We start from the raw sequence: 57,671 nt of genomic DNA, 5'->3' as shown, positions 1-57,671 counted from the left end.
AAGGGGAGGGGCTTAAAAATGCCAAAAATTCCCCCTCCCTTGCGGAGGGGGACAAAGGGGGTGGGTTGCAATCCGTAAAAATAAAATCTCACAACGACAAAAACCCTCATAACGACAGAGAATCCATAATAGAAAAACACATAGCCACGCTAAAAAGCGTGAAAATCTGCGACCCGAGCGTTGGGAGCGGACATTTCTTAGTATCCGCACTCAATGAGATGATAAAAATCTATTATGAGTTAGGGTTATTAGATTCTAGTATTTTAAGCAAAGAGCTGCATATTATCGGCGATGAGCTAGTTTTAAGCGATTTTACTTACACCAAGCCACAAAGCCCAAATGAGCCAAGACACAAAATCCAAAAAGCCCTTTTTAACTTAAAAAAATCTATCATCGAACATAATCTCTTTGGCGTGGATATAAATCCAAATTCTGTGGATATTTGCAAACTGCGCTTGTGGATAGAATTGCTAAAAAATAGCTATTATTTGACAGATTCAAACGATGGATTCAACGAAAATCTAGATTCTACAATCCACCAAATGCAAACCCTCCCAAATATCGATATAAACATAAAATGTGGCAACTCTCTTATCTCAAACATAGACATAAATTTTAGCAAAGAAAAGCTAGAATCCCAGCTAAAAGCCCTGCTAAACAAAGATAGAAAACTAGGCGAATCCGATGAAGAAGTCGCCGAAATAAAATCCATTTTAGATGATTTGAAAATCAAATTACCCAAACAAATACAATCCTACAAAAACGCCACAAACGCGTATAAAAACGAAACAAACGAGGATTTACGGGGCTTACACAAACGCAATATAGAATCTGCCAAAGAATTTATTTTAAGCCTTTTTGTCAAAACGCACCCCGCATATCGAGAATTTAAAAGCACCCTTGCAAACTATCTAAAATCCTATGGCTATGGTGGAATCGACAATGCAACATTGCCAAACGCCAATCCAAAAGCATTGCAAGAAGCGCGTAAAAATCTAAACGACTACCTAATCGCGTTTAATTACCACAAAACACTTGGCATTACAAACGAGCCACGAGGATTTGTGGAGAGAGATTTTATCGCCCTGCTAGATTCTATGCGCTCTTATGAATCTATCTCAAAAGAGGCAAAATCATATTTTGAATGGCGATTTGAGTTCCCCGAAGTTTTGGATAAAAACGGGGATTTTATGTGCTTTGATTTGATAGTGGGCAATCCTCCCTATGGCGATTTACTCGATAAAGCACAAAAAGATTTTTGCCAAAACAAAAAACTACCAAAAGAACAATGGAAATATCAATACGCCGACACAGGCGATACTTACAAACTCTTTATCGAAAAGGGCTTTAACCTCATCAAGCAACACGGCAATCTTGCCTACATTGTGCCACTTAGCATTACAAGTAGCAAGTCAAATATTGATTTGCATAAAATGCTTTTAGAAAACTGCGAGTTTATACGAGTGAGTAGCTATGGACATCGTCCTATGAAAGTGTTTCCTAACGCCGAGCAAAGAGTCTCAGTCATTAGCTTTACCAAGACGCTTTCACCCACAAAACACCTAATGACGACAAAAATAAATAGACGATACACCACCCAATCGCTAAAAGACCTTATAGCAGCTATGGATTTTACAGATTCACTTGATTTTGTCCAAGAGGGCGCACTTTGCAAGATAGGATTGCCTATCGAACAATCCATAATGCAAAAAATCTACGCGCAAAAACAAACGCTAAAATCGCTTATGAAAGGCAAAGAGAGAATCTATTATAGAGACACGGGCGGTGGATATTATGATTTATACACAGGATATTCTACGACAAATTCCACTACTGAAAAAAGCTTTAAAGCAAAAAACGCAAAAATGCTTGTGGCGTTAATGTCAAGCAATCTTTTTTGGTGGTTTAGAAATGCTTATAGTGAGGGGAGGCATAGCTATACTTATGAATTTGAGCGTTTTTCTATCCCAAAATTTAGCAAAGCAATAATCACAAAGCTAGAAAAACTTGCCACACGCTACGAATCCGACATAGAAAAAAACCACGATTTTAGCAATGGCGTAAAAACCTACAAAATCCGCAAATCAAAGCACATAATCGATGAAATCGATAGACTAATCTGCCCGCTGTATGATTTGAGCGATGAAGAAATGGACTTTATTATAAATTATGAAATCGAATTTAGGACGGATTAGAATCTAGATTTTAAAGCTGTTATTGCACAAGAATTTTAGGCGCAAAATTTTAGGCGCAAGCATTTTAGATTTTTGCTTATGCACTTCTCGCCGTCATTGCCACCATTTAGCGCACACGCTCTTTTAGATTTTTATACGCCTCGCAAGCCATATCCACGCCAAAATCACAGCCCCGCTTATAAGTTCGCAACGCTTCATTTGTATCCATTTTTACCCCCACGCCAGATTCAAAAAACCCTCCAGCACTTAGGCACGCGCTTCCTGCGACTAGCTTGCCTTGCGTTACGCATTGTTGTTGTGTCCTTTTTGTGGGGTCTAGTTTGTTGATTGCCTCACATTCTCGCACAGGGTCGGCATTGCACGCTTTTAGCACATTTTTTAGAGCTTCGCGCATATCTTTTGCGCCCTGCCCATAGCCTTGCACTTGATACATTCCTAAGATATAGCACGAATGCGAATACCCCAAATCACAAGCCTTTTTGTAGTATTGCGATGCTTTTGTTTGGTTTTTTACCGCACCTTGCAATCCGTGATGATAGTTAAACGCCACTGCCAAACACGATTGCGGGATATTGGCTTCACATTGCGCGATTTTTGTGAGAGCCTCTGGCTCTAGATTCTCACTCTTGGCTTGCTCTATTTCTTTTGCTAGCTCGCAACCATCGCTAAATCCATACTTACACCCCTTGCTTGCATACTCACTCGCCTTTTGCAAGTCTTGATTCTCACTATGATATTGCATTAGGGCGAGATTATAGCAGCCCCCGCCATCGCGCAAATCACACGACTTGCTATACGCGCTTTTAGCTTTGGCAAAATCCACTTGCAATAAAATATGCTCTTTTTCATCTAAGGCTAGCCCATAGTCTTTGCCACTAAATTCTGCGATAGTGTTGAGATTTTCTTTTATGCCATATTTATACGCCACGCCTAACGCCCTGCACGCAAAGGCAGATTTTAAAGCGCAACCTGTTTTTGCGTATTCGTATAAAAGCATAGCTTTGTTTGCAGGGATACTAGCAAAGCTATTTTGCCAGATTTCAATAATCGCCACTTCGCAAGATTCTTTTGTGCTTAGGCTTATTTTTTTGCTTTGGGGGGATTTTAGGCAGGCTTGCCCGTATTTTGATTGCGTGATTTTTGCGTCTCTAAAATTAGGCAGAGGGGCTTTAGCACTCTTTTTTATCCGCTCGATATAATCCCACTCCACTAAGCCATTTTGCAAATTTACAATGCTAAAAATAAAGCTATACTCCACGCTATTTATGCTTGATAGGGCTTTAGCTTGGCTTGAGATTCTCGCACTCAAAGAATACTTAGGCGGTAAAAGAGAGCCTTTTGGGATAATGTCGCCAAACTCGCTATTATTCCTCATAGCGCGGATAGAATCAAGCATTTTATCGCTTTGTAGCGCGTTGCCTGAAATGGCGTTGCTAAGGCGAAGTGTTTTAGAAGCAAGAATGTCTTTTAACACGGCGCGAGCGAGAAATTCTATATCGATTGGATACTCGCTTAAAGAGTTAAAATCTGAAATGGCAATGACTGCTTGATTAGCTTGCAAATCTTTTAGGAATGGAGAATCTTGCAAATCCGCGTTTGTAAGCGCGGCAATGGAAAGCAAATCATCGGTGTGTAAGAAAAATGGCGAAGATTCTTTGGTAGTCAAATGCGCTTCTTGCGAGGGAGATTCTTGCGTGGCGGCTTTGAGGGGAGAGTAACTTGCATTGCCACACATAAATGCCGCCACAAACATTAGCAAAGAAAAAAATCTCATAATATGCCTTTTGATAAAGAAAATCGCGCAAGCGTAAAATCACGCAAAAATTGCGTTTTGAAAATTTATAAAATGATAGCAGGCAAAGATAAAATCCAAGCTAAAATCTGCGATTTTTGGTAAAAATGCAAATGTGAAATGTCATTGCCACGCAGATTTTGTATAAAGTGTGTGTGGCAAACAAATTTTTTAGACAAAATCCGCTTAAAAATCTCTTTGCAAAAATTGCAAAAACCACAAACAAAACGCAAAATCAATAACGCAAAATTTTTGCAAAATCCATAGTTTATCAACTATTTTGCGATAAATTTTTCCACCTTAAAATACCTTGCATAAGAGGTATTTGGCCACTCATTAGGATTTTGAGATGGATTGCCCCAATTCGTATAAGAGTGATAAAATGAGCTAAACACCTCTTTATTTACTACGATTTCTTGCCTGCCTAATGCCTTTTGCGCATCGATTGAGGCTAGCATTCGCTCCCATTTTAGTCGCATATCCACACTTGCATACAGCACAAAAAGTGCTAGCACAAAACACACCACAAAAATGACATTTTTAAGTTTATCTTGTAGATTTTGCGTAGTATATGGCGCACAAATGCGAGACAAAACCAAAATCATAGCAATGCCTAAAAGCACAAAAATAAGTTTAGCACGCGGTGGAATCCCAACCTGTATAGTCGCTCCTGTGGCTAAAAAATGCACGATAAAAAGCCCTGCTAGCACCAAAAATAATGCGTAGTTGTTGGATTTTAGGGATTTCTCACGCGTGTAGCTATATATACAAAGCATAGCCGCACTAGGTGCAAACAAATACGCAAAATAGCCCACACTACCCCATTTTACACTGACAAATACAAAAAACACCACAAGCCCAAATCCAAAAAATCGCGTAATATGTCCCCTAAACACCATAAATGCGATAATGCCTAGCGTGGCTATTTGCATAAACAAAGTCTTTGTGGTATCACCTCTAAATGTGTGCGAAAATCTAGCATATTTCTCGCTTAGACTCATTGCCCATAGCTTGCTTATGCTTACATAGCCCATTAGCTCGGCGTGTTGCTCTGCCCTAGCCCTATGTCCAGGACTAAAATACAGCACGCAAAAACCACCCACAAATCCCACTATGCCAAAGTATGCCCACAAAGGCAACTTTATCCCTCTATACACCGTGTATGCTACAAACGCTAGCAAGCATAAAATTAGCACGATTCCAAATTCGCTCCCCCACCCTGCAAGCACGCCCAAAGCTAGCATAGCAATAGATTTTATTGATTCTTTAAGATTGTTTTTGGTTTTTGTATTTTTGTCATATTGATGCGTTGAAAAATCCGAAATGTCGCTATTTTCGCTTTTAGATTTTCTAAAAAAGCTATGCTTTGAGATACTTTGGGCTGTGCTTTCAGTATGAGAAATGTTTTTGTTATGAAACATATTGCTTTCATTGCAAGTAATATTGTAGATTTTGCTCGCAAGCATTCGATATGGCACACAAAATCCCAAAATCAAGCAATAAGCCCATAAATAATTAAAACTCCCAGCTGCCCATAAAAACACCGCTCCAAACGCACGATACACCATAAACGCAATAAGCACAAAACACAAAATAGCAATATCGCTAGAATCTATTGTTTTTGAGGTTTGCTCGCTAGAAGTTGCCCTACTTGTTACATTTGCCCCTTTTGCCATATTTTGTTTTCGTGGCAATCGCCCAAAAACTAGCACAAAAAGCAAGTAAAGAAACCCGACATCAAAAAATGCGTTTATAAATGCAAAATATGGCGTGTGAGCTAGATAACTACCAAAAGCGACTTTAGCTAATTCACCTAGACGCCCATTCCAATGCGAGTAGGAATTTTTTATAGATTCTATTGTGCCAATGCCAGCTCCCAAATCATCGCTTTGTGCGGGAAATAGCGCGTTTAGCACAAAAAAGAATACATAAAACATAAGAAATATTTTTGCCTGCGAAAAATCTAATGCGTCATTGCGAGAATTTGCGCAATTTTTAGTCCAATAAGGATTTTTGTCATTGTGAGCAATGACGGAGTTTCCTTTGTCATATTGAGCGCGTGAGCACGAAATATTTATGTTTGCGTTTTTAGATTTTTGAGATACTTCGGCTAAAGATTCAGTATGACAATTTGCTTTTTGAGAGCTAGAAAGATTTAGCGCGGAGTACTCTCTCTCTCTCTCTCGTTCGGTTGGTTTTCTTTTAGTAGATTTTCTTGCATTTAGCACCTCTTTTTATGGATTTTACAAATATGGATTTTACAAAAACATATTTATATCAAAAAAAAAAAAAAAAACGACAAATAAACGCCTTATATCCACCTCATAAGAGCAAATCCACCTCCAAAATCACCTCTCCAAAATCTAACCCTCCAAATCTACCTATCCAAATCTACCTCTCTAAGATAAATTTTGCCATATCGATTATACGCGTAGAATACCCCCATTCATTATCATACCACGACATTATTTTTGCCATTTTTCCAAGCGTGAAAGTCAAATCTTGCGCGACTATCGAGCTACGAGAATCCCCCAAAAAATCACTACTCACACCAAAATCTTTATCCACTCCTAAAATCCCTTTTAAAGCCCCCCTAGATTGCGCTTCAAATAGCTCGTTTATCGTTTGCGCGCTTACAGATTTTGCTAAGTATGCGTTTAAATCCACCATAGAGACATCTGGCACAGGCACGCGCAAAGAATGCCCGTGAATCTTATCTTTTAGCGATGGTAGGACTTTGTAGAGTGCCTTTGCAGCACCCGTAGTCGTGGGGATAATATTTAGCCCCGCTGCGCGAGAGCGCCGTTTGTCGTTTCTATGTGGGACATCTAGTAGTTGCTGGTCGTTTGTATAGCTATGAATCGTGCTTAGGCTTGCCCTCTCTATCCCAAATTCTCTCTCTAAAATCATCGCTATGGGGGCTAAGCAATTTGTCGTGCAAGAGGCGTTTGAAATGATAGATTCTCCTTTGTATTGCGTATGATTTACGCCTAGCACGAAAGTTTTTGTTTCATCTTTGGCAGGGGCTGAAATGATGACTTTTTTTACTCCTTTTTGCAAATGATGAGATACTTGCTCGGAGGTAAGAAAGATTCCGCTAGATTCTACTACCACTTCTGCGCCAAGTGTGCCAAAATCTAGCTCATTTGGATTTTGATATGCAAAAAGAGGAATTTTTGTTTGTATGCCTTCTTGCGTGATGATTAGATAATTTGGAGTGTTTTTTGGATTTTGCGTTTTTTCTAATCTTGCGCAAAAATCTGGAGCACGGTGAATAGAATCCCTGCCAAAAAGATATGCTAGATTCTCTGCATTTGCGATGTCATTTATGCCGACAATCTCGATATTTTCGCCCTCTTTTTGCCTCTGTAAAATAATCCTAGCAATGCACCGCCCCATTCTGCCAAAGCCATTTATCGCTATTTTCATTTTCGCGCTCCTTGCAAAGATTTTGTAAGATTTGATAAAAATTTGGTAAAAAAATACGCTTGAAATTTTACATTATCTTTTTTGCAAAAAGCCCAAAAACATTTAAAAAACTACCTCATTTTTTCTTTGATTTTTGCGTGCAAAAGTTCCCCAAAACGCGCTAAGTAGCTATAAAATAATGGCACGAAAAACACCGCGATAAATGTCGCTGCGAGCATTCCGCCGATTACTCCCGTGCCGATAGAATGCCGTGAGAGCGCGCCCGCGCCACTAGAGAGTGCCAAAGGCAACACGCCTAAGCTAAAGCATAGCGAAGTCATCACAATGGGGCGAAAGCGCAATTTTGTCGCGCTAATAGCAGAATCAATAATGCTTAATCCCTCTTTCTCGCGCAAATGCGTGGCAAATTCCACGATTAGTATCGCATTTTTAGCACTCAATGCAATCAAAACAAGCAAGCCTACTTGGAAATATATGTCATTATCTAGCCCGCGCAAAAATGTCGCCAAAATCGCGCCAAACACACCAAAAGGCACGGCACTTAGCACCGCTAGGGGCATTAGCCATTTTTCATACTGCGCGACAAGAATCAAAAACACAAATATAAGCCCAAAGATAAACGCCACACTGCCACTGCTAGAGCTCGCCCTCTCTTGGTAGCTTGAGCCCGCATAGGCTATGTCATATTCAGGTGGCAACACCTCGCTTGCGACTTCCTCTAGGGCTTTCATCGCCTCCCCGCTAGAATACCCCATATTTAAAAATCCCTGAATCTGCGCTGCGGGGAATAAATTAAAGCGATTGATGATTTCAGCCCCCACGATGCGCTTAAAAGAGATAAGCGAGCTAAGCGGGATTAAATTATTATCGCGCGATTTTACATAGATTTTGCTTAAATCCTCTGGCGAAGTGCGGTAGCTAGAATCTGCTTGCATCATCACGCGAAAAGTCCTATCATACGCTTCAAAATTATTGACATAATAGCTTCCAAAAGTCATTTGCATTGTGGAAAACACATCGTTAATATTGACATTGAGCGCGCTTGTGGCTTCTCTATTGAGCTCTACTTCGTATTGAGGCGTATCCACCGCAAAGCTCGTAAAAATCCTGCTAAATTCTGCCCTCGCACTCGCTTTGGCGATGATTTCATCGACATATCGTTTGAGTTCTTGTGCTGAGCCTCCGCCCCTGCTTTGTATGTAGGCATTTACTCCGCTAGAATCAAGCCCGATAATAGTGGGGGCTTGCCCGATGATAAAGCGCGCATTTGGGTAGGCATCAAGCTCTTTTTGCACATCGCGGATTATTGCTTTGTCGCTTTGCCCAGCTCCTTTGCGCTCACTCCAATCAATAAGCCTCTCAAATGCGATTCCGCCGTTGTTTTTAAAACTCCCTGCCAAAAAGCTAAAGCCTGAAATCGTGGTTTGCTCGGCGATTAGCGGATTTTGCTGCATTGTGTGTATGAGGTGTTTTTGCGTTTCAATAGTGCGAGAGAGTGCGCTCCCCTCTGGCAAAAGCGTATGCACGGTGATGATTCCCATATCTTCGTTTGGCACAAGCGAAGTTGGCGTGTTTTTAAATAATCCAAATGTCGTTAGCACAATCACGCCAAAGAGACACAGCATTAGCAAGCCTCTTTTAAGCGCACGAGCAAGCGAAATCGAGAATTTAAAGGTAAGTTTTTCAAAAAAGAGATTAAAGATTCTAATAGGTTTAATAGGCTTAGTATGTCCGCCTTTAAGAAATAGCGCGCAAAGTGCGGGCGTGAGCGTGAGCGCGACAAAGCCTGAAATCACCACTGAAACGACAATGGTAATGGCAAATTGGCGATAAAATTCCCCGCTAAAGCCACTCATAAAGGTTACAGGCAAAAACACCGCGCTTAGCACAAGCACGATAGCGACTACGGGTCCTGTGATTTCGCGCATAGATTCTATGGTGGCTTCTTTCGCACCTAAGTGCTTTTGGTGCATTATGCGCTCGACATTTTCGATGACGATGATGGCGTCATCGACTACGATTCCGATGGCTAAAATAAGCCCAAAAAGCGTTAAAAGATTTATGCTAAATCCAAAGGCATACAGCCCCGCAAAAGTGCCGATGATAGACACAGGGATAGCAATCACAGGGATAATAGTCGCCCTAATATTGCCCAAAAACACATAAATCACAAGCACGACAAGCACGATAGCTTCGATAAAAGTCTTTATCACTTCATTTATGCTTGCGGTGATAAATTCTGTGGGACGATATGGGTTTGAGTAGCTCATACCATCGGGGAATTTTTGGCTTAAGAGTGCCATTGTTGCATTGACATTATCCGCGACTTCTAGCATATTTGCCCCGGGCTGGAGCGTGATACGAATCGGCACGCTAGGCGTGGCGTTATAATAATTATCCGTGAGATAATCTCGCGCTCCTAGCTCTACGCGCGCCACATCGCGCAGTCGCAACGCCGAGCCATCAGAATTTGCACGGATAATGATTCTCTCAAACTCCTCTGGCGTGGATAAAAGCCCTTTGGTGATAATGCTATAAGTAAATTCTGCTTTTTTCACAGGCTCTTTGCCAAAATGTCCGGGCGCAAATTGCGCGTTTTGCTCTTGGACTTTGCTTAGCACTTCTAGGGGTGAAAGGTTGTATTGTTGGAGTTTATCTGGCTCTAGCCAAATCCTCATCGCATAATCTTGCAAACTCCATAGCTCCACGCCTCCCACGCCTTGTATGCGCTTGAGCTCATCGATGACATTGAGCAAAGCATAGTTTGCGATGAAAAGCTGGTCGTGCACGGGATTGTTAGAGTAGAGATGATACATTCCAATAGGCGCGGTGGAGCGTCTCTCCACCGTTACGCCTAGTCGTTGCACTTCGCTAGGGAGCTGTGATAAAACGGCTTGCACGCGGTTATTGACATTTACAAGTGCTATGTCTGGGTTTGCGTCATTGCTAAAATACACGCTTATGCTAAGCTGTCCTGCCGAACTAGAGCTAGAACTCATATAAATCATATCTTCCACGCCATTTACGCTACTCTCAATGATACTCGCTACGCTGGTGGAGAGCGTTTTGGCACTAGCACCGGGATAATTTGCATTGATAGTGATTTGGGTGGGGACGACTTTTGGGTATTGCTCTATGGGGAGTGAGCGCATACAAAGCAACCCTGCGATGATGATAATGATAGCTCCCACGGTAGCAAACGCGGGGCGGTTTATGAAAAATTTGGAAAACATTTGTGTGGATTCTCCTTGCTTGGTTTTAAAATTTAAACGACTTTGTGTTGTGTCTTGGTGCTTAACGCAAAATTTGCAACACACAAAATCTAAAAATACAATTATAAAACCTGATAGCAACTCTAAGTCAAGGGGTGAGAGTAAAAATAGCTAAAAAATGTAAAATCTAACAAAATATAAAAACAAAAATCTACTAAATTTAAAAAAAATCTAAAATCTAACAAAAAAAGATTTTGCAAAATCACTTAGCCTTTGCGTTAATGCGTTAAAACGATTTTGCAAAGTTGCATTATGCGTCAAAAATGACAAGACAAATTCTCATACTAATGCTTTGAAAAAGCCGAAGTATCCCTATACTTCAAAAACTCAAATAGAGATATTTCGGTTTCTACGAAACCTCAATATGACAACAATTAGGTGTCATTGCGAGCGGATTTGAAAAATCCGCGTGGCAATCTATCTTTTTGTCATTTTTCTAAAACAAATCTTTCACCAAAACTAACCACATTTTTTTACTTTTTTTGACTTTTATTTACATTCCCTTACATTCCATTACATTGCCTCCAAAATCTCTCCAAAAATTTTCCCCCCAAAATTCCCTCCAAAATCCCACATTTTCCCCCCATTTTTCGTGTCGTTTTTTTTTTTTTTTGTTTTTTTGCGTTTTTTTACTATGTTTTTTAAATATTTAAGGATTGTTTAAGAAATATTTAACTAACATTTACGCACTATTTACTTTTAGCAAAATCTTACACATTTTTGCGAAGTTTTGTTTTAAGGTTCAAAACGCAAGATTCAAACGCAAATTTTGACAGCTTTTTTAAGCCAACTACGCCAAATCTTGCAAAATCTTGCGTAGCAAAAACTTCAAAAAAAAAAAAAAAACTTGGTAGATTTTGGGGTAGATAGATAAATCCAAAAACCTTAAGACTTTGAAAATGCTTCAAAAGTCTTAAGGCAAAACCTAAGGAGACACGATGAAAACGACTCATTCAAAACAAGCAAACAAACAGATCTTACATAGCTTAAAGCAAGTCGCGCTTAGTGATAGCACAAGCGCAAAAACGAGAGAGAGAGAGAGAGAGAGAGAGTAGCTCTGCGCTAAATCTTTCTAGCTCTCAAAAAGCAATTTGTCATACTGAGGCTTTAGCCGAAGTATCTCAAAATGCAACAAAACTTTGTCATACTGAGCGTAGCGAAGTATCTCTAAAAAACATAGATTGCCACGAATTTGCAACTTTTAACAAAGTCGCAAATTCTCGCAATGACGGCAATGAAAATTCTAGTAATGGCAAAATTTCCACCTCCCTTGCAGGTTCGCAAACCTCTCATTCCAACTCCATTGCGGATTTGCAAACTTCTTGTCCCCCCTCCCTTGCGGAGGGGGCTAGGGGGTGGGTATCTCTAGAAGTATCCAAATCACCCGCTTCCTTAAAAAACGCCACTTTGTCATTGCGAGCGTTGCAACGCAACGCGTGGCAATCCACGACAAAAAACGCTGCAAATGATTCTAGCAAGGCAGATATTGCAAAAGCAGATTCTAATAATGCAAAATCTTGCAATAATACCCACCCCCAAACCCCCTCCGCAAGGGAGGGGGCTTTAAGAAGCATTGCCACTCTTTCAAGGGAAGGGGATTTTAAAGCCAAAAATGCAAACACCTCTCATACTGACAACATTTGTCAAACTGATAAAAAGGCAATTTGTCATACTGAGGCTTTAGCCGAAGTATCTCAAAAAGCAACAAAACTTTGTCATACTGAGCGTAGCGAAGTATCTCAAAATACGCAAATAAATAGAGATATTTCGGGCTTTGCCCTCAATATGACAAAATTCAATCGTCATTGCGAGACTTCCGCAGGAATTCGTGGCAATCCACAATGCAAGACAAACAAAATAGATTGCCACGCGGATTTTGTCAAATCCGTTCGCAATGACGGCAATATTTGTCATACTGAGCGTAGCGAAGTATCTCTAAAAAACATAGATTGCCACGAATTTGCAACTTTTAACAAAGTCGCAAAATCTCGCAATGACGGCGTTATTTCCCCCTCCCTTGCGGAGGGGGCTAGGGGGTGGGTAAATCAAACTCCCGCTTCCTTAAAAAACGCTACAAATGATTCTAATGTGGGTTATACCCACCCCCAAACCCCCTCCGCAAGGGAGGGGGTTTTTAAAGCCAAAATCCAAACAACCAACCCCAAAAAACGCCTAGCCTTATCCATAGCCACTAGCGCGATTCTAGCTAGCCTTAGCATAGATAGTCTAGCGGCGGCGTGTAGTGGGGCAGAGGATTGGAGCAGGGGAAATGCAAACTCAAACGGCATAGGGTATTACTACAAAGTGGATTGCACGGGCTACACTACCGCAGATGCAGTCTCAAGCAGTGCGCGCAGTATGCTAAATGGCGGAGGATACTATCGCCACTCTAGACTAAACCTAAACGGAAATGTAGGTGATGGCACTGTAACACTACAATTCTCTAGCAATGGCTGGAGCGATAAAGTTGGGTTCCCCGCAAGCTATACTACTAGAGAATTGCGGTTTAACTCCACAGACGCAGGCAGGACGACATTTAATGTAAGCAACTCCACAACCGCAGCTACAAATGTAGATATTTACTCTTTTGGTAGCACAAATGTAGGTGGGCTTACCCTTAGTGGTGGGACGATACGAAATGTAAATCTTAGCGGTGGAGGTAGATTTGGCAATATAACGGTAAATAGTGGCGTAACCGCTAGCAATATGTCTCTTCAAAATGGTATAACCGTAGGCTATCTATCAAATTCTGGGACGATTAGCAATCTAACCATAAATGGCGAAAATGCAAATGTGGGTGCTATAAGTGGAGGTGGCACGATAAGCACACTCACACTTGGCAGTGCTAATAACCACAACGCCCTAAGCAATACCAACATAACCAATACCGTAAATACACTGCTAATCTATGGCGCATCGGTTACGATTGCTAGTGGGAGTGGTTGGAATACTCCAAATAACAACAACAAAGAACAGCATATCACCATAGCAGCAGGTTGCTCTAATGCTAGCTGTATGGGTGTAGCACAGGGCTCTATCACCATATATATGTCTGAAGGTGTAGATAGAAACACCGACTACGAACTAAAAAACCTAGTCGTATCAGGCACTACTGCCATAGGAACTTCTCTAAGAAAGCAACATATCGCCCTAGATGCAGAGGATAGAAGTGGTAGAGGCACAAAGCTGATATTTAATAGCGATAACACAAGCTTTCGTCTAGAGCCAGATGGTGGAGATGCGTATATCGCCGATGTATATAGAGCTATCATAATGGGAAATCTACGCCGAAACGCCACCACGCAAAATATCTTAGATACGATGACGACAAAGACTTTCCATAGCGATAGATACTATAATCAAGAAGTGGATTTGCGACTTTTGCAATACGAAATGAGTAGGCTAACTAATCGTAGCTCCAAATTTAACAAACAAAAGCGAAAAAATGAGCGCAAAATCGACAAAGTCCGCGAAAAAATCGCTAAGCTGACTTTAGACCAAAGCAAGGGGCAGGATTTAGACAAAGGCTATAATAACTTCGAGCTTATCGACCAACTAGATGCGATTTTTATCCCTTATAATGGACGCAAGGATTGGAGGTTTTTTGCACTTCCTTATGCTAGCCATACTTATGGATTTGTAGGGGTAAATGAGACGCAAGAGTTTGCTGGAGGTGCGATACTAGGCATACAAAGAAACTTACGCAAAAACGGAATATTTGGCGGATATGTAGGCTATGAGTTTGCAGATACAAATACATATATGCAAGGCTCACAGACAAATATCTATAACAACGGCTTGCAAGCAGGGCTAAACTACTACAAATCCTTTGCAATCACTGCAAAGGTAATGGAAGGCTTTATCAAAGCAAATATCCGCGCAAGTGTGGATTTGCCACAATTTAGATTCCAAGCTGCAGGCAAGCTAAACACCATTGATTCTAACGAAAAGGGAATCGCTATCCCTCTAGTAGCTAGCGGTGGAGCAGAGCTAAGGGGTGGGGTTACTTTTTATAACTTCAAGCGAAATAGCTATGTCGCGCCTGAAGTAAGCGTAAGCTATGATACATTTTATGGCACAAAAATGCGCTTTGATAAGCCTTTTATCCAACAAAATGAAAGCACCAAACTCTATCCTATCGGTGGCGATGAAAAATACGGCTCTGTGCTGTGGCACTTGCCTCAAGTGGGCATAAGCGTGCGACACTACGCTATCTGGGGCAATACTTTCCGCACCAATGTCAAAGCTGGAATCAAATACAACATACTAGATAGGCAAAAGCTAGGTAGTTTTACACTCGCAGGGCAAGAGGACACTAATGCGCGATATATCAATTTGCCTAAAGCCTATGGAAATCTAGCGTTTGATTTGATATGGATGATAAAGAAAAACCACGAGCTAAGTTTGGGCTATGATGGGCTTTTCTTTGCCACTAGCTTTGAGAAAAAAAATGGTTTAAGGACGGCGGAATGGTTTAATGGAATCACAACAACTGTGAATCTAAAATATGCCTATTGGTTTGGAGGAAGCGACTATGTAACCGATAAAGACGGCAACGCAGTATCTCGCTCCATAGTCGAGGGTAGCAAAAAATCCAAATCCAAAAAGTCAAAGAAAAAGAAAGAAAAGAAATCTAAGAAAAAGGTTTATTACATTGATGGGTAAATCTTATTTTGGGCAAATCTTGGAGCGTTTGTAAAGAGAGGGTTTAGGCTTGGGCTTTTGGAGGGGTTTTAATCCACCCTCCCTTGCGGAAGTTTTTGCTTTTTACCCCCCTCCCGTGCGGAGTTGTAAACCTCTTATTCCCCCTCCCTTGCGGAGGGGGCTAGGGGGTGGGTTGTCATACTGAGGTTTCGTAAGAAACCGAAGTATCTCAAAGCGAAAATTCTTTAGAAAATCTAAAACGCAAATAGAGATACTTCGCTCACTTCGTTCGCTCAGTATGACAAGCATTGCCGTCATTGCGAGCCGTGCTTGCACGGCGTGGCAATCATTAGAGTATCCATTTAGTCATTGCGAGAGGATTTTGTATAAAATCCGCGTGGCAATCTATTGTTAGTTTTTTTGCAAAAAGCGTGTTTTTGACATTTTATAGCGATAAATTGCCACGATTCTAGTCTTTTTGACAAAAGCCTAGAATCTCGCAATGACGATAAAATCTGCTAAGATAGGTTTTGTCAAAAAACCCTAAGCCTTTAGAAGCAAAATTTCAAAGGTTTAAATGAAAGTTTTAAATAGCACAACTACGGCAAAAGCATTTAGATTTTATGTTTAAATGTTTTCACTCCTTAGGTTTTCGTTTTTGAGAACCCAAAAATACAAAGATAGGATTAAACCCACTTTCTCTCTCTTGGGTTTAAGCTATTCTTTGACTAAAATATCCGTGTTGTCTAAGTGCCTTTGTGCTGTGGTTGTGCTATTTAAGATTTTGGGAGCAACTCTTTGGAGCAACTCTTGGTTTTTTTGTTTTTGTTTTAGATATTGCAAAAATAAATAATTTTGTCATATTGAGGCTTTGAAAAAGCCGAAAATCTATTTTGTTGTTTTGCGATTGAGATATTTCGCTCGTTTTACTCGCTCAAGTAATGACAAAAATGAAAAAATCTAAGTCTAATAAGATTTTAGCTACTTCGGTTTCTTACAAAACCTCAGTATGACAAAGAAAACTTATGTCATTGTAGGCAAACTTCCACTGCCGTCATTGCGAGCTAGTGAAACGAGCGTGGCAATCCACATACCATAATGTCATATTTAATCGTAGCGAAGTATCTCAAAGCGAAAATTCTTTAGAAAATCTAAAAACGCAAATAGAGATATTTCGCTAAACGCTCAATATCACAAAAATAGCAAGTCTAAGTATGACAAAAACAGAGATATTTCGGGCTTTGCCCTCAATATGACAAAAATCAATCGTCATTCTCACGCGGGTTTTGACAAAAACCAACTTGCAATGACGGCTTTATTGTTGAGTTTAGATTTTGTATTGGATATTTTGCTTTGTTTTCACTCGCTAAGTATGGCAAATAGCGTTTTAGTTTTTGCTTGCGCTTACATATCACAAAGCAGTTTTTGCCCGTAGATTTTGCCAAAAAGCCAACGCGCAAAAACAATAAAAACTTAAAAACAAAATCTTAAAAACAAAATCCTAAATCGGCACGACAGCAATGTCATTAGGATTATCGGGTAAATCCATTTTTGTGTTGGTTGGTTGATAGGATATTTCCCTCTCGCGCAAGATGTCTTCAAATCGCACAAATGGCGCATTAAACTGCACTTTGACTTCATCGATTTCGCCATTGCGATTTTTGGCGATGATGATTTCAGCAGTTTCGATGATATTTTCTCTGCGCTTTTCATCGCGCTCTTGCTCTAGTTTGCGGATTTCATCTTCGCCTTTGCCATCTTGCTTTGCCTTAGCGATTTTAGCACGCATAGCCCTATCAGCATAGACAAACTCCCTATACAAAAACAAAATAATATCCGCATCTTGCTCTATCGCCCCACTCTCACGCAAATCCGATAGCATTGGGCGTTTATCATCGCGCGATTCTAGTGAGCGGTTTAGCTGGGATAAAGCCAAAATAGGGATTTCCAAATCGCGTGCGAGCGTTTTTAGCCCGCGTGAGATTTCGCTTATTTCCTCCTGCCTTGCGCCCTCCCCCCTTCTTGTGCCACTTCCACGCATTAGTTGGAGGTAGTCAATCACGGCAAATTCTACGCTACTATCTTGGCTTTTTAGTTTTCGTAATTTTGAGCGAAGCTGGGCTATGCTTAAGTCACTACTATCATCGATATATAGCGGTTTTTGCGCTATGTCTTGGGCTACGCGGGTAAAATCACTCATCTCATTATCATTCATTTTGCAAATAATCAAATCTTGCAAAGCGATATTTGCACGAGAAGCAAATATTCTAAACATTAGCTGTTCTGCGGGCATTTCTAGGCTAAATATTGCAGCTCCTTTGCCACTATTTAGCACACTTAGCACAAACGATAAGCAAAGCGCGGTTTTTCCCATAGATGGTCTAGCACCTAGCACGATTAGTTCGCCTTTTTTAAACCCCGCCGTGAAGTGATTTAGCCTTGAAAATCCCGTATTTAGCCCCACAAGCACAGAGTTTCCTCTCTCTTTGCGCTCTTTTATCATATCTAGCGTGCTAGCGACTATTTCTTTGCTATGTCTAAACGCCGTGTCTGTGCCTTGCGCGGAAATCTCATAGATTCCCCTCTCTATCTCATCTAAAATATCAATCCCTTTTAGCGCGCTTTGGCTTGTCTTGCCCGCGATAAACATAGCAAATTTATTTAGCTGTCGCTTGATGGAAGCATCTTTGATTTCATTTATATAGCCTTGAATATTGGCAATCGGCGAAGTAGCGATAATCTCGCTAAATTCTGCTTGAGAGACAAAATGCTCCCCCTGCAATCTTGTGAGGACAAAATCTGGCGTGATAGGAATGCCTTGAGAATGCAAAATCTTGCAAGTATCAAAGATTTTGCGATGAGAGGGGTGCAAAAAATCATTACCGCTTAGCACATCTGCGATTTCGATAAATGCGTCATTGTCAAACAAAATGCTTGCAATGACCGTGCCTTCAATGCTAATGATTTGGGAAGTGGATTCGTTTTTGTGATTTTTGCTAGGCATTCTTGTCCTTAAAGTTTGCAAATATCATCATCAATGCCAAAATCTAGCAATTTTAATAATCTTTCTATTTTGCCACTATCGTGCGTGCGCCTTCATTTGAATATACCAAAAATCGCTTATTTTTGCCTCTGTATTTATTTAGCGCACGAGCAAAATCCGCTGTATCTTTTATAGCAATGTCCTCTACTTGAGAGATAATATCCCCTTGCGAAAATCCTGCATCTTGCGCGGGAGAATTTGGCGTGATATTTGTAACAATCACACCTTTTATATCCTCTGGGATTCTGTATCGCTGGCGGATTTGTGTAGTGAGAGGCTCTACGCGCATACCTTTTAGCGCGCTTTTTTCATCGCTAGATTCTGGGATATTTACAGGTGCGCTTTCATTTGCACTGCCGTCTTTGCGCAGGGCTAGGGTTAGCGTGATAGTTTGAGGCTTGCCATCGCGGATAATGCTTAGCGTAGCTTTTTCATTTGGTTTAAGCGCACCGATTAGATTTCGCAAACTCGCAGAATCTTTCACAGGCTTGCCATTTACCGCAGTTATCAAATCCCACACAAGTAGCCCTGCTTTTCTAGCTGGGGATTTTGGATCGATAGAGATGACTACTGCGCCTTGCGCATTGCCATAGTTTGAGCGTAGATTTTCGCCTATATCTTGCGTGCCTACGCCTATGTAGCCACGCTGGATTCTACCCTCTTTGACAAGTGAATTTGCCACTTCTTTTACCATATTTGCAGGGATTGCAAATCCTACGCCGTGATTACCTCCTGTGCGTGATAATATAGCGGTATTCATTCCTATCAACGCCCCACGAGAATCAATCAACGCCCCGCCTGAATTGCCCGGATTTATCGAAGCATCTGTTTGGATAAAGTTTTCATACGCATTGATTTGGATATTTTTATTAGTCGCAGATACGATTCCTTGCGTTACAGTCTCGCCCACGCCAAAAGGATTGCCAATGGCAAATACCACATCGCCCACCGCGACATCATTACTATCAGCAAATGGGACAAATGGCAGATTATTTTTGCTAATGCGAATCACAGCAATATCGCCGTCTTTGTCCGTGCCAACAAGGCTAGCGGTGTATTCTCGCGTATCATTTGGAATCGTTACGATGATTTTATCTGCGCCATCGATTACATGGTTGTTGGTGATGATATAGCCATCGTGAGAGATGATAACGCCACTGCCAAGTGAGCGCTCTACCCTGTCTTTTGGGATTTGACTATACATATCCCCAAAAAATTGCTGAAAAAATGGGTCATTAAACATCGGGTTCATAATATTGTTTGAAACTTTTTTTTGCGTGGAAATATTTACCACAGCCTTAGTGGCTTTGACGATAGCATCGTGATAAGAATAAACGGTGTTGCGCTCATTCATAGGGTTTGCGCGTTTGGTGGCTTTGGGAGCGTTTTGGATAGCGTAGGCTTGGAGTGTGCTAAAGCAGGCTATGCTAGTGGCTAGCATAAGACTAGCTATTTTGATAGATTTTGCTTTGTCTAAAATGCGTGATTTGTGAGGGGCTAACGCGTGAGATTTGATTTGCATTTGGATTCTCCTTAAATTTTGCTTTTTTGGATTTTACTTTTTTTTTGGATTTTGCTATAAAAGTTTGTTTTATGCAAGATTTTAATATTTTTAGCTAGCAAACAAAATACCAAAATCACAAAAATACGACATTGTAAAATGAAAATCTAAATAATAAAAAAATGCCTATTTAAGATATTTGATAAGTTGCTATGCGATGTTAGTCGCTTTTTTGGGCTGTGCGTTTGGATTTTAGTAGATTTTTTATTTCCTCATCGCTTAGATTTTGTATGTCCTTAAAACTCCCTACAAGCGATAATAATCGCTTAATTTGGGCTTGGCTTAGATTTCGCTTTTTTAGTGCGTTAGCTTCTAGCGCACTAGTTTTCTTTTTTTCTCTATGAAATGTTATGGCAAAGCGGTGTGCTTCATCGCGTAGTTTTTGCAAAAATTGTAATTTCTCATCGCTTGGGCTAAATGCAAAAGTGTTTGATAGCGTGTAAAGTATGTCGCTTGCAGCTCCTTTTGCGCGATTGGCATACTTACTAGATTTTGATTTTAGGGTTAGATTTTGTATGCTTTTTGTGGCTGTTTTGTTTGTAGATTTTGCAAAATCTACAAAATCTGTTTGGCTGCTTGGTGCAAAATCCACATTGCTTAGGCTACTAAGACGCTTTTGTTTGGCGATGCCTACAATGTCGATTGCGCCATTTAATCCGCAAGATTCTAGCACCTCTTTTGCAAGGGCGATTTGTGGCTTGCCACCATCGATTAGCCATAGATTTGGTGGCGGGGTGCTAGCAAAATCTTTTGCCCTGCGGACTAGCATTTCGCGCATTTGGCTGTATTCATCGCTTCCACTTAGCTTGTATCGGCGATATGCGGATTTGACAAATTCGCCATTTTCATACACTATCATCGCGCCCACGCAGTCTTTGCCACTATGATGACTCGTGTCAAAGACTTCGATTCTGCTTGGGCTAGATTCTAGCTCTAGGTTTAAAGCTAGTCGCTCTAAAAGCGCGTTTTCTTTATCTAGCTTGGCGCAATGCAAGCCTAAAATCTCTTTGGCATTTTGCTTAGCAAGAGATAGGATTTTTGCCTTTGTGCCTATTTGTGGCGCATTTATAGCGATTTTGCGTCCTTGCGTGGAGTAGAGAAAATCACTCAAAACTTCGCAAGGCAAACCCTCTATGCTTGGCAATAAAATCTCACTAGGAATGATTGGCAATTTGCTTGAATATTGATTTAGAATCGCTTGCGTGTAGATTTGAGCATAGATTTCGCTTTGGGATTCTTTTGGCTGATTTTGGGCAATTTGGGATTGATTTAGCGAAATAATCTCGTGCTGAATGGATATGATTTTGCCACCACGGACAAAAAGCGATAGCAAGATGGCTTTTTGTGTTTGTGGATTTTGATTGGCGTTGTTGCAAGGTTTTGTAGTATGTTTTATGTCATCATTGTGAAAATTTGCGTTTTTGTCAAAAATTGCAAATTCGTAGCAATCATTCGCCAACTCCGTCATTGCGAGCCTAACTTGTTGGGCGTGGCAATCTATTTTCGCGCCATTTTTGTCGGATTTTGCGCATTGTGCGTTATTTGTCATATTGAGCGTTAGCAAAATATCTCTATTTTTAAGCTGTGATTTAGATACTTCGTTTTTTTGCGCTCCATCAATATGAAAAATTTTTGTTTGTGGATTGCCACGACTTGCCTTTGGCAAGCCTAGCAATGACGGATTATCGCTAGATTTTACCCTCCCCCTAGCCCCCTCCGCAAGGGAGGGGGAATTTTTTTTATCATTTATAGTCCCCCCCGCCACATTTTGACAATTTGGGGAGGGGGAATTTATGTTGTCTGTTTTTTGTGGATTGCCACGCTTGCCCTGCTCGCTCGCAATAAGGCAATCACTGCCACCATTTTCTACCACAATTCTAGTATTTTTGCTTCGCTTTGCTCGCAACCCGTTGGGTGCGGTGGTGCTTGTGGAGTTTTTTGTAGATTTTGGGGGTGAGCTAGGCTGTGTCGCCTGCGAACCCTCAAAATCTACAAAATCTCTGCAATGACTACCCAAAGACGAATTGCCCTCACTAAAAGAATCCATATAAAGATACAACACATCCACATTCACATCTTTTGCCAAATCAAGTGCCGAAAAACTCTGCAAATTTTGCAATTTTTTGATTCTATCTCTATAAACCCCCGCTTCCTCATATCGCCTAGATTCCGCTAAGCTAAGCATTTTTTCTTTTAGTTTTGCTAGCAGTTTATGCGGGGATTTTAGCAAAGATATGGTGTCATCTATGATATTTGCGTAAGATTCTTTAGAGATTTTGCCCTCACAGGGCGCACTACACCGCCCTATTTGATAAAACAAACAAGCCTTTTTTTCTCTCACGCACGAAGATTTTTGCACGAGCGGATATAACTCTAAAAGCGAGTTTATGATTTCTTTTGCCCCGCTTGTGAAAGGTCCAAAATAGCTTGTGTTTTTGGTAGTAGATTTTGTTTGGTTTATGTTGCGAGTTATCGTAGGCATTGGGAAATCTAGCCCAAAATCAAACGCGATATAAGGATAAGTTTTATCATCGCGCAACAAAACATTATATTTTGGTTTTAGCTGTTTTATCAGTGAGTTTTCCAAAATCAGCGCGTCTTGCTCGCTATTTACAAGCAAGATTTCGATATTTGCCACTTGTCGCACCATAGAGGCTATTCGTAGGGATACTTTTGGATTTGGGATTGGGGTGTTGCTTTGCAGGGTTTGGGCAAGCGAAAAATAGCTTTTTACGCGCTTTTTTAGGCTTTTTGCCTTGCCAATATATAGCACCCTGCCACTAGAATCTATGTATTGATACACGCCTGCTGTATTTGGCAGGGATAGAAGTTTTTGACTTAGATTTTCCATTCTTAGCTTTTGATTTGTTAGATTTTGTATTGTTGTCAAAGCCTTGTTTATAGCCCGCGTTTATAATCCGATAGTTATCCAATCTTGCTTTATGATTTGCAAATATTGCTCATAAATCTGTTGATAATTTGGCAATAATTCATCATTTAATAGCAAAAAAGGATAGATTTTAAATCCACTCATTTTAGGCGAATTGGGCGAATTATTAGGATTTTGCTCATAATAAGTATATACCAAGTCCGCTTTCACATTTTTTATTTTCACTTTTTTTGGGAATCGTTTATAAAAGCGAGATTCTCGTATGGAATTTTGGCTAGATTCTCGCATAGTTTTTTGCATTATCGTAGATTTTGGGCTAGAAAAGATAGAAAAAATATTTGTAGATTCTTGTGTGCTTTCTCTCGCGTTTTGGATTTTATCGATTTGCACGCAAGCCATAAGCCCTACGCGCTTTTGTAGCCCAACTTGCCCTGACAAAAAATTGCCAAGCGCGTAAAAAATAAGCGTATTGCCTATGCGCTCAATAGGCTGTATAGCGTGAGGGTGGTTGCCTATGACAATATCCACTCCCAAATTAGCCAAAAAATGTGCGATTTCTCTTTGCTCATTTGTAGGCTTATGTGTGTATTCTACACCCCAATGAATGGATACTATCAGCAAATCAACCTTATGTCTAATGGCTTCAATATCATTTTTTAGCATTTCTTTGGTATAGATATTTACAAGGTATTCTTTGCCCTGCGGGAGCGGGATTCCATTTGTGCCATAAGTATAGGCAAGCATCGCATAGCTTATGCCATTTTTTTGCAAGATTTTTTGTTGGATTTTATCTTTTGCATTTGCGCTCTCAAAGCTCCCTGTGGAGTAGATTTCGCTATTTTTAGCTTCTTTTTTGCGCCAAAATCTAAGCATCGAATGCACGCCCTCTTCGCCTTTATCTAGCGTGTGATTGTTCGCTAAACTTATGAGGTTAAACCCTAGTTTTAGCATCGTTTCTCCAAAATCTTTGGGGGAATTAAACCTAGGATAACTACTAAGCCCTAGCTCAACACCGCCTAAGATACTCTCTTGATTATAAAACGCTAAGTCATATTTTTTGCTTATAGGAGCGATTAGGCTAAACATTGGCATAAAATCATAGCCACCATATTGCGTTTGTGCGTCCTCATACACAGACTTATGCAGTAGCGTATCACCGATGATAAATAATGTTAGCGAATTAGATTTTGCTTCTATGGTGCTAAGTAGCAAACAAAGAGATATGCAAATATACAAAATCTTTCTTGTCAAAATCTTTTTCACCATACTGCTCGTTTATTTATTTTGTTTTTTGGATTTTTGTTTGATTTAGATTTATCGCATTTGCATTTGTAAAATCTTATGCTTTTTCGCTTTTTTTGACAATCTTGCGAAGCGTTACAAAAAACTTCATCCACGCATCAAGTTCCATTAACGGGTGTCCGCCCCATTTGGTGTTTGGCGGTAGATTTTTGCCAACCGCGCCTCTCCCTGCGATTTGGACAAAATCGCCGATATGGATATGCCCTCCTGTGCCAGCTTGCCCACCCATTACGACATTGCGTCCTGTGGTGGTGCTACCTGCTAAGCCTACTTGTGAGACTAGCAGGCTATGCTCGCCGATTACGCAGTTATGCCCGATTTGCACGAGGTTATCGATTTTTGTGCCTTGTTTGATTAGCGTCTTGCCAAAAACTGCCCTATCTATCGTGCTTCCCGCTCCGATTTCGACATTTGATTCTATCTCTACGATTCCATTATGCTCGATTTTGATATGTTCGCCTTGCGCAGTATGTGCATAACCAAACCCATCGCTACCGATGACGGCATTTGCGTGGATATTGACATTATCAGCGATTTTGCTTTGTCGATATATTACGACATTTGGATAGATTTTGCAGTTTTTGCCGATGCAGACATTATCACTTAGCACCGCACCGCTCATTATGATACTGCCCTGCCCTATTTCTACATTTTGCCCGATATATGCTCCTTGCATTATTTTCACGCTTGAGTGGATTTTATTTATTTTTTGTAAATGTTGCTCTTGGCTAGATTTTAGTGAATCCTCGCAAAATTCGCTTTGCGTGAAAAAATGTGATAAAAGCGCGAATGCTAGATGAGGGTTTTGCACGATTAAAGGCTCTATGTGGCTAGGCACTTGGGAGACAAACTCTTCACGCAAAAGCACCGCGCTTACCTTTGAAGTGGCAAGAGATGGGAGATATTTTGGCTTATCAATGTAGCTTATATCGCCTTCATTGCCAAACTCAAGCGGGGTTAGCGCTTGGATAACAAAATCTTTTTTAATATCATTTGTTATGCCTATTTTATCTTTGATTTGACTTAGTTTGATTTGGGCTATTTTTGGGTTAGAATCTGCCATTTTTGCTCCTTTTATTTATATTTGTGTGCCGTTTTAATGGGGGTTGTTTAAGGGATTTTTAAGTCGATTTTGCGCTTCTTTAGCACAAGATTTTGCTAATAATGCTAGCTAATGCACGCTTCAATAATGTCTTTTAGCCCATTTGGGCTAAGTGCTGCGCTACCCACAAGCACGCCATCTACATTTGGGATTTTGCTAATTGCCTTAGCATTGTTAGCATTTACGCTACCACCATAAAGCAGAGGTGCTTTTGTGATGGAGCGCAAAAAATTATGCACGCTTTCTATGTCTTTTTCATCTGCGCTAACCCCCGTGCCAATCGCCCAAATAGGCTCATACGCCACGCAAAATTTAGATTCTAAGCTAGAATCTAAAATGGATTCTAGCCCGCTAAATTGCAAATACAAAAACGCTTCTAAAGCCTGCTTGCCCTTTTTTCTTGTATGCAGATTTTCCCCTATGCAATACACAACTTCATAGCCATTTTCCAAAAAATATCGCACTTTTTTTGCGCAAAAAACTTGTGATTCTCCCAATATATTTCTACGCTCGCTATGCCCAATAAGCAAGGTTTTTATGCCCATAGATTCTAGCATTTGCGCTCCTATCTCGCCACTATATGCGCCATTTTTTGCAGGGTAGGCATTTTGCGCACCGATTTTTATGCGTTTTGCATTATCGCTAGCACTTTGCAAAGCGACAAATGGCGGAAAAACCACCACTTCATTTTGCTGCCAAAAAGTTTTAGAATCTATATTTTTAAAAAGATTATATGCTTCAAATTCCCTCACATAGCAGTATGCAGAGCTTGGCGTATGATTGCACTTAAAATTTGCCATAAATTTCATTTGACAAAACTCCTTATGTCTAAAATCTGTAAAAAAAAACGAAAAAATGATTATACCCAAATACTTTTTTATATTGTCAAATCTCGCTATAATGCACGCAAAACTTATCATTTACTACACTTATCAAATGCTATAAAACCACAAAATCCACCAAAAGAGAATCTAAATGTCAAGCAAAAATGCTAACAAAACAAAACATAAAATCACAAACAAAAAAGATAAAATCTTTCGCACAAAAAACAACACTTCCAAACACAAAAAAAATAGACAAAAAAAAGAAAAATTCTGCTTTGATAAACGCGTGGCTAGCGTGTTTGATGATATGCTAGAGCGTTCTATCCCTTACTACAAAGATAATCTTAAACTTTGCATAGATTTTATAATCCAAAATCTGCCAAAATCTAGCAAATCACTCAAAGCTACAAAATCTAGCAAAAATCTGCCTAGAATCTATGATATTGGTTGCTCAACGGGCAATATGCTTTTGGGGCTTTTTGCCCGCACAAATGCCGAACTTATCGGTATAGATAGCTCTAGCGCGATGATAGAAAATGCGACATTAAAAGCTAGGGCTTATGGTGCGAAAATCTGCTTTGTCTGCGCGGATTGCACAAAGATAGAATATCAAAAAGCGCGGTGCTTTATCACAAATTATACTTTGCAATTTATCCGCCCACCAAAGAGGGTAGATTTTTTATCCAAAATCTATGACGCGCTAGAATCTGGCGGGATTTTGATTTTGAGCGAAAAAATGACAAGCCAAAATCCCGCGCTTGAAGCGCAGATGATAGAATATTATCACAGCTACAAGGCAAAAAATGGCTACACCAAAAATGAGATAAATGCCAAAAGAGAGGCGTTAGAAAATGTGCTTGTGCCTTATAGTTTGCAAGAAAATATCGCGCTTTTGTGTGAAGCGGGATTTAGGCTAGAAAATATTGAAGTGCTATTTAAATGGGTAAATTTTGGGACAATCATTGCTAAAAAAGATTAGAGTCAAAAACAATTAGATTTTGATATTTTTGCATATTTAAGGCAAAATTTAGTTGCAAAAACCCATAAACAAAACGCAAAAAATAAAGGCAAAAAATGCTAGATTTTGATTTTATGTTTAGCCATTTAGACTTAGTCAAAAAAGGGCTTAGCTTGACATTGCAAATCTCAATTTTTGGGATTTTATTATCGATTTTTATCGGGCTTTTTTGCGCGATAATCCTAAGTGAACACCAAAGAGCAAGGCTAGAAAATCCTACAAAATCTAGCAAAAAACAAAACTTCTTTGCCCCTATAAAAAACCTAGAGATGCTAGTCAAAATCTATGTCGAAATAGCGCGAAACACGCCATTACTTATTCAACTATTTTTTCTCTACTTTGCCCTGCCAAAGATTGGCATAAAGCTAGAGGCTTTTAGTTGCGCGGTTATCGGGCTAGCGTTTTTGGGCGGTGGATATATGTGCGAGGCATTTCGGGCGGGATTTCTTAGCATTAGCACTTCGCAGATTTACTCCGCACGCTCTCTAGGGCTAAACAAAGCACAAATTATCCGCTTTATTGTCCTGCCTCAAGGCTTAAGCGTGGCTATGCCCGCACTAAGCGCAAATGTGATTTTTCTAATCAAAGAAACTTCAGTCGTTGGGATTTTAGCCCTAGCTGATGTGCTGTATAATGCAAAAGATATAATCGATATTTATGGCAAGACTTATGAGGCGTTATGTATGCTAATATGTGCGTATTTGGTGGTGCTTTTGCCACTCTCGCTTGCTTTTGGTATGCTAGAATCTCATTTGCGCAAACGAATGTGAAATGTTGATTTTTTTGCATTTTATGTTGATTTAGGCTAGGCTTTAGGATTTTTTAAACATTCTTTAGATAGAATGGCAGTTTTATTTCAACGCGGAAGTGGCGAAATTGGCAGACGCACTAGACTTAGGATCTAGCGCCGCAAGGCATGGAGGTTCAAGTCCTCTCTTCCGCACCATACTTTTTTATCTTTTTTAACTCTTTGATTTTACTTACTTTTCAAATCTTCTTTTTTTTATAAAATCAAATTTTAATGCTTAAAATCGCTTTTTTATCAAAAACCAGCACTAGAAAAAATATGGAGAATTATTGGTATGAGAATCTATAAAAATGCCTTATCAAATACAGCTATTTTTAGTATGGTATTGTTTTTATTTACTAGCGGATTTGCGCTTGCTAACCAAAATGAGAGAGAGAGAGAGAGAGAGAGTAACTCCACAAAATCTAGCATAACAAACGCTAGACAAAATCTAGCGCAAAATCAACATAAGCAAGCACACCAAAAAAGCGGTGGATTTATAGGGTTTGAGCTAGGATTTGGATTAGCAAATACAAAAATCTCACAAAATCATCAAAACCTCCTAAGTGATAAAACCTACGCTACTTTGCCATTAAACCTATCTTTTGGCTATTTATGGTATTTTTCGCGCTCTATGGGATTGCGCTTTAGTGGTTTTATAGGCACTTCTAGCTATTCTAATGAAATGTTAAAAACACAGGGAAGAGATGTCGGCAAAGTGGCAAATGGCACAGGTGGCTACTATGATGAAAATGGTAAGCAAATCTCTACAAACTACGATTATGAGGGCAACTATGAATATGTCATAAATATAGATTCTAGCGCGTTGCAATACGGGGTAGAAATAAGCTATGTTTGGGATTTTTATACATTAGGCAAGCATTCTTACGGGCTTAGCCTAGATATAGCAGGGATTTGGGCAAGCACATATTTCCCCAAAATGCGCTACAAATATCAAAGCACAAGGCAATATAAATGGGCTAGCGAAAAACAAAATCTCTGTTTGCCAGAATCGTGTTTAGCAAATAATTTTACAGAATCTAGAGAGGCAAAAAACGCGCTCAACTTTGAAACACATACCAAAATAGCATATAGCACAGGACTAGGATTTTACTACGCTTACAAATCCACTCATCAAATATCTTTGTCATACAAATACCACACATATAGCGACAAGGCAGAATCCAAGCTAAAAAATAGCGATACTTTCAGCGCGTTTAGAATCTCTAATTTGCTATATTTATCAAATATTTCAAACCACAGTCTAATGTTTGGGTATGTTTATAGATTTTAGGTTTTTTAAGAATGCTGATTGTGTAGTATGATACTTAAGTAAAATCTTGTTTTAGGGCTTGATTGTAGGTTATGGCGATTTTGTAGAATCGTATTTTAGGTTTTGTTAAAAATGTGGATTTTATTGAGATAAGGTTTTTAAGATGATAAAAGATTTTGCAAGAAAAAATGGCGACCCTTGAAAGATTCGAACTTTCGTAACTACCTAGAAAGGGTAGTATCCTTGACCGCTAGATGAAAGGGTCATATAAGGGGCTAGGGAATAAAAACGCGTATAGGACTCTCGCTAAAGATTTTTTGGACATCCTCTCTAGATGGTGCTTGCGCCTCACTAGGATATGGTCCTAATAGATAACGAGTAGTGGTTAATCCATTTTTGTTAGTGATTTTTTGGACGCGATAGGAATATTTTTTGACAAGAGCTACAAATTCTGCTTTTGGCTCTTTGCTAAAAGAACCCAACTGCCAATAAAATCCTGTCGTAGGCGCACTGCCATTTGCACCTAGCGTGCTACCTTGTGGGCGCAGATTTTGTGTTGGTGGCGAGGGTTGGGTAGGTTGCTGGGCAGTGGGCTGTGGTTTTGTGGTAGGTTGTTGGGCTAGTGCTTGTCGTTGGGCTTGAGGGATTTGCTGTGGTGCGGGCTGTTGGGTTGATGGTTGTGCGGATTGTTGTGCGGGCTGTTGTGGTTGGGATTGCCCGCCACCTGTTAGTCTGTTTATTATCATATCAAGGCTAGAAGTTTCTGCTTCCTCTGGTTTTGGCGTATCTTGTGGATTTTGTATGCCCTCTAAGCCTTTTAGCAAAGAGTCATCAATCGCATTTGTATCAAAATCTATTCCACCTAAGTTGCCAAAATCATTCTCAAATGGCGTGGCGATACTTTTATCTATCGTGCCGTCATTTGATTTTGATATTTTTTCCTCATTTGCCCCCAAAAATTTCCACATAGCAAACGCCACCACCACGATGACAGCCACTGCCATAAGCACGATAATTATGCTTTTTTTACCGCTAGAGGACTTCTGCCGTGTATTGCCAAGCAATATCTCACTTAGCTCATTTCTGTCGTCCATCATTTTTTGCTCCTTTGCATTATTGCTTCTTGCTAGCGTTTATGGATTTTATAAATGTTTCGCCCAAGAAGCCCCGCGCTCTTTTGCATACACCTCATAAGGCAACGATAGAATATTAAATTCTTTTGGTAAATCATTATTAGGAAACACGCGCCATTCTAATGGAGTTTTTTGCCCGAGTTTTAGAGATAGCATTTTAGCAAGCGTCTGTCCCTCTGCAAGCGAAGTATGTCCTTTGTGTATATAGAGATGCAAATGTCCGGGGGTTTTGGTGCTATAAGCAGTGAAATTGATAAATCCTTCTTCGCGGAAAAGAAGCTGTGCTTTGTGATAAAAACGCTCAGGGTCGCGTCCATTGTAGTCAAATACGATATTTTCTACCTTATCACCGGGCAAAATAAGACTATGGGCAACGATTAACTTATGAGAAAAATGATCTTTTATAAGCTGACTTGTAAGCGTAGAATCCACTTTTTCAAATTTATCAAACAAAAGTCTGCCACTATAATGAATCTTTTGCCCTAGCCCAGCGATTTTTTTATAATAACACGCTGTATGAACCTTAATCAGTTTTAAATCCATTTCTGTCATTGCCATTGCCTATCCTTGTCAAACCTAAAATATCGCCCTGTCATACACCACAAAACGCGAGCTTAGCTCTTTTACCTCTGCTAAAATTGCTTTTTGGAGATTCTCATCTGTGATATTGTCTAAAATATCTGCGATTTTGCCTGCTATCCATTCAAACTCCACTTCTTTCATACCTCGTGCTGTAAGTGCGGGAGAGCCTATGCGAATACCACTTGTTACAAACGGGCTTCGTTTCTCTCCGGGAACGGTGTTTTTATTTACCGTGATTCCAGCCCTACCTAGTGCTAAATCCGCATCTTTACCGCTAAAATCCTTTGTCAAAAAGCTCATCAAAATAAGATGATTATCGCTTCCTTGGCTAACCAAATCATACCCCCTATTTATTAACACTTCTGCCATTTTAGAAATATTTGCCTTAACTTGCTTAGCATACGCCTTCCATTGTGGCTTTAGATTTTCGCTAAAACCGATTGCTTTAGCAGCGATGACATTCATAAGCGGTCCCCCTTGTATCCCGGGGAAAATGCTTTTGTTGATTTTGGTAGCGATTTCTTCGTTGTTTGTGAGAATGAGTCCTCCGCGAGGTCCCCTCAAAGTCTTGTGCGTGGTAGAGGTAACCACATCGCAATGTGGAAATGGATTGGCATTTTCCCCTGCGACTACAAGCCCCGCTATGTGCGCAATATCTGCCATAAGGATTGCGCCTACTTCATCTGCGATTTGCCTAAATCTAGCAAAATCTAGCTCTCTTGTATATGCCGAAAATCCAGCCACAATAATATTTGGCTTGACAGATTTTGCGATATGTTCTAGTTTATCATAGTTGATTCTCCCATCTAGCTCCACACCATAAGAAAAACTATGATAAATCTGCCCAGAAGAGCTTACCTTTGCGCCGTGTGTTAGATGTCCGCCGTGGCTTAAATCCATTCCCAAAATCTTATCATAGGGTTTTAAAAGCGCGTTATAAACCGCGCCATTTGCTTGTGAGCCTGAGTGTGGCTGGACATTTGCATATTCACAGCCAAAAAGTTTTTTTGCTCGCTCAATGGCGATAGATTCGATTTCATCGACAAACTCACAGCCACCATAATATCGCTTATTTGGGTATCCCTCCGCGTATTTATTGGTAAGCACACTGCCTAATGCCTCCATAACAGCTGGAAAAGTATAATTCTCGCTTGCTATCATTTCTAAGTGTTGATTTTGTCGTGTAAGTTCTTTTTGCAAAAGTTCGTAGATTTCTTTGTCGGCAGATTCTAGGTAGTAAGGCATTTTCTCTCCTTAGATTTGTGTTTTAGATTTTGTTTAAGATTCTTTGTTTTGGGTGATTTTGGGGTTTGTCTAGGCTGTATTTATTTACAAAAACTTTGTGCTACAAATCGACATTTTCCCATTTTTTGTTAGATTTTTGGTTAATATTTATTTGACTTTAGCGATATTTTTATCCTTTTATGTTGTTTGATTTGGTTTAGTTTTGCGCTTGGTTTATATCATTAGATAGCATTGTAAAATCCTCTTTTATGGGCTTCATCGCGGGGAATAACAATACATCTTTGATAGTTTTTGAATTGGTAAGAAGCATCACAAGCCTATCAATCCCTATGCCCTGCCCCGCAGTGGGTGGCATACCATAGCCCAACGCCCACACAAAATCCTCGTCCATATACTGCGCTTCCTCATCGCCTTTTTCTTTTTGCGCCACTTGTGCTTTAAATCTCTCTAGCTGGTCTAGCGGGTCATTTAGCTCGCTAAACCCATTTGCAATCTCTTTGCCACCGATAAATAGCTCAAATCTATCCGCCTTGCTAGAATCTGCGTCATTTCGCCTAGCAAGCGGGCTAATATCAATAGGATATTGCGTGATAAAAGTAGGATTTATAAGATTAGATTCTACAAATTCACTAAAAGCACTATCAAGTAGCTTGCCATAGCTCATATTTGATTCTAGCTTTACGCCTTTATCTATAAGATATGCGTTTAATTTTGCCTCATTTTCAAAAACTTCACGCGGAATCTTGCCAATCTGCTCTAAGCTTTCCTCATAAGTCAAAATCTGCCAATTACCAAAATCTATCGCATTCTCGCTAGAATCTAAAAAAGGCACTTTTTTATCCATTCCTAGATTTTGCAACAAATAATCAAAAAATTCCTTTGTCAGCGCAATCAAATCCTCATAAGTATGATACGCCCAATAAAACTCAATCATACTAAATTCTGGGTTGTGGCTATGGTCCATTCCCTCATTGCGAAAGTTGCGATTTAGCTCAAAAACCGCTTCAAACCCACCCACAATCAGTCGCTTTAAATACAATTCAGGCGCGATTCTTAGATACCTATCTACGCCTAATGCGTTATGATGCGTGATAAAAGGCTTTGCATTTGCACCGCCGGGGATTGGGTGGAGCATTGGCGTTTCTACTTCCAAAAACCCCTTTTCCTCAAAAAATTTCCGCACAAGGCTAACGATTTTGCTACGAAGCCTAAAAACCTCTCTAACCTCGCTATTTACGATTAAATCCACATATCTTTGACGATAGCGAAGCTCGACATCAGTTAGCCCGTGAAATTTCTCAGGCAATGGCACAATCGCCTTAGTCAAAATCCTAAAATCTTTTGCGTGGATACTTAGCTCGCCACTTTTTGTTACAAAGCCAAACCCGCTAACAGCGACTATATCGCCCACTTCAAGTAGTTTTTTTACCACTTCAAAGGATTGCTCTCCCAAATCATTTAGCGATAAATACCCCTGCAAAATCGCGCTTTCATCTTGGATTTTGATAAAGCAGGCTTTGCCCATCAGCCTTATAAATCGCACTCGCCCAACTATTGTTTCGTTTGGTTGCTGTGTGGTGCTTGCGATGTCCGCAGATTTTGTGCTATCGCTAGAATCTGCGCTTTGTGCTTTTAGATATTCATATTTTTGCAAAAAATCTGCATTATTTATCGTGCGCTTTATGCCATTTGTGTATGGATTTAGATTTTTTTCTCTTAGTGCCTGTGCTTTTGTGATTCGCTGTTTTATGTAAGTGTTTTCAAACATTTTTTCTCTCTTTTATTTTGTTAGATTTTATGATTTTTGCAAACGCAACACAACAATTTGCAAAAATCCTAAAATCCGCCATTTTGAAGCAAAATCCTTTCTCAACAAAATACTTTTTACAAAACCAAATATATCACGCTATCCGTTTGCAAAAACCACACTTGCAAAAACCTTAATTTGCAAAATCTACTTTTTGCCTTTTATGTTTTTTTGCATATTTTTTATATCTTGTGGGAGTTCGGGCATTTGTGGTATGTCGTGTTTTTCGGGGAAATGGATAATAAATTGCGCAACCTTTAGCATACTTACATATATTTGGCTTTGCTCTCTTGCGACTTTGCCGACATTTTCTTCGATAAAATTGACTTTGGATAGCGCGTAAGCACACACGCTAAATACAAAAAAGATTTTCGCACAAGAAAAAACAAATCCTAAAGATTTATTGACAAATCCTAGCCCCAAAAAAGTAAATTGCTTTGATAGCACATAAGAAATCAGCATAAAAAATATCCAGCTAATCCCAAGCACACACAAAAATCCAAGCATAGTATGCAAAGATTTACTATTAAAATCGTGGATTTGGGTTAGCACTTCGCCCACAGGGATAGCAAACATAGAACCCAAATACACGCCTATGAGAATCCCAGCTAAGCTACACACTTCAGCGATAAATCCATTTGCAAAGCCACGAAAACCAAATATGACAATAACAACAAGCAAGCCTGCATCAATATAATTCATCTTTCACACTCATTTTTGGATTTGGTAAGATTTTGTGTTGAAATTTAGCAAAAAAGGCTATTATTCTAGCCTAATTTCACTTAAAAAACCTAAAAATACATAAAAAAGACAAAAAAAAGATAAGGCAATTCTTTGAAAAAAACTCACAACAAAAAAACCTCTCCAATCAAAATCCTGCGTAGTTATAGAAACACCATCGCAGATTTTCTATCCAAAAAACAAGATTTTATTTCACATATTCCATCGTTGTCTTTACGCTCCTTATGGCGATTTGATAAAAAGCAATGGAAAAATTTCGCTAGATTAAATGGCTATGGGCTTGTTTTTGGGCTATGTTTTAGCGCGTGGCTATATGCGTTTGTTTTTATCATAGAGGGCTTTGGTGGTTTTAGCGAAGCCTCTAGCATTTGGGCAAATATGTTTTTTTGTGCCTTGCTTAGTGTGTTTGGGCTTATAAGTGTGGCTAGCTATTTGTTTTGCCCCGCAAGGATTAGATTTTATTTTGGATTTTTTGTGGGGCTTTTGCTTTTGTATTGGATAGCCCTGTCGTTTCGATATTCGCCATTTCCGTTTTTGATACCATTTGTGTGGCTTGGGATTGGGTGCATTATCGGTGCGATTTTTTGGGCTTTGCTATATTTTCAGCATATTGTTTTTAGGATTTTTAGCATTATGATTTTAGGATATATCCACCCTTTTGGGTTTGATTGGTTAGTCCCGCAGAGCTTTTTTGCGTATAGTTTTTTTGGTGTTTTAGATTGGGATTTTTTGCTTATCATTGTGGGTGTGGCTTTGATAGCGATGGCGTTATTTAGAAATGACATAAAAGGATTTTTATATGTTTCTACAAAATCTAAAAAAAGTTTTATCAAACTTAGAATAGGAGCGGGATTTTTTGGTGTGCTTAGTTTGATTTTGGCATTTGAGAGTGTAAGCCCTGCAAACAAAAAATCTACACCATTTTTGCAAAATCTATCTAATGATTTAAATCAACAAATCACAAAAGAGCAAATCGCCCTAGTCCAAACACATTTTGTGCAGGATTTAAAATGGAGTAAAAATGCGCTAGATTCTATAAAAAAATCAACTTTTAGCGCGATAGAGCAAGCAAAGCTAGAGGGCAAAAAAATCATCATCTTGCCTGAAACGATTTTGCCAATCGTGCTAAATAGCGACAATCCCTATGAAGTTTCTACTTTAGAATCCCTAAAAAATGCCTCTAACGACATTGCTATCATCTTAGGTGCGTTTAGCAAGCCAAACTTTAACTCCACTTATGTAATCCACAAAGGCGAAGTAAAAATTTTAAACAAAGTCATTTTAGCTCCCTTTGGGGAGAAAATGCCGCTTCCAGATTTTCTAGCAAAACCACTTCTTAGGCTATTTTTTGGGATTGAAGAGGGGTTAGATTCTGCGAGTAAGCCACAAGATTTTCATCTTTTTGGGCTTATATTTCGCAATGCTATTTGCTATGAAGGCACTAGCAAAGAGCTGTATAAAGATAGCCCTAATCTTGTGGTAATGATAAGTAATAATGGCTGGTTTTATGTAAGTATCGAGCCATATTTGCAACGCGTCTTGCTTAAATATTATGCGCGAAAATCGGGGGCTATGATTTTGCATTCTGCAAATCTATCGCAATCATTTATGATGACGCCACAAGTGCTAGGCGATAGCTATGGCGACATAATCCACATTGGATTTTAAGCGATTTTAGACTATACTAGGCATTGCTAGATTTTCATTTGATTTTAAGCACAAAGGATTAAAATGCTACTTCAAGCAAAAAGCGTAAGCCATAGTTTTGATACACTTTTGTATGAGGGCGTGGATTTGCAACTACAAGAGGGAGAGAGTATCGCTATTTTGGGAGTTTCTGGAAGTGGAAAATCTACCCTGCTAGCAAATCTATCCACAATGCTAAAGCCAAATTCTGGCGTTATCTCGCTTTTAGATTCTCCAAACATTTACGCCCTAAAGCCAAATGAGCGACTAAAACTACTGCGCGAAAATCTAGGAATCATATTTCAAGCGCATTATCTTTTTCGCGGATTTAGCGCGCTAGAAAATCTACAAGTAAGCGAGGCAATCACCAAAAAGCCCATTGATATGGGGTTGCTAGAAAATCTAGGCATAGCACACACGCTTCATCAAAACTCCGCTGATTTATCAGGCGGACAGCAGCAGCGACTATCCATCGCTCGTGTGCTACTAAAAAAACCACGCATAATCTATGCTGATGAGCCAACAGGCAACCTTGATAAATCAACCGCAAAAGCGGTGATGGACGCCCTGCAAAGCTACATAGCCCAAAATCGCGCAGGGCTTATCATCGCCACCCACGATGAAAATATCGCAAAATCTTGCACCTATACTTATGCCATTTGTCAAAAAGGCTTACAACGCATGTAAAAACACGCAGATTCTGCCTCAAAAGCTAACAAAAATTAAACCAAATACGGAATCCCATTTGCTTCAAAAATCAATGCTGTTTTATGGTGTTAAATCATTGATTTAGCGAGCTTTAAAACGCAATATTTTACTTTTAAGGAGACGAAAATGAAGTCTGTTAGCAGGTGTTTTTTATTGGCTTTTTTACTAGGGGGGGGGGGCAACATTTATGCCGATGAGTTAGAATCTAGCTTAGCAAAAGAAGCAGATTCAAAAGTAGCGGTTTTTGTCGGTGGCGAAGTGGGGTATGGGGTGGCTTTTTTAAGCGCGACTAATAATTCGGCAAAAGGCAAAACAACGGAATTGCGCGCACCTTATGGCGTAGTGGGTGGCAAAATCGGTATAAAAAAACTCTTTGGCGAAAAGCAAATAATCGGGCTACGAGGATATGTAAGCTACCATTATTCAAATGATGGCGAATACTCCTCACATCAAACGGCGTTTAACACAGAAGCGGTTTTTAACATTGGCAAAAGGGTTGGAATCTATGCTGGGCTTGGCGCGGGCTATGCAAGCAATGTCGCCATTTCATCAAATAATTTTGCAAATGGCGACACAAATGCGCCCAAAAACCAAACTACGCTTATAAACGACCCTAAGGGAAGCGGTTTTATTTTGCCTGTAAATGTGGGATTTGAAGTAGCGTTAAATGCTCATCATTTTGTAAATTTTAATGTGCGTGCGCCAAGTATCGCTGCAAGCGAGAGACTAGGAAAAGAAGCTGAATCTAGCACAACTTATTCTGCGCGAAATTTATTGCTAACTCTTGGATACACATATCAATTCTAAGATTTTTGCAAAAAAAATTGCACATTTGGCTATGTGGCTAAAAGATTAGCTTTTTTAGGGCAAGATATTTTTATCTTTGCCCTAAAAACTTTGTCCTAAATATTTGGCAATAAAAACTTTTACAATAAAAACTTGCTACACATTTTGCTTACTTTGATACAAAATCCAAATCAAAAACTACCGATTTAGGATTTTCTTTAGGATTTTTTTGCAACGATTTCAAACTACAAACAACACCATACAAACAAAAAATCACACCAAAATCTAAATAAGGAATCTAACAATGGAAAATATGCTTTTGGATATTTTTATCGCATTTTCGATTCTCTCCATCTGCATAGTCATCGCCCCCATACTTGCAAATCTAACTAGAATGCCCGTAGTGGTGGTAGAAATGCTTTTAGGGTGCTTTGGAATCTATTTTGGTGTATTTAGCCATAGTGAATCGTTTGAATTTATGGCAAAAGTTGGATTTTTGTTTTTAATGTTTTTATGCGGAATGGAAGTGGATTTGCGTGGATTTAGCAGGCTTGGCAAGCGGTTTTTAAAAGCTGTGGTGGTGTATTTTGTTATCCTTTATGTCTTAAGCGCGTTTATCGTGCTGATTTTTAAGTTACCAAATATTTTTATCGCCGCACTTCCTGTGATGAGTCTTGGTATGATAATGACGCTACTAAAAGACTATGGCAAAGATAAGCTATGGCTAGAAATGGCTCTAACTGTAGGAATAATAGGCGAAGTCATAAGCATTGCAGCCCTTACGCTTATTAGCGGATTTTATCATTATGGCAATTCATTGCGTTTGTATGAAAATCTAGCCGTGCTTGTGGCGTTTATGCTAGCTATCGTTGGGATTTTTTGGGCGTTTAAAATCCTTTTTTGGTGGTTTCCAAATTTTAAACTATTTCTTATGCCCTATAATGACTTAAGCAACAGGGATATTCGCTTTGTCGTTATGCTATTTGTGGTATTTGTGGCGTTGGTATTGTTTTTAGATTTAGAAGCAGTGCTTGGAGCGTTTTTAGCAGGCACGATTGTGGCGATATTTTTTTCATACAAGCACGATTTGGTTGGCAAGCTAAATGAAATAGGTTTTGGATTTTTTGTGCCGTTGTTTTTTGTCTATGTGGGTAGCACGCTAGATTTTGGGCTGATTTTGGCAAACCCTAGCTATGTGCTAAATGGCGTATATATCGCTAACGCGATGCTTGCCCTGCGGCTAATCGCTGCAAATATGGCGTTTTTAAGGTTTTTTAAAAGTGTAAAAAACACCACGCTTTTTGCCCTAAGCCATTCTATGCCTTTGACTTTTCTTGTCGTTACTGCAAAAATCGCAGATGATTGGGATGCGATAAGCAAAGATATGTATTATGCGTTTTTGTTAGCAGCGATGATTGAGGGCATACTTTTTAGCATAGTGATTAAATTTCTTTGGAATCTATGGAAAACAAAATCATCAAAAAACAAGACAAACAAACTGCAACATACAAACCCCAAACAATGACGCAAAATCTAGCAAAAACTAAAATCTAATTTTTACAAGCAATTTATTTGATTAGCAAAGTGCTAGCATAAGGCTTTTCATCAATATTATGCAAATGTTGCTTAAATTTTAATGCTTCGTTAAATTGTGCTTTTTGGCTCGCAGACATTTTTGCTATGAGGGATTGTTTGATAGATTTTAGTTTGTCTAACGCAGTGTTGATATTTTTTGCTATATCGGCTTTTGCTTCGCTACTTAACCCCTCATAACGATTATCCTGCTCGCTTAAAATCACACCTATGGAAATTAGATTTTGATAAAACATATTTTCTAGCACATTGCTATGGGCATCAAAATCACGCACGACAAAATTTTTGCTAACCATATTATTTGCAAAAATACTCTCTAAATTACCGCTTTTTATTGCATTTTTTACCATTTGACTAGCGATTTTATTTTGCTTTAGATATATGCCATTCTCAAGCAAAAATCCCAAAATCATAGCCGCATCTCTATCGCCCATTTTCACCGCGCTAAGTAGCACATTGACCGCACGAGTATTTGCTCCTGCTAGGGCGAGATACGCATAAGATTCTAGTAGTATTTTTGTATCTTTGTTTGCTAGTCCATTGCAGAGTTTTTCTTCTCCGATTTTTGCGCTTAAATCTAATGCTAAAAATTCTTTTATGTCATTATCTGTTGGCTCTTTTGCTTGATTTTCATAAAAAATAAATGGGATTTTACTTTTGGCAAAATCCCTGCAGGCTTGACATTTTATAGTTTCGCGTGAGTAGAATTCTGGCATTTGATATTGATTTAGCACAGAATCTAGTTGCAAAATATATAATTTGCCAAGCGCAGAATCTAGCGCGGAAATCTTTTGGATTAGGCTATTATCAGCATTATTTGATTGTATCGATTGAGTGATTAGGGACAGGGCTTTGGATTCATTTTTGAGTGTGCTTGTATCATTAGCAATATTTTTTAGCTGACATTTTAGCGGGCTAGCCTGCATAAATGACATAAGCCCACATATACAAAAACATATCATCAAGGATTTAACTGCCCATTTTGGGTTTTTTAAGCTTTTTAGGTTTTGGTAGATTTTTGTGCCGTTTTTTTGTTGCAAAGACTTCATTGCTGCTCCTTTTGTTGTGTTTGTGCTGTGTTTGATTTATGCGTTTAGTTTAGCTAAACAATTTGATTTTTAAGCCAACATAACGCATTTTGTAGCGCGATTTACGCGTTTTAGCGCGTTTTAACTCAAAGACGCCAAAATCGATTCCACGCTTTTTTTAGCATCTCCAAAAAGCATTTTGGTATTTTCTTTGAAAATCAGCGGATTTTGCACCCCTGCATAGCCCGTATTCATCGAGCGTTTAAACATCACCACCGATTTTGCCCTCCACACTTCTAGCACAGGCATACCTGCTATGGGGCTACTTGGGTCTTCTAGCGCGCTTGGATTTACCGTGTCATTTGCCCCGATGACTAGCACCACATCAGTTTTTGCAAAATCTGCATTGATTTCGTCCATTTCTAGCACGATGTCATAAGGCACTTTTGCTTCTGCTAGCAATACATTCATATGCCCGGGTAATCTCCCAGCCACAGGGTGTATGCCAAATCTCACTTCTATGCCCTGTGCTTGAAGTTTTTTGACTAAATCATATATGGGGTATTGGGCTTGTGCCACTGCCATACCATAGCCCGGGGTTATGATTATAGATTTTGCATTTTGAAGCAGGGAGGCGACTTCTCTTGCTTGTATCTCTGTGTATTCGCCCATTTCGCCCTCTATACTAGCATTTCCACTATCTGTGCCAAACCCCCCTGCTATCACGCTGATAAATGAGCGATTCATCGCTTTGCACATAATATATGACAAAATCGCACCAGAGCTACCCACAAGCGCACCCGTAACGATAAGCAAATCATTTCCTAGCATAAACCCAGCCGCAGCTGCAGCCCAGCCTGAATACGAATTTAGCATAGAAACTGCCACAGGCATATCAGCCCCGCCGATAGAAGCGACCAAATGCCAGCCAAAAACAAGCGCGATAAAAAGCATCGTAGCAATGGCAATGATTTGAGGTAGGCTATCCTCACTCACCACAAAAATAATCAACGCCACCAAAGAGAGACAAATCGCACCTAGATTCCAATAATGCTTAAAAGGTAAGTTTAGCGGAGCACCAGAGAAAATCCCACGCAACTTGCCAAATGCCACAATCGAGCCTGTGAATGTAACCGCACCAATAAACACGCCCAAAAAGATTTCGACTAAATGAATGGCATTTGTGCCACTACCAAAATCCTTACGAAAATCCAAAAACAAAGGCGGCAACACCCCAAAATCAAAGCTAAATAATTCCATACTAGAATCAAAATCCATAGATTCTAGCTCTTTTGTGATGATACCTGATGTTTGCAAAATCTCAATAAAACTATTTAGCCCCACTAGCACCGCGCAAAGTCCCACAAAGCTATGCAAAATCGCCACAAGTTCGGGCATTTGCGTCATTTCTACTTTTTGGGCTAGAATAATGCCAATCCCACCACCAAGCAACATCGCAGCAATAACAAGCGCGATGTTGCCAATATCGCCACTTAAAATTGTCGCACATAATGCTAATGCCATACCCCCTATGCCAAAAAGATTCCCTCTTTTTGCGCTCTCGTGTTGAGATAGTCCCGCAAGAGAGAGGATAAACAAAATCGAAGCGACAATATACGCCGCTTTTGTTAGATTAGAAAAATTTAATACCTCAACCATCTTTCACCCCCTTATTTTTCGCGCTCTTTATCGCTATTTGCACCATTATCACTGATATTATTTCGGCGAAACATTTTTAGCATTCTTTGCGTAACGACAAAACCACCAAAAATATTGACACTTGCAATCAGCACGCCTATAAAAGCTAGCGCAGTGATTAGGCTACCATTTCCCATCTGCAATAACGCACCCACGACAATAATCCCAGAAATCGCATTTGTAACGCTCATAAGCGGGGTATGCAGGGCGTGATTTACATTCCACACGACATAATACCCAACCACGCACGCAAGCCCAAACACCATAAAATGCGTCAAAAACTCACTCGGCGCATTTTGACAAATCCCAAAAAATACCAAAATCGCCAAAATTGCGATAGCAGATTTTATGAAATTAGCATATTTTTTAATAAACGCTTTTAGCGGGCTAAAATCGCTAGATTTTGCTTTTTTTGTAGAATCTAGCGCATTTGCATTAGATTTTGTAGCATTTATCGACTTTGTGGTATTTGTGGAGGCAGAGACTCTGATAGGTGGCGGAGGAAAAGTGATTGCTCCACCTTTGCATACGCACGCACTGCGCAAGATTTCATCATCAAAGTTGATTTCTAAATCATTTGATTTACTAGCAAAATCTGCATTATTTTTATCAGCAATATTTTTGCTAGCTTTTTTATCGCCACTTTTTTCGCAAAGCAGTTTTACAAGATTTAGCAGATTTGTCCCATAGGCTTGCGAGCTTTGCGCGCTTAGACGCGATGGCAAATCCGTGTAGCCGATGATTTTTACGCCATTTTTGCTTATTTCTAGTTTGTCAGCTTTTGTTAGCTCGCAGTTTCCGCCATTTTGCGCGGCTAAATCCACCACTACACTTCCTTGCCTCATAGATTCTACCATTTGTTTGGTTATGAGTTTTGGTGCGCTTTTGCCCGGGATTAGCGCGGTTGTGATGATAATATCTACTTCTTTTGCCTGCATAGCAAAAAGCTCCATTTCAGCTTTTATATAGGCTTCACTCATCACTTTTGCGTAGCCATCGCCACTTCCAGCCTCCTCTTTTACATTGATTTCTAAAAACTCCGCTCCCATTGATTGCACTTGCTCTTTGACTTCAGGACGCGTGTCAAAAGCCCTTACAATCGCACCCAAACTATTTGCCGTGCCAATAGCAGCAAGCCCCGCTACGCCAGCACCGATGACTAGGACTTTTGCAGGGGGGATTTTGCCAGCAGCAGTGATTTGCCCGCCAAAAAATCTCCCAAACTCAAACCCCGCTTCTATCACAGCGCGATAGCCCGCGATATTTGCCATAGAGCTAAGCGCGTCCATACTTTGCGCTCGTGAGATTCTAGGGACACAATCCATACTAAGCGCGTTTATGCCATTAGCGTTTAGCTTTTCTAAAAGTGGTTTGTTGTGAGCGATTCCAAGTAGCCCGATAAGAATCGCTCCTTTTTTTATCTCTTTTATTTCATCATCATTTGGGGCATTTACTTTTAGGACTATGTCGCAGTTTAATGCCTGTTTTTGTGTGGCGATTTTTGCACCATTTTTTTTATACTCTTCATCGCCAAAGCTAGAATCCTCCCCCGCACCTTTTGCGACAATGACTTCAAATCCTAGATTTTGATATGCTTTTATATGCGCAGGAGTGGCACTTACGCGGGCTTCGCCTATTTGATTTTCTTTTGGGATACCGAGTTTTTTTTGATTTGTTTGATTTGGAGATAGAGTTTTACTCATTTTTGTCCTTTTATGCTTGAGTTATTATTATGCGTGGCAAGTTGTTTTTAGCATTTATAGCGTGTTGCAAATCTAATATCTTGCAAAATCGCGTGCAGATTATTATGCAAAATATCTTGCAAAATGTCTTGTATGTTATAGCAGTTTTTTAAATATTTAGTGAGTTGGGATTGCACACTTAATATAGAGATTTTTTTAGAGTTTTTTTGTTGTTAGCGTGGGCTAGATTTTGTGTTTTAGTCTTTCAAGTTTAGTCTTTTATATTTGGATCGATGACTTCTTTTGCTTGCAAATAGTATTTGCCTACCCTGCCTAAATGCGGTGGCAAAAAGCGCAAATCCTCCTTATAAATCTCATCATCTACAAAACATTTTTTTGCCTGCAATAACGCTGTAACATTATATGTGCTTAAATCCAAAATCTCTCTAAGCTCGCAAAAATACGCCACTTTCACGCCTTTTGCCACAGGAGGATAGCCTAACTCTACACTCTCTAGCTCTATGCCAAACACGCTAGCTTCGCTTTTGTGTGATTCTACCTCGCTAGCACTCTGCTCTAATCGCTCTAAAAAATCCACCATCACAAGCGATATGGTGGCGCATTTGCTAGATTTTAGATTTTGCAAAGTGTCTTTTGGAGCGCCATCGCTTTTTGGCGAAAAGCATAGCGAAAATATCGGTGGCACAGAGCTTACTATGCCAAAAAAACTAAAAGGTGCGAGATTTACCACGCCATTTGCATTTATGCTAGATACCCACGCGATAGGGCGAGGTGTAATCGTATTGCTTAGCAGTCGATAGTTTGCAAGTGTGCTTGAAAACTCAAAATCTATTATCATAGCATTCCTTTTTATGTTGTTTTATTTGTGTTGTGTTGCAAATTAGCGTTGATTTTGGTGGCTTAAAATCTTAGCTTACTTTATTTAAAATCTTACTTGCTTCATTGATAACAAGTGAAGGGGATAAATCCACCATACATTTATGGTGTCCCTCTCCTTTTGGCAGAGGACATTCACGCTTTTTGCAAGGAGCGCAAGGCACATTTTTGCTTAATATCACAAAATCTTTAGCGCGAAAGCCGTTTGTTTCTTTGCTATTTGTGGGACCAAAAAGCGCGATTACAGGCACGCTTAGCGCGCAAGATAAGTGCATAGGACCGCTATCATTCGTAATCATTACGCTAACCTTGCTAATGCTTTTCATAAGCCCTGCAATATCCGTTTTCCCGCAAAGATTTAGGATATTTTTTGCGGGGTTTTGAGCTAGATTTTGAGTTTGATTTTGGGGTAGATTTTGCGTGCTAGATTTTGGATTTTGTGGATTTTTTTGGGAGTTTAGATTTTGCCCTAGATTTTGTCCAAAATCTATCGCTTGCTTTGCGATAAATTCGCCTAGCTCATAATCACTTTTTGTCCCAAAAATTACCACCACTTCGCCCCTGCTTGCAAAATATCCTGCCACTTGCGCAAAATACTCTTTTAGCCACCGCTTAGCATTGCCATAGGCTGCAGCTGGATTTAGCCCGATGATTTTAGGTGGGTTTGCATTTTGATTTTGGCTAAAAATATCCAAAAACTCACTTGGGATAATCGCATCTTGTGCTAACACAAGCGCAAGATTTGGCGTGATAGATTCTAGCAATCTAGCATTATTTGCTAAATCTTTTAGGCATAAGACATTTGCTTTTTTTGTCAAATCCGCTACATTGCCTAAATCCGCAGAATCTAGCGCGTAAATGGCTAGATTTACATAGCTTAGGACTTGATGGACATTGCGAAATTTTGGCACATTTTGGTTTAGCAAAATCCCGCCCAAAAAACGCGCATACCCTACCCTAAGACGCGCATTTGTAAGCCATAGCAAAAACGCGCTAAAAAAATGATTTGTAAGTGTTAAGGCAATATCTGGCACTCCAAATTCTGCTTTTATTTGCTTGCTAAGAGCGTAAGTGGCACAAAATCTATTTTTTGCTTTTTTACTCTCATCTATGATAAAAGATTCTATGCGTTTATCCCCTCTAAACACCTCTAGCACGGCTTTTGGCGCGACTAGACAAAATCTAGCTTCTTTAAAATGCGCTTTTAGTAGCTCAAAGCTAGGAGTGCTCATAACTGCGTCCCCTAGCCAATTTGGCAGGCGAATAAGGATTTTTAATGGCTGATTTTGTGGCGTATTAGAATCGTTGTTGCTAGTTTGTTTAATTTGTGGATTTTGTGGATTTTGTGGATTTTGCATTATGCTTCCTGTGATATTTTGGTAGATTTTGGATTATGTGGCATTGTGCCATCAAAAGTTTATCGCGTGTTTTATTAGTCGCATTTTAGCAACTTTGTTATAATACCCCAAATTTTTATCTTGGAGTGCTTTATGCCAAATCTCACAAAAACCAAAAACAACATATTAGAATCTGCTAACGACAAAAATTCTAACAAAAACACGCTTATCACGCCACGCACGCTAAGTGGGTTTCGCGACTATCTGCCAAAAGAGGCAATGGCAAAAGAAAAGCTCATTTCTTCGCTTACAAAGGTGTTTGAGAGTTTTGGATTTGTGCCGATTGAAACGCCGCATTTAGAATATGCTGAAATTTTGTTGCGACAAGGTGGCGAGGAAATCCAAAAAGAGCTTTATAGATTTGTGGATAATGGTGGGCGAGATGTGGTTTTAAGATTTGATCAAACCGTGCCTTTGGCACGATTTATCACGCAGTATAAAAACGAGCTAGATTTGCCATTTAAGCGATTTGCCATTGGCAATGTGTTTCGCGGGGAGAGAGCGCAAAAAGGGCGATATAGAGAATTTACGCAATGTGATTTTGACTTCATAGGGAGTGATAGTATCGGCTGTGATGCGGAGATTATCGAAGTGATTTATGCCTCGCTTAGTGCGCTTGGGCTAGATGAATTTACCATTTGGGTAAATCATAGAAGTGTGCTAAATGGAATCGCAAAGCATTTTGGGATAGTAAATAGTCGCGATGTGGATAGCTTTTTGCGACTAATTGACAAGCTAGATAAAAACGGGGAGGAAAATCTAGCAAAAGAGTTAAGCGCAAATCTAAAGCTAGATTCTAAGCAAGTAGATGAAATCATCTCACTAATCTCTATCAAACAAATCACGCAAAGAGATGAGTTTTTTGACTCCATAGCGCATTTAAAAACATACAATGATGAGCTAAAAAAAGGCATAGAGGAACTAGAATCTTGCTTTAAAATCCTTACTTCTGTGCAAATGAATACTTCTGCGTGCAGGGTTAGCTTTGCTATCGCACGCGGGCTAGGATACTACACAGGAATCGTATATGAAACCACGCTAAATCGCCTAAAATCACTTGGCAGTGTCTGCTCAGGCGGGCGATATGATAATCTCACGCGCAGTTTCTCACGCGAGCGCATAAGTGGCGTGGGTGCGAGTATCGGGCTAGATAGACTACTAGCGGGGCTAGAAGAGCTAGGCGTGCTAAAAGGCAAAGGCACAAGTGCAGAAGTGCTAATCGTATGTATGAAAGAAGAGTTTTTACCCTACGCACACCAAATCGCCCAAAATCTCCGCAGAAGCAAAATCTACACCGAAGTCTATCCACAAGCCACCAAACTGCAAAAATCACTTAGCTACGCAAACAACAAAGGACACGAACACTGCATAATCATAGGCGAAAATGAATTTAGCACCCAAACGCTTACCATAAAAAATATGACAACAGGCGTGCAGTTTGAATCTATCAGTCTTTTGCGCGTGATAGAAATCGTAAAATAGATTTTAGAAAATTTGGATATGTTTTTGTGCTAAAATTTTGCGTATGAGTAAAAAAGACAGAATAAAAACAAAACTTGATTTGTTAAAAAGCTTGATATTAGGCTTTATGACTGCCCTATTTGGCGTGGGTGGCTACACATTTGCCCATAGAAACGGGCTAAACTATATAGATTATATCGTTATAGGTATTGTGGCAATAATCTTGGTAGGCTTAATATGTTGGTGTGGTTGTAGCTTCAAAAAAGAACTTGATAAATTGGAGAAAATGAAATGATAGGACTTATAGTAACAGTGTTAATTGCAATCGCGCTAGCCTTTTCGACTATTTTTGTTATCAAAGTCATAGGATAGAATCTAAAATGCAAAATCAAGGATTCAAAAACATAATCAATGCGCCTATTGTTTCTTTAATTTGCCCACTTTTATGCGTATTTATATTATTAACATTTGCAGGCTGTCATAAAAACCTACCCCAAACACAAATGGATTTAGCACAATCAAGCATAGCAGAATCTACCACACAAAAAGATTCTAATCAAAAAGATTCTAGCCTTTCAAAAATAGATTCTAAAACAAAACAAGAATCAAAAAAATGCAACGCCCCAAATCCCAAAACTTCCGCTTTGCTTAGCTTTGTAGGCGATAATGTGCTGGGGGATTATAAAGGTGCTAGTGGCGATACTTTTAATGCAAAATTTAGAGAGATAAACGGGGATTTTGCTTACTTTAGCAATGGTGTGCGAGAGGTGCTAGGGAGCGATGATTTAACCATCGGCAATATGGAGGGAGTGCTAAGCGATAGGGAGCTAAAAAACGCATTTGAAAAGCCTTTTTCTTTCAAAGGGCAATCTAGCTATACGCAGGTTTTGCGCGAAGCGAGCATAGAAGCCCTAAATCTAGCAAACAACCATTCACGCGATTATGGCGCGCAAGGTTTTTCGGACACAAAAGAGCATTTGCTAAATGCTGGATTTTACACATTTGGCGAGGGGATTTTAAGCATAGCAGAGGTAAATGGCATAAAATTTGGGCTAGCAGGACACAGAGGCTGGAATCTAGGCATAAAATCCCAAGTAGCAAAAGAAATCGCAGAGCTAAAATCTATGGGGGCTGATTTTGTGATTTTTACTTTTCATTGGGGGGAAGAGAGGGAGCATTATCCAAACGCCACGCAAAAGCAACTAGGGCGATTTAGTATCGATAATGGCGCGGATATGGTAGTAGCCCACCACCCCCATGTCTTGCAAGGCATCGAACATTACAAAGACAAAAAAATCGTGTATAGTTTGGGGAATTTTATCTATGGCGGGGCGAAAAATCCAAATGATAAAGATACGATGATTTTTCAAAGTTTGATTTTGGCTTTTGATAGCGAGGAAGAAGCAAACGAATTTGCTGAAAATTTTGAAAACAATGAATGCTTGCAAAAACAATGGCTAGCTAGATTTTCTCAAGGTGAATTTATCAAATCCCAGCCGCGCATAGGCAAATCTAGGCATTTTGTCTTGCTGCATAATATTGTGCCTGCAAGTATCAGCTCAAGCACCACTCACAATGACTACGCCCCCAAAATCTACAAAAAAAATGCCCCGCAAACCTCAAATGCAAAATCAAATAATGGCTATGAGCGGATTTTTAATCGCTTAGAGCAGTATTCGCGCAACTTGCGCTAGTTTATCAAACGCTAATTTGATGATATTTATTTAGTTAAAATCTATTTAGGAACGCGCATTGCTTTGCTTAGCTTTAAATTAGCGTTTAGCAGGCACAAAAACACCAAAATCTAGCCACTAAAAACGCTTAAAAAAAAGCTAAGGACTAGCAAAATGATAAATGGATACTACGCAAACACAGGCGGTATGGTAACGCAAATAAACCGCCTAGATGTGATTTCAAACAACCTTGCAAACCTCAACACAAATGGCTTTAAGCGCGATGATGTGGTTATCGGGGATTATCTGCGTTTATACAAAGAAACCCAAGACACACTTCCTATAAAAGACCACACAAGAGCTGCAGCCCAATACCAAAACCGAAATCTAAACCGCGTGCCAAATATCAGTGAGGAATATACAGAGTTTCAAATCGGTGCGTTTGCAGAGACGCAAAATCCACTAGATTTTGCCTTGCAAAATCCAAATGCGTATTTTGTGGTAAGCACACCTGATGGAATCCGCTATACGCGTGATGGGAGTTTCGTGATAGATAGTGAGGGATTTTTAAGCACAAAAGAGGGGTTTCGCGTGCTATCTCGCGCTTCTTTGGGCGAAGCAGATGATGAGGATTCCCAAGTAGATGGTGGCATAATGATGAATGCAGGAATGCAGCTAGAAGCTGATAAAAATGGGAATCTAACATTTCGCAACTTATCCACCGAAGAAATAGGCATAGCTGCAGATGGCGGGGCATTAGCAATCGTTAGCTTTGACAATCCAAAATATCTAAAAAAAGTCGGCTACAATCTCTATAAATACCCAAAAGAGAGAATCCAAGATAGAATCACAAACACAAACAATATCGGGCTAGCTCAAGGCTATATCGAAAAAAGCAATGTAAATGCAGTAAAAGAAATGACAGCTTTAATAGAGACAAATCGCTTAGTTGAGATGTATTCTCGTGCGATGAGGGCATATGTCGATGACTTCGCACCTGAAGCTATCGGCAAACTAGCAGTGCGAGCCTAAATCCACGCGCTAAAATCCACGCCAAAATAAAAAAATAACGCTAAAAAATCAAAAATTTACACTACCTAAATAAAAATCTAAGCAGTTATTTTTTGCCTAGATTTTATTTTGATTTTTGTGCTTCAAATGGCGTTTTTTTACTTTTGCGACTTATGGCGACTTAGATTTTGCGCGCTAGATTGTGATTTTTGTGTCTATTTTTGCCTACCACTTGCCACAAGCAAAATCGATTTATAAATATTTGAGTCCCACGCTACACGCGATGATAACACCTACAAGCAAGATTTTTAGGCTATTTTTTGCTTCGTTATACAGCGTTATGCCCACAATTACGCCTCCGCACGCTCCAATCCCTGTCCATATCGCATACGCTGTGCCCATAGGGATTTGTCGCATTGAAAGCGAGAGCAAAAAAAGACTTATGGCAAAAAGTGCCATTTGTGCGATAAGGTAGTAGATTTTCCCACTGCTTGCGTATTGCTTCATTGAGATGACGCCTAGCACCTCCATAAATCCAGCTAAAAGTAAAAATACCCAACTCATCGCTTCCCTCCCTTGCTTTTTGTAACCAACTTAGAATCTAGCAACGAATCTAACGCGTTATCAATCTTTAAATCGTTCGCGAGATTCTCGACTATGGCTTCATCTTGCGCTACGCCGTCTTCTTTTTGCGAGACAAATTTTAGCGCAATGACAGCAAAAAGCAACAATGCGATAAGGCTCACTTTTATGAGAGAAAACGGCTCGCCAAAGATGAAAATCTCGCCTGCCACCACGCCTGCTGTGCCGATACCGACAAACACGCTATAAGCCACGCTTACTTCAAGCACCTTGAGGGCTAGCACCATCATCGTAAATGAAAACACAATGCCAAGCGCGGTAAGCATATAAAGCAAAGGCGTATTGGCGTATTTTAGCCCGCTTACCCAAAAGCACTCCACAATCCCACCCAAAATGACTAAGCCCCACGCGAGATTGCTGGGCGTAATATTTAAATTCTGAAATTTTTGAGATAGTGTGGCGTTAAGCCGTTTGGCAAACGCCCTCCGTTTTAAGCGGATTTTGGTTAGGTTATTTACCCGCATAGATTTCTCCTCTTTTATTGTGCTGATTTTGGCGTGGCACTCTAGCAGATTTTAACGGGCAATGTCAATAAAAACACTTACCTTTGTCAAAAGAAAATCTATGCAAAATCTTTGATTTTACTTCACCACAACTATTTAAACCCTCCAAACCCTCCAAACAAACAATCAACCAAATACTTGCTTAAACACTTCATCGATATTTTTTACGGGGATTATTTGCAAACTATTTAGCACTTCTTTTGGTATATCGCCTAAATCTCTTTCATAATTTTTAGTAGGAATCAACGCCTTTTTTATCCCCGCTTTATGCGCTGCGATTAGCTTTTCTTTTAGCCCGCCTATGGCTAGCACATCTCCGCTAAGTGTTAGCTCGCCCGTCATTGCGATGTCCCCACTCACGGGCTTTTCGCATAGTATAGATGCTATCACGCACGCCATAGCGATTCCCGCACTTGGTCCATCTTTTGGGACTGCGCCTTCTGGCAAATGCAAATGAATATCATAGCGCGAATAAAATGGCAAATCCTCGCTAGAATCTTTAGAATCTTTTTGTATCTTGCTAGATTTTTTGGATTTTTTGCCCTCTTTTGATTCTAGGGATTCTAGCTTGTTTTCATCAAGCAGGACTTTTACGACAGAGTGTGCGATTTTAGCGGATTCTTTCATCACATCGCCTAGAGAGCCTGTGAGGGATAGCCCTCCTTTGCCCTTTAGTTTGATTGCTTCGATTTTTAGCACATCGCCACCTACGCTTGTCCAAGCAAGCCCATTGATGATTCCAACCCGTGCTACTTTGCTCGCAGGGTCGATTTCATACACGATTTTATCGATAAAATCTGGGATAAGTTTTGGCGTTAGTTTGATTTTTTGATAGTTGCTTTGTGTTAGGATTTTGGTAGCGACTTTTCGCATTATGCTAGCAATCACACGGCGCAGATTTCGCACGCCCGCTTCGCGTGTATATCGCTCGATTAGCGTTTTTATCGCTTCTTTGGTAAATTCAATCTCTTCTTGGCTTAAAGCGTGCTTTTTTAGCTCTTGAGGGATAAGATATTTTAGCGCGATTTGTTCTTTTTCCTGTGGCGTGTAGCTAGAAATAGCGATAAACTCCATTCTATCGCGCAAAGGCGGAGGGATATTGCCTATGTCATTTGCCGTAGCGATAAAAATCACTTGCGATAAATCAATGCTAAAGTTGTTGTAATAATCCCTAAAAGCGACATTTTGCTCAGGGTCTAAAATCTCTAAAAGCACGCTTGTAGGGTCGCCTCTAACGCCTCTTGCCACTTTATCGATTTCATCTAGGACGATTACGGGGTTCATCTGTTTTGCTTCGATTAGCCCTTGAGTGATTCTGCCCGGCATTGCCCCGATATAAGTCCTGCGATGTCCTCGCAACTCATTTACATCTTCTAGCCCACCTAGCGCGATTCTCACTAGCTCGCGTCCTATGGCTGTGGCTATGGAGTTTGCAAGGCTAGTTTTCCCAACCCCAGGTGGTCCATAAAAACACAAAATCGTCCCTTTTTCTTTTGTGTCGCTTTTTGGCAACTTGCTAGGAATTTCTAGCTCTTTGTCCTCCTCGCCCTCATCGCTAGAATCACTAGAATCCAAACTAGAATTTTTTGATGGGTTATAAATCGTATCTTTTATGGATTCCAAAACAAAATCTTTAGAATCTTTGGCGTTTTTTGCATTGGGATTTTTCGTGCTATCTTTGCTAGATTTTGCATTTCCTGCTTTTTTTGCCAGCTCTTTTTGCGCTTCTTTTTCTTTTTTTGCTATCAATTCTTTGACTGCAAAATACTCCACAATGCGCTCTTTTGGCTTCAAAAGCGAAAAATGATCTAAATCAAGCTGTTTTTGGACATTTTTGATTGATAGGGATTCTTTAGCGTATTTACCAAATGGGATTTCTAGCACCCATTCTACATAGTTTTGGAGGATATTTGCATCGCCACTTTCTTGGTGCATTTTGCTTAGGCGAGAGATTTGCTTTTTGATTTCTTTGTATGCTTCTTTGTTTAGATGTGGCTTTATGGATTCTAGTTTTTTTTCATATTGCTGTATTTCCTCATCGCGCTGTTTGTCGATACCTAGCTCTTTTTGGATTTGTCGAAGTTGCTCTTTTAGGAAATATTCTCTATTTGTTTGCTCCATTTTATTATGCACGCGGGTTTTGATTTCTTTTTGGAGTTTTTGGATTTGGATTTCTTCGGAGACAAAATCTATCAGCAAAAGCAACCTCTCCTCAATATCATCGCTTCTAAATAGCTTGTATGCCTGCTCTTTTTTTAGCCTTATGCTTGAAGCGACTAAATCTATCATTCGGTTTGGCTCTCCTGTCTCCTCGATAGATTTTAGCAAATCAGGTGGCAACAGCACTTGACTAATATTTGCTAGATTTTGCACCTTTTCGCGTAGCACTTTGCTCATAGCCTCCACTTGCGCAAAAGAGCATTCTTTATAGCTGATAATATCTACCAATGCCTCGTAGCATTCGTCTTTTTGGACGGATAAAATCCTCCCCTTTGTAAGCCCTTGAAAAAGTAGCTTTACGCGACCATCTGGCAAATGCACCTTGCGCATAATCGTGCCGATAACCCCCACATCAAAAAAAGGTATTTTAAGTGTCGAGATATTATCTAGCATTTCTATGCTAGCACTAGATTTTGCAGAATCAATATTAGATTTTGCACCGCTAGGCAAATCATTTGAAGTGTTTTTTGTCGTGGCTAGATTTTGTGTTTGATTTTGCCCTGTCATTTCGCTTGGGATTTCAGTGATTTCATTTGTCCCACAGCACACAAACACCAAATCATTTTTATCCAACGCCTTATTTGCGGCTTTTATGTTTTTTTCATCGTGGGTAAAAATCGGCACGATACTAAATGGATATGAGAAATTATCCTCCTCCACAATCACGGGCAATCTCATAGGAAAATCAATATTATTTGGTTGCATTTTTCTCTCCTTAAATTTATGACAATTTGGGGTAATCCTAACGCAGATTTTATGGCATTTTGGATTTTATAGAATCGTAGATTTTGTAAAATCTCGCGCTTTTTAAATGTATGCCAAAATAAGCAACATAGATTCTACCAATTAAACATTCTCACATACCACGGGATATGCGATGGCTTAGGTTTGGTAGCCTCCTCTAGCTCATCATCTATGCGTTCATCATATTTTTCTTGTGCGGCTTGTTTTTTTGCCTTTTTATACACGCGCACGATTCCTTTGTTTAGCTCATTTTGCCCTAGCACAAATCGCACCTGCATTGTTTTGACAAATGGCACATACTTGCTATCTGGGAAAGTATCCAAAAACTCATCAAAATCGCTCAAACTATCTGAAAAAAACTCTTGATCTTTGCTAGAGCTTTTTAGCCCATAGTAGCGACTTTGTAGTTTCAAAAAATGCAAATAATCAGCATTTTTTGCGTTTGCAAATCGTTTCAAATATTCATCAAAATAAAATTCTGCTAGCAAATACTGCTCTTTTTGGATATGTGCCTGCCCTAGTATCATCATCGCTTCGGGCAAAAGTGGCGAGTTTATATGCTCGCTTTGCAACGAAGCGTAAAAATTATCCGCATTTTCTAGGTTGCCCGCACGGATTTCTTTTAATATATTTTGATACCAATACATTGCGGGTTTGTTTAGCTCATTTTCTTTTTTCTTTTTGCAAGAGCTAACCGTGCAGGCAAGCAACAGCGCAAACGCCACAACAAATAAGATTTTGATAAACGCTAATAAATGATTACTTGAAAAATCGCTAAAAAATGAAAGTTTTTTGATAAAGTTTGTCATCGCAAGCCTTTTTGCGCTTATAGCGCAGTTAAATGAAATATCGTTAGTCAAAAAAGCAAAAAAAAACATAAACGCGCATTATAGCCAAAAAAGGTTAAGCATTCTAGCAAAAAGCCAACCCAAAAAATACACAAAAACACACGCAAAACCAAAATCCACACGACAAAATCTAAGACAATTTCAAAAATAAAAACATACAAAAAGCATTTATGGCACTGCTTTTGCATAAATTCTATGAAAGTTGCTAAAATATCACATTTTCATTTTATTTTCTAAGGAGGCATTATGGATATAAATCCAACTTTTCAAGCAATCTTGCAAAAAAATCATCTTAAAACAAATTGCGTTCTTATTTGCTATGTGGCTATTTTTGTGCTTGTGGGATTGTTGGTAGATATTGTGCGCCTTGATGCGACTAGCTTAGAGTGGGGATTTATGGCGTTGCTAAGCGGGCAAGAAATCCCGCTTGTTACTATCATTTCCGCGCTTATTGCATTTGGGATTATCGTGTATAGTTTGAAGCGATTTGATGCGATAATGCTAAAAGGCGATGAGTATGAATTGCTAGATTCTCGTGCCTTGCCACCTCTGCAAGCGCGCATAAAAATGGCGTTTGATGATGTGTTGCGCCGCGCAGGTGCTAGCACGACAAAAGACGCCCCTAGATTATACCTTATCCACGCGCCTTATATGAATGCCTTTGCAAGCGGTTGGCAACAAGAAAACTCTCTCATCGCTATTACTTCCGCGCTTGCAGAAAATCTAAACGACCAAGAGCTTCGCGCCGTGCTAGCCCACGAGCTAAGCCACATACGACACGGCGATATTCGACTAACAATGTGCGTGGGGATTTTAAGCAATATTTTGCTTTTGGTTTGCAATAACGCCATTTGGCTTTTTATGGGCAATCGCCAAAATCACGGCGCAAGCAAAGCAAGAAGCATTTTGCTGATTTTGCAATTTATCCTGCCAATCCTTACCCTATGGCTACAAATGTTTCTTAGCCGTTCGCGTGAATATATGGCTGATGCGGGGAGCGCATACCTTATGCACACGCCAAGCCCACTCATCTCCGCGCTAGAAAAAATCCACAACAATTACGCCCAAAATGATTTTAGCCAAGTAGATACAAACCCCACGCGAAAAGCAGCGTATATCTTTAGCGACTCTTTTAGCACGCACCCAAGTTTGCAAAATCGTATCCGCTCTTTGCGTGGGGAGTAGATTTTGTAAAAATAGATTTTTATAAAACAGATTTTGTGAAAAAAGTTTTTTAAGATTTTAGAGATTTTGTCAAAATCTTTTTTTGCAAATTTTGTTTTGAATTTTTTTTGCAAAAATCCTTTTTTGTCAAAAACTTTTTTTTTGAAAAATCTCTTGCAAAGATTTGCACCTTACAAATGACATTCAAACATAGATTTTGACAAAATCCATTTTTGCAAAAATCTTGCCAATTTGTCAAATTCCACGCCAATCCACCTTAATATACGCAAATCCACTTCACAAATCTAGCTTACAAAATCTATCCCACAAAATCACATTTTGCAAATCCATTTTTGCAAAAAACCCGTAAAATCCGCATATTAACACTTTGTTTTTTTTTTTTTTTTGTAGTATCGCTTTTTCTTGCAAAAACGCTTTTTTGATAAAGGCAAAAAAAACTACAAAGGGAGCAAGACAATGAAAAAATTAGTGCTAGTGTTTGGAATCATAGCAGGTGTGCTAAGCGTGGGAATGGGAGCGATGAGCGAAAATGAGTGGGAAAAGGCTAGACATAATTGCTCTGACGATGATAAAAGCGCGTGTCAAGCATTGATTGATGATGGTTTAGCTAGTGTGGAGCAATGCACTAAAGAGACAGGCACAAATAATTGTGGTTTTGTGGGTGCAGTTTATCACATAGCGGGGTATTTTAGAGAAGCGATACCATACTTTGAAAAAGCCATCGCTTTTGGGAATAGTATTGCATACATTGCATACGGTGAATTGGGAAGGGCTTACTATCAATTAAATGATTATTTTAACGCAAAGGAATATTTTGAAATCGGGTGTAACAAAGTTAGCGATATACAAGAAGCTTCTTGCTACATCTTAGGGCTAATGCATTTTAATGGCAAAGGTGTGCGACAAGACTTCCACAAAGCAGCAGAACTCTACAAAAAAGCCTGTGATATGAAATATGCTGGCGCGTGCAATAATCTAGGTGTGCTATATGACAACGGACAAGGTGTGAAGCAAAATCTCTCTATCGCTAAGCAATACTACGGCAAAGCCTGTGATTTGGGCGCACAAAAGGGCTGTGATAATTACAAACTACTAAACAATCAAGGCGTGCAGTGATGGCACAAAATACAAAAAATATAATCTATAATAGCCCAAGCTGTCGTATAGAATCAAAATGCGATTCTTTGATTTTGTATATTAAACAAAATGACAAAGAGGCCTTTATCTTTGAAAATATTTTGGACGAGTGTCTAAAAACAAAACCACAAG

Annotated in this window: 39 protein-coding genes, 2 tRNA genes and 1 pseudogene (1 of these 42 running past the window's edge); 15 read left to right on the top strand and 27 right to left on the bottom strand. The window is 39.6% G+C overall.

The genetic code is table 11. From position 1 onward, the window contains the following. Positions 1–2,195, top strand: the 3' portion of a protein-coding gene (locus tag ACWIX0_RS04510; protein ID WP_454172314.1) for a type IIG restriction enzyme/methyltransferase. 1,633 nt of this gene lie to the left of the window's left edge; the window shows 2,195 of its 3,828 coding nt (coding positions 1,634–3,828); its start codon lies off the left edge, out of view; the stop codon is at positions 2,193–2,195. A gap of 106 nt (positions 2,196–2,301) precedes the next feature. Here the strand turns inward: ACWIX0_RS04510 and ACWIX0_RS04505 are convergent, their stop codons facing one another. The 4 genes from ACWIX0_RS04505 to ACWIX0_RS04490 form a co-directional block, all read right to left on the bottom strand. Further along, a complete protein-coding gene (locus ACWIX0_RS04505) occupies positions 2,302–3,969 on the bottom strand; it encodes a hypothetical protein (protein WP_454172312.1) in 1,668 nt (555 codons plus the stop codon). 293 nt (positions 3,970–4,262) lie between these two features. Further along, a complete protein-coding gene (locus ACWIX0_RS04500) occupies positions 4,263–6,215 on the bottom strand; it encodes a DUF6056 family protein (protein WP_454172310.1) in 1,953 nt (650 codons plus the stop codon). A gap of 163 nt (positions 6,216–6,378) precedes the next feature. Beyond that, complete coding sequence (gene gap, locus ACWIX0_RS04495; RefSeq protein ID WP_454172308.1) at positions 6,379–7,416, bottom strand: type I glyceraldehyde-3-phosphate dehydrogenase; 1,038 nt, start codon at positions 7,414–7,416, stop codon at positions 6,379–6,381. Positions 7,417–7,526: 110 nt separating this feature from the next. Continuing rightward, positions 7,527–10,649, bottom strand: a complete 3,123-nt coding sequence (locus ACWIX0_RS04490; RefSeq protein ID WP_454172306.1) for an efflux RND transporter permease subunit — start codon at positions 10,647–10,649, stop codon at positions 7,527–7,529. A 1,044-nt stretch (positions 10,650–11,693) separates the two neighbouring features. On the opposite strand from ACWIX0_RS04490, the gene ACWIX0_RS04485 reads away from it, so the two are divergent. Further along, the gene (locus ACWIX0_RS04485) at positions 11,694–15,353 is read left to right on the top strand and encodes a hypothetical protein (protein WP_454172304.1); all 3,660 of its coding nucleotides are present in this window, start codon (positions 11,694–11,696) and stop codon (positions 15,351–15,353) included. A 102-nt stretch (positions 15,354–15,455) separates the two neighbouring features. Here the strand turns inward: ACWIX0_RS04485 and ACWIX0_RS04480 are convergent, their stop codons facing one another. The 8 genes from ACWIX0_RS04480 to ACWIX0_RS04445 form a co-directional block, all read right to left on the bottom strand. After that, entirely contained in the window at positions 15,456–15,650 is a 195-nt protein-coding gene (locus tag ACWIX0_RS04480; protein ID WP_454172302.1) for a hypothetical protein, read from the bottom strand. Positions 15,651–16,594: 944 nt separating this feature from the next. Next, positions 16,595–16,777: a hypothetical protein gene (locus ACWIX0_RS04475; protein ID WP_454172300.1), complete on the bottom strand. Its 183-nt coding sequence runs from the start codon at positions 16,775–16,777 to the stop codon at positions 16,595–16,597. A gap of 56 nt (positions 16,778–16,833) precedes the next feature. Next, entirely contained in the window at positions 16,834–18,336 is a 1,503-nt protein-coding gene (gene dnaB, locus ACWIX0_RS04470; RefSeq protein ID WP_454172299.1) for a replicative DNA helicase, read from the bottom strand. A gap of 64 nt (positions 18,337–18,400) precedes the next feature. Continuing rightward, entirely contained in the window at positions 18,401–19,816 is a 1,416-nt protein-coding gene (locus ACWIX0_RS04465; protein WP_454172329.1) for a Do family serine endopeptidase, read from the bottom strand. 280 nt (positions 19,817–20,096) lie between these two features. Beyond that, entirely contained in the window at positions 20,097–22,826 is a 2,730-nt protein-coding gene (locus ACWIX0_RS04460) for a GIY-YIG nuclease family protein (RefSeq protein ID WP_454172297.1), read from the bottom strand. Between the two features lie 21 nt (positions 22,827–22,847). Then, positions 22,848–24,092: a CapA family protein gene (locus ACWIX0_RS04455; protein ID WP_454172295.1), complete on the bottom strand. Its 1,245-nt coding sequence runs from the start codon at positions 24,090–24,092 to the stop codon at positions 22,848–22,850. A gap of 73 nt (positions 24,093–24,165) precedes the next feature. Continuing rightward, on the bottom strand, positions 24,166–25,161 hold the full coding sequence (lpxD, locus tag ACWIX0_RS04450; RefSeq protein ID WP_454172328.1) for a UDP-3-O-(3-hydroxymyristoyl)glucosamine N-acyltransferase: 996 nt from the start codon (positions 25,159–25,161) through the stop codon (positions 24,166–24,168). A gap of 134 nt (positions 25,162–25,295) precedes the next feature. Continuing rightward, positions 25,296–26,039, bottom strand: a complete 744-nt coding sequence (locus tag ACWIX0_RS04445) for a triose-phosphate isomerase (RefSeq protein WP_454172293.1) — start codon at positions 26,037–26,039, stop codon at positions 25,296–25,298. Positions 26,040–26,205: 166 nt separating this feature from the next. Here ACWIX0_RS04445 and cmoA point away from each other — a divergent pair, with 166 nt between their 5' ends. The 4 genes from cmoA (at position 26,206) to ACWIX0_RS04425 (ending at position 29,153) form a co-directional block, all read left to right on the top strand. After that, positions 26,206–27,033: a carboxy-S-adenosyl-L-methionine synthase CmoA gene (cmoA, locus tag ACWIX0_RS04440; protein WP_454172291.1), complete on the top strand. Its 828-nt coding sequence runs from the start codon at positions 26,206–26,208 to the stop codon at positions 27,031–27,033. A 95-nt stretch (positions 27,034–27,128) separates the two neighbouring features. Beyond that, positions 27,129–27,842 carry an amino acid ABC transporter permease gene (locus ACWIX0_RS04435; protein WP_454172289.1) on the top strand — a complete coding sequence of 238 codons (714 nt, stop codon included), beginning with the start codon at positions 27,129–27,131 and terminating at the stop codon, positions 27,840–27,842. A gap of 91 nt (positions 27,843–27,933) precedes the next feature. Further along, a tRNA-Leu gene (locus tag ACWIX0_RS04430) sits at positions 27,934–28,018 on the top strand. Positions 28,019–28,154: 136 nt separating this feature from the next. Then, the gene (locus ACWIX0_RS04425) at positions 28,155–29,153 is read left to right on the top strand and encodes a hypothetical protein (RefSeq protein ID WP_454172287.1); all 999 of its coding nucleotides are present in this window, start codon (positions 28,155–28,157) and stop codon (positions 29,151–29,153) included. Between the two features lie 168 nt (positions 29,154–29,321). On the opposite strand, the gene ACWIX0_RS04420 is transcribed toward ACWIX0_RS04425, so the two are convergent. The 6 genes from ACWIX0_RS04420 to ACWIX0_RS04395 all read right to left on the bottom strand — a co-directional run bounded on the left by ACWIX0_RS04420 (position 29,322) and on the right by ACWIX0_RS04395 (position 34,601). After that, a tRNA-Glu gene (locus tag ACWIX0_RS04420) sits at positions 29,322–29,397 on the bottom strand. Positions 29,398–29,407: 10 nt separating this feature from the next. Beyond that, positions 29,408–30,229 carry an SPOR domain-containing protein gene (locus ACWIX0_RS04415; RefSeq protein WP_454172285.1) on the bottom strand — a complete coding sequence of 274 codons (822 nt, stop codon included), beginning with the start codon at positions 30,227–30,229 and terminating at the stop codon, positions 29,408–29,410. 45 nt (positions 30,230–30,274) lie between these two features. Continuing rightward, positions 30,275–30,817, bottom strand: a complete 543-nt coding sequence (locus ACWIX0_RS04410) for a DUF1882 domain-containing protein (protein ID WP_454172326.1) — start codon at positions 30,815–30,817, stop codon at positions 30,275–30,277. Positions 30,818–30,841: 24 nt separating this feature from the next. Then, positions 30,842–32,092 (bottom strand): serine hydroxymethyltransferase, encoded by a 1,251-nt coding sequence (locus tag ACWIX0_RS04405; RefSeq protein ID WP_454172283.1) that lies wholly within the window; start codon positions 32,090–32,092, stop codon positions 30,842–30,844. Positions 32,093–32,288: 196 nt separating this feature from the next. Then, positions 32,289–33,860 (bottom strand): lysine--tRNA ligase, encoded by a 1,572-nt coding sequence (gene lysS / locus ACWIX0_RS04400; RefSeq protein WP_454172281.1) that lies wholly within the window; start codon positions 33,858–33,860, stop codon positions 32,289–32,291. Between the two features lie 186 nt (positions 33,861–34,046). Further along, positions 34,047–34,601, bottom strand: coding sequence for a CvpA family protein (locus ACWIX0_RS04395; RefSeq protein WP_454172279.1), 555 nt, complete (start codon positions 34,599–34,601; stop codon positions 34,047–34,049). Between the two features lie 132 nt (positions 34,602–34,733). On the opposite strand from ACWIX0_RS04395, the gene lnt reads away from it, so the two are divergent. From lnt to ACWIX0_RS04375, 4 genes are all read left to right on the top strand, one after another. Beyond that, positions 34,734–36,308, top strand: a complete 1,575-nt coding sequence (gene lnt, locus ACWIX0_RS04390) for an apolipoprotein N-acyltransferase (RefSeq protein WP_454172277.1) — start codon at positions 34,734–34,736, stop codon at positions 36,306–36,308. A 63-nt stretch (positions 36,309–36,371) separates the two neighbouring features. Then, a complete protein-coding gene (locus ACWIX0_RS04385) occupies positions 36,372–37,013 on the top strand; it encodes an ABC transporter ATP-binding protein (protein WP_454172275.1) in 642 nt (213 codons plus the stop codon). A 147-nt stretch (positions 37,014–37,160) separates the two neighbouring features. Then, positions 37,161–37,841, top strand: a complete 681-nt coding sequence (locus ACWIX0_RS04380) for an outer membrane beta-barrel protein (RefSeq protein ID WP_454172273.1) — start codon at positions 37,161–37,163, stop codon at positions 37,839–37,841. 283 nt (positions 37,842–38,124) lie between these two features. Continuing rightward, on the top strand, positions 38,125–39,345 hold the full coding sequence (locus ACWIX0_RS04375; RefSeq protein WP_454172271.1) for a cation:proton antiporter: 1,221 nt from the start codon (positions 38,125–38,127) through the stop codon (positions 39,343–39,345). A 43-nt stretch (positions 39,346–39,388) separates the two neighbouring features. Here the strand turns inward: ACWIX0_RS04375 and ACWIX0_RS04370 are convergent, their stop codons facing one another. The 5 genes from ACWIX0_RS04370 to ACWIX0_RS04350 all read right to left on the bottom strand — a co-directional run bounded on the left by ACWIX0_RS04370 (position 39,389) and on the right by ACWIX0_RS04350 (position 46,076). Then, positions 39,389–40,462 (bottom strand): hypothetical protein, encoded by a 1,074-nt coding sequence (locus tag ACWIX0_RS04370; protein ID WP_454172269.1) that lies wholly within the window; start codon positions 40,460–40,462, stop codon positions 39,389–39,391. Positions 40,463–40,582: 120 nt separating this feature from the next. Then, positions 40,583–42,100 (bottom strand): Re/Si-specific NAD(P)(+) transhydrogenase subunit beta, encoded by a 1,518-nt coding sequence (gene pntB / locus ACWIX0_RS04365; protein ID WP_454172267.1) that lies wholly within the window; start codon positions 42,098–42,100, stop codon positions 40,583–40,585. An 11-nt stretch (positions 42,101–42,111) separates the two neighbouring features. Further along, on the bottom strand, positions 42,112–43,842 hold the full coding sequence (locus ACWIX0_RS04360; RefSeq protein ID WP_454172265.1) for a Re/Si-specific NAD(P)(+) transhydrogenase subunit alpha: 1,731 nt from the start codon (positions 43,840–43,842) through the stop codon (positions 42,112–42,114). A gap of 250 nt (positions 43,843–44,092) precedes the next feature. Next, on the bottom strand, positions 44,093–44,680 hold the full coding sequence (locus tag ACWIX0_RS04355) for a flavin reductase family protein (RefSeq protein ID WP_454172263.1): 588 nt from the start codon (positions 44,678–44,680) through the stop codon (positions 44,093–44,095). A gap of 70 nt (positions 44,681–44,750) precedes the next feature. Next, the gene (locus tag ACWIX0_RS04350) at positions 44,751–46,076 is read right to left on the bottom strand and encodes a glycosyltransferase family 9 protein (protein ID WP_454172261.1); all 1,326 of its coding nucleotides are present in this window, start codon (positions 46,074–46,076) and stop codon (positions 44,751–44,753) included. Between the two features lie 132 nt (positions 46,077–46,208). Here ACWIX0_RS04350 and hisS point away from each other — a divergent pair, with 132 nt between their 5' ends. The 3 genes from hisS to ACWIX0_RS04335 all read left to right on the top strand — a co-directional run bounded on the left by hisS (position 46,209) and on the right by ACWIX0_RS04335 (position 50,281). Continuing rightward, positions 46,209–47,597, top strand: coding sequence for a histidine--tRNA ligase (gene hisS, locus ACWIX0_RS04345; protein ID WP_454172260.1), 1,389 nt, complete (start codon positions 46,209–46,211; stop codon positions 47,595–47,597). Between the two features lie 359 nt (positions 47,598–47,956). After that, entirely contained in the window at positions 47,957–49,270 is a 1,314-nt protein-coding gene (locus ACWIX0_RS04340; RefSeq protein WP_454172258.1) for a CapA family protein, read from the top strand. Between the two features lie 153 nt (positions 49,271–49,423). Continuing rightward, the gene (locus tag ACWIX0_RS04335; protein ID WP_454172256.1) at positions 49,424–50,281 is read left to right on the top strand and encodes a flagellar hook-basal body protein; all 858 of its coding nucleotides are present in this window, start codon (positions 49,424–49,426) and stop codon (positions 50,279–50,281) included. A gap of 231 nt (positions 50,282–50,512) precedes the next feature. Here the strand turns inward: ACWIX0_RS04335 and ACWIX0_RS04330 are convergent, their stop codons facing one another. From ACWIX0_RS04330 to ACWIX0_RS04315, 4 genes and pseudogenes are all read right to left on the bottom strand, one after another. Further along, entirely contained in the window at positions 50,513–50,824 is a 312-nt protein-coding gene (locus tag ACWIX0_RS04330; protein ID WP_454172254.1) for a DMT family transporter, read from the bottom strand. 122 nt (positions 50,825–50,946) lie between these two features. Then, a pseudogene (locus ACWIX0_RS04325) lies at positions 50,947–51,270 on the bottom strand (DMT family transporter); the annotation flags it as partial. Positions 51,271–51,531: 261 nt separating this feature from the next. Then, on the bottom strand, positions 51,532–54,330 hold the full coding sequence (gene lon / locus ACWIX0_RS04320; RefSeq protein ID WP_454172253.1) for an endopeptidase La: 2,799 nt from the start codon (positions 54,328–54,330) through the stop codon (positions 51,532–51,534). Positions 54,331–54,464: 134 nt separating this feature from the next. Then, positions 54,465–55,178 carry an outer membrane protein assembly factor BamD gene (locus tag ACWIX0_RS04315; RefSeq protein ID WP_454172251.1) on the bottom strand — a complete coding sequence of 238 codons (714 nt, stop codon included), beginning with the start codon at positions 55,176–55,178 and terminating at the stop codon, positions 54,465–54,467. Between the two features lie 285 nt (positions 55,179–55,463). Here ACWIX0_RS04315 and htpX point away from each other — a divergent pair, with 285 nt between their 5' ends. Together htpX and ACWIX0_RS04305 are read left to right on the top strand one after the other, a co-directional pair. Then, positions 55,464–56,402 (top strand): zinc metalloprotease HtpX, encoded by a 939-nt coding sequence (htpX, locus tag ACWIX0_RS04310; RefSeq protein WP_454172249.1) that lies wholly within the window; start codon positions 55,464–55,466, stop codon positions 56,400–56,402. A 456-nt stretch (positions 56,403–56,858) separates the two neighbouring features. After that, complete coding sequence (locus ACWIX0_RS04305) at positions 56,859–57,518, top strand: tetratricopeptide repeat protein (protein WP_454172247.1); 660 nt, start codon at positions 56,859–56,861, stop codon at positions 57,516–57,518. Positions 57,519–57,671 lie beyond the last annotated feature (153 nt).

It is taken from the genome of Helicobacter sp. T3_23-1059, from assembly GCF_053654515.1.
Note: the sequence above shows the minus strand (reverse complement) of the source record. Positions and strands in the feature narration are given on the sequence as shown.

Bases quoted from the DNA above. Each gene is read 5' to 3' on its own strand.
- ACWIX0_RS04415 (WP_454172285.1), bottom strand. From the start codon at position 30,229: ATGATGGACGACAGAAATGAGCTAAGTGAGATATTGCTTGGCAATACA.
- lysS (WP_454172281.1), bottom strand. From the start codon at position 33,860: ATGTTTGAAAACACTTACATAAAACAGCGAATCACAAAAGCACAGGCA.
- cmoA (WP_454172291.1), top strand. From the start codon at position 26,206: ATGTCAAGCAAAAATGCTAACAAAACAAAACATAAAATCACAAACAAA.
- ACWIX0_RS04505 (WP_454172312.1), bottom strand. From the start codon at position 3,969: ATGAGATTTTTTTCTTTGCTAATGTTTGTGGCGGCATTTATGTGTGGC.
- ACWIX0_RS04385 (WP_454172275.1), top strand. From the start codon at position 36,372: ATGCTACTTCAAGCAAAAAGCGTAAGCCATAGTTTTGATACACTTTTG.
- ACWIX0_RS04395 (WP_454172279.1), bottom strand. From the start codon at position 34,601: ATGAATTATATTGATGCAGGCTTGCTTGTTGTTATTGTCATATTTGGT.
- ACWIX0_RS04335 (WP_454172256.1), top strand. From the start codon at position 49,424: ATGATAAATGGATACTACGCAAACACAGGCGGTATGGTAACGCAAATA.
- ACWIX0_RS04455 (WP_454172295.1), bottom strand. From the start codon at position 24,092: ATGGTGAAAAAGATTTTGACAAGAAAGATTTTGTATATTTGCATATCT.
- ACWIX0_RS04425 (WP_454172287.1), top strand. From the start codon at position 28,155: ATGAGAATCTATAAAAATGCCTTATCAAATACAGCTATTTTTAGTATG.
- lon (WP_454172253.1), bottom strand. From the start codon at position 54,330: ATGCAACCAAATAATATTGATTTTCCTATGAGATTGCCCGTGATTGTG.
- ACWIX0_RS04315 (WP_454172251.1), bottom strand. From the start codon at position 55,178: ATGACAAACTTTATCAAAAAACTTTCATTTTTTAGCGATTTTTCAAGT.
- ACWIX0_RS04410 (WP_454172326.1), bottom strand. From the start codon at position 30,817: ATGACAGAAATGGATTTAAAACTGATTAAGGTTCATACAGCGTGTTAT.
- ACWIX0_RS04490 (WP_454172306.1), bottom strand. From the start codon at position 10,649: ATGTTTTCCAAATTTTTCATAAACCGCCCCGCGTTTGCTACCGTGGGA.
- ACWIX0_RS04360 (WP_454172265.1), bottom strand. From the start codon at position 43,842: ATGAGTAAAACTCTATCTCCAAATCAAACAAATCAAAAAAAACTCGGT.
- ACWIX0_RS04465 (WP_454172329.1), bottom strand. From the start codon at position 19,816: ATGCTAGCCACTAGCATAGCCTGCTTTAGCACACTCCAAGCCTACGCT.
- ACWIX0_RS04370 (WP_454172269.1), bottom strand. From the start codon at position 40,462: ATGAAGTCTTTGCAACAAAAAAACGGCACAAAAATCTACCAAAACCTA.
- ACWIX0_RS04350 (WP_454172261.1), bottom strand. From the start codon at position 46,076: ATGCAAAATCCACAAAATCCACAAAATCCACAAATTAAACAAACTAGC.
- ACWIX0_RS04340 (WP_454172258.1), top strand. From the start codon at position 47,957: ATGCAAAATCAAGGATTCAAAAACATAATCAATGCGCCTATTGTTTCT.
- ACWIX0_RS04380 (WP_454172273.1), top strand. From the start codon at position 37,161: ATGAAGTCTGTTAGCAGGTGTTTTTTATTGGCTTTTTTACTAGGGGGG.
- gap (WP_454172308.1), bottom strand. From the start codon at position 7,416: ATGAAAATAGCGATAAATGGCTTTGGCAGAATGGGGCGGTGCATTGCT.
- dnaB (WP_454172299.1), bottom strand. From the start codon at position 18,336: ATGCCTAGCAAAAATCACAAAAACGAATCCACTTCCCAAATCATTAGC.
- htpX (WP_454172249.1), top strand. From the start codon at position 55,464: ATGGATATAAATCCAACTTTTCAAGCAATCTTGCAAAAAAATCATCTT.
- ACWIX0_RS04435 (WP_454172289.1), top strand. From the start codon at position 27,129: ATGCTAGATTTTGATTTTATGTTTAGCCATTTAGACTTAGTCAAAAAA.
- ACWIX0_RS04305 (WP_454172247.1), top strand. From the start codon at position 56,859: ATGAAAAAATTAGTGCTAGTGTTTGGAATCATAGCAGGTGTGCTAAGC.
- ACWIX0_RS04355 (WP_454172263.1), bottom strand. From the start codon at position 44,680: ATGATAATAGATTTTGAGTTTTCAAGCACACTTGCAAACTATCGACTG.
- ACWIX0_RS04375 (WP_454172271.1), top strand. From the start codon at position 38,125: ATGGAAAATATGCTTTTGGATATTTTTATCGCATTTTCGATTCTCTCC.
- ACWIX0_RS04480 (WP_454172302.1), bottom strand. From the start codon at position 15,650: ATGACGGCAATGCTTGTCATACTGAGCGAACGAAGTGAGCGAAGTATC.
- ACWIX0_RS04330 (WP_454172254.1), bottom strand. From the start codon at position 50,824: ATGAGTTGGGTATTTTTACTTTTAGCTGGATTTATGGAGGTGCTAGGC.
- pntB (WP_454172267.1), bottom strand. From the start codon at position 42,100: ATGGTTGAGGTATTAAATTTTTCTAATCTAACAAAAGCGGCGTATATT.
- hisS (WP_454172260.1), top strand. From the start codon at position 46,209: ATGCCAAATCTCACAAAAACCAAAAACAACATATTAGAATCTGCTAAC.
- ACWIX0_RS04445 (WP_454172293.1), bottom strand. From the start codon at position 26,039: ATGAAATTTATGGCAAATTTTAAGTGCAATCATACGCCAAGCTCTGCA.
- ACWIX0_RS04405 (WP_454172283.1), bottom strand. From the start codon at position 32,092: ATGCCTTACTACCTAGAATCTGCCGACAAAGAAATCTACGAACTTTTG.